A 55,943-nucleotide genomic window follows, 5' to 3' on the forward strand; every position below is an offset into this window, starting at 1 on the left:
AGCACGAACATCGGGTTGCCGCGCTGGAGGTCCCAGCCCGAGCGGAAGGCGTAGACCCCGAGCGCGATCCCCGGCACGGCCAGGACGAGGTAGACGAGGCGGTAGGTGGGCGTGGCGCTCTCGACCCACCCGAACCGCTCCATGAGCCCGAGCGGTGCCCACATGCACCACATCGACACCGCGAACCACGAGCCGAACGCGCCGAACACCTGGGCCAGGCCCCGCCGCCCCGCGATGACGGCCCGGTTGCGCACCGCCTCGCGCCGGTCGTTGGTGCCTCGCCACGTCGGGGCCGGGCCGCGCGAGCGGACACCGTCGACGGCGATGGTGCCCCACTCCTTGGGCCAGACCCACAGGATCATCCACGTCAGCCCGGCGAAGAGGGCGTACGCCGCCACCGTGACCCACGGGTTGGACGCGTCGAGGTTGAGGCGGTCGCCGTCGCCGAGCACCGACGCCGCGGATGAGGCCGTGGCGAAGCCGGTGAGGCCGGCGGCGAGGAACGCGACGGCCGTCGTGATCGGGTCGACGGCACCGGACGCGTCCAGCTGCCCGGGCCCGGGGGCGTCGTCCCCGGTGCCGGGGACGCGTCCGGTGCCGAGTCCGAGGCGCCGGTGGAAGAGCTGGGCGACCAGCGTGAACGGGCCGAGCCACGCGGTGCCCGCCACGAGCGTCAGCGGCAGCAGCCACGGGCCGGAGCTGCGCAGCCGGGCCGCGGCGTCGGCGGCGAGCGTCGCGTCGTCGACCGACGGCTCGAGCGGCACGACGACGTGGCAGCGGGTCGGCGTCGCGAGGCAGCGGGTGCGGTCGGTGCCGACCCGGCCGAGCCAGACCGTGGCCGGAGGCGCACCTGCCGCGGCCAGGGCGGCGAGCAGCTCGGCCTCCCGCCCGGCCGACGGCCCGCGCACGCCCGGCACGGCGCGCAGCACGCGCTCGTCGAGGAAGCGCAGCCACGTCACCGCGACGACGAGCAGGCACCCGAGGACGAACCACCAGAAGTAGGGCCCGCCCCGCTGGAGCCAGCCCATGAGGAGCAGCCACGGCCACCCGGTCGCGACGGTGACGAGCGCGACGCCGAGCGCCCACGCCGGCAGCCCCCGCACCCAGGCGCGCAGCACCGGGCCGCGCGAGGGGCGGTCGGGCGCCACCTGCTCGTCCCAGCCCATCGCGTCCTCGCCGGGCCCGTCAGGCCGCGCGCGTGCGCCGGGGGCGCCCTCCGCATCGACCACCCGGTCGCGGGTCGGGTCGGGCACGACGTCGTCCTGGTCCCTGCTTCCCCTGTGAACCATGGCCCGCAGGGTAGCCCGGATGCCGCGGACCGCACCGTGCCACGCACCTGCAGGCATGGATAGGCTGGCCGACATGTCCGGGTACGTAGCCGTCGCAGCGGTGCTCGCCGCAGGCGTCGTCCTCGTGACCGCCGCGATGCTCGCCCGGCGGCTCCTGGCCCCGAGCGCGCCGCTGCCGGCCAAGCTGACCACCTACGAGTCCGGTGTCGACCCCGTCGGCGAGGGCTGGGCCCAGACCAAGGTGCGCTACTTCGTGTTCAGCTTCCTCTACGTCGTCTTCGCCGTCGACGCCATCTACCTGTTCCCGTGGGCGCTCGTGCTGCGCGACGCGTCGATCGGCCGGGCCAGCCTCGTCGAGATGGGCATCTTCATCGGCGTCATCGTCCTCGGGCTCGCGCACGCGGCCCGACGCGGCCTGCTGAGGTGGGTGTGATGGCGCAGCACGAGCCCGGACAGCCCGTCGACCTGCCGATGCCGACCGTCGCGTCGGCGCACGCGCCCGTGCGGATGGGGGCCCTCGGCGGCCACGCCCCGCGGCCCATCAAGGTCGTCCTCAACTGGGGCCGGCGCTACTCGCTCTGGGTCTTCAACTTCGGGCTCGCCTGCTGCGCCATCGAGTTCATCGCCGCGTCGATGGGCCGCCACGACTTCATCCGGCTCGGCGTCATCCCCTTCGCGCCCGGTCCCCGGCAGGCCGACCTCATGGTCGTGTCGGGCACGGTGACCGACAAGATGGCCCCGGCGATCCGCCGCCTCTACGACCAGATGCCCGAGCCGAAGTACGTCATCTCCTTCGGTGCCTGCTCCAACTCGGGCGGCCCGTACTGGGACTCCTACTCGGTGACCAAGGGCGTCGACCAGGTCATCCCCGTCGACGTCTACGTGCCGGGGTGCCCGCCGCGGCCCGAGGCCCTGCTGCACGGCATCATCCGCCTGCAGGAGCAGATCGCCGACGAGCGGCTGTCGGCCCAGCGGATCCGCGGCCGGTACGCCGGCCACCGCGTCGCGAGCTCCGGCGACGTGCGTCGTCCCCTCCTGTCGCGCCCGGATCGTGGGTCCGACGCGTCCGGTGCCTCCCACGCGTCCGGCACGCCCGATGCGTCCGGCGCGTCCGGCACCGGTGCGCCGTCGGGGGCCGACCGATGATCACCGCCGACCCGCGCGACGTGCCGCTCGGCGCGTGGGCGAGCGCCGTCCTGCAGCTGCGCGAGGCGGGGCACACCTACTTCGACTGGCTCACCGCCGTCGACGAGACCGACCGCGACGACGCGCCCGGCTTCGACGTCGTCTGCCACCTCATCGACCCCTCGAGCCCCGGGGCCGCCACCGGCGTCCTCGTGCGCACCCGCGTGCCGGCCGACCAGCCCGTGCCGTCGCTGACTCCCGTCTTCGCCGGCGCCGCCTGGCACGAGCGCGAGACCCACGAGATGTTCGGCATCGACTTCGACGGCTTCGACGACGGCACCGGCCTCGGCCTGCGCCCGCTCCTGCTGCCCGAGGGCTTCGAGGGCACGCCGCTGCGCAAGTCCTTCGTGCTCGCGGCCCGCGCATCGAAGCAGTGGCCCGGCGCCAAGGAGCCGGGGGAGGGGCACGACAGCGCCCGCGCCCCCGGCCGCCGACGCGTCCAGGCGCCGGGCGTCCCCGGCCCCGAGTGGGGGCCGCGATGACGCTCGCCCCCTGGCTCGAGGTGGTCGTGCGGGCCGTCGCCGTGCTCGCCGCCTTCCTCGTGCTGCCGCTGCTCGTCGGGCAGACCGAGCACAAGGTCATGGCGCACATGCAGGGCCGGCTCGGCCCGATGTACGCCGGAGGGTTCCACGGCTGGGCCCAGCTCGTCGCCGACGGCGTCAAGTTCGTCCAGAAGGAGGACGTGACGCCGGCCCGCGCCGACCGCTGGGTGTTCCGCCTCGCGCCGTTCGTCGCCCTCGTGCCCTACCTCGTCGCGCTCGCGGTCGTGCCGCTGTCGCCGCGCGTCGTCGGGGCCGACGTCGACGCGAGCGTCGTGCTCGTCCTCGCCGCCGTGGGCGTCGGGGTCGTCGGCACCCTGATGGCCGGGTGGGCCTCGGCGAACAAGTACTCGCTCCTCGGCGGCATGCGCGCGGCCGCCCAGCTCGTGTCCTACGAGCTGCCGCTCGTGCTGTCGGTCGCGTCGGTCGCGCTGGCCGGGGGCACGCTGTCGCTCATCGGCATCGCCGAGGCCTGGACGCCGTGGTGGCTGCTGTGGCAGCTGCCCGGCATGGTCGTCTTCCTCGTCGCGGCGCTCGCCGAGCTGCAGCGGCCGCCGTTCGACATGCCGGTCGCCGACTCCGAGATCGTCTTCGGCGCCTTCACCGAGTACACCGGCCTGCGGTTCGCGTTCTTCCTGCTCGCCGAGTACGCCGGCATCGTCGTGTTCTCGCTCCTGTTCGCGGTGCTGTTCCTCGGCGGGTGGGCCGGCCCGCTCGAGTCGACCCTCGGCTGGCTGTGGACCCTCCTCAAGGGCTTCCTCGTCGCCGTCGTCGTCATCTGGCTGCGGGTGTCGTGGCCGCGGATGCGCGAGGACCAGCTCCAGCGCCTCGCCTGGGTGTGGCTCGTGCCGCTGTCGCTGTTCCAGCTCGCCCTGACCGCCGTGGGCGTGGTGATGGTCCGATGAGCCGTCCGCCGTTCCCGCCCCGCTCGCCACGCCCCGCTTGCCCGCCCCAGCCGATCCGACCCGAGGAGGTGACGCGTCGTGGGTGAGGGAATCGTCCCCGGCCTCGTCAAGGGACTCGCGCAGACGGCCCGGACCATGACGCGCCGGACGCACACGGTCGAGTACCCCGACGTCGCGCCGGCCCTGCCGCCGCGCACCCGGGGGGTCATCGCGCTCACCGAGGAGAACTGCACGTCGTGCATGCTGTGCGCGCGCGAGTGCCCCGACTGGTGCATCTACATCGACTCCCACAAGGAGGAGGTGCCGCCGACGACGCCCGGCGGCCGGGCCCGCCAGCGCAACGTCCTCGACCGCTTCGCCATCGACTTCTCGCTGTGCATGTACTGCGGCATCTGCATCGAGGCGTGCCCGTTCGACGCCCTGCACTGGAGCCCCGAGTTCGAGTACGCCGAGCTCGACATCCGCGACCTGCTGCACGAGAAGGGTCGTCTCGGCGCGTGGATGGCCACCGTGCCGCCGCCGCCGGCGCTCGACCCCGGCAGCGCCGAGCCGGCCGAGGTCGCCGCCTCGTCGCGTCCCGCACGGGGTGCCCGTGGCGCCGCCGGCGCGGGTACCGACGCCGGGGCGCCGACTCGCCCGACCCGCGTCCGTCCCGCACGCGACACCGCTGCCGACACTCCAGCCGAAGCCCCCGCCCGTCCTGCACGCGACACGACGCCGACGCGACCGCTGCCGGCGGCAGGGGAGGCCGAGGCCGAGACCCCGGCGGCCAACGGCGACGCGACGCAGGTGCTGCCCACCACCTCGACGCCTTCCATGCCTTCCACGCCCTCGACGCCGGAACCCCGCGACGAGGAGGGCGACGCGTGACGACCCGCGACATCGTGTTCGTCGCCGTCGGTGCGATCACGGGCCTCACGGCGCTGCTCGCCGTCACGACCCGCCACGTCGTGCATGCGGCCCTGTGGCTGCTCGTCTCGCTCGGGTCGCTCGCCGGCTGCTACCTCGTGCTCGGCCAGGAGCTCGTCGGCCTCGTCCAGCTGCTCGTCTACGTCGGCGCCGTCGTCGTGCTCGTGCTCTTCGCGCTCATGCTGACCCGGGCCCCGATCGGCCCGCACGCCGAGATCGACACCCCGGTGTGGCAGCGCGTGATCGGAGCGGTCCTCGGGGCCGCGACCGCCGCGCTGCTCGGCAGCCTGCTCCTGCCGCTCTTCTCGGGCGCCACGGCCCCCCTCGACGACGCCCCGTCGGCCACGCCGCGCATCGCCCAGGCGATCTTCGGCACGTGGGTGTGGCCCTTCGAGCTGCTCTCGGTGCTCCTGCTCGTCGCACTCATCGGCGCCTTCGCGGTGTCGCGCATCGTGCTGCGCCGGGGCACGGTCGAGGCCGTCGACCCCGCCGACGCCGCCCGTGCCCGCGCGGCCGACCCGGGAGCAGCGTCGTGATCCACCTCGAGCTGCCCGTGCTCCTCGTCGCCGTGCTCGCCGGAGCGGGCGTCTTCGGCATCCTCGCCCGGCGCAACGCGGTGCTCGTGCTCATCGGTGTGGAGCTCGTCCTCAACTCCGCGAACCTCCTTCTCGTCACAGCAGGTTCGCGGTCGGGCTCGCCCCTCGCGGCCGGCGCGGTGCTGACGCTGTTCGTCATCACCATCGCCGCGGCCGAGGTCGTCGTCGCGCTCGCGATCGTCCTCGTGCTCTTCCGCACCGCCGGCCACGTCGACCTGACGCGCGTGCCCGTCCTCGACGACGGCCCCGACCCCGACGACCTCGACGACGCCGAGCAGCCCCACGACGCGGTGGCGTCCGGTGGGCCCGACGCGTCTGGTGAGCCCGACGCGTCCGGTGCCCCCGGACCGTCGGCTGAGGGTGACGTGCCCGCCGAGCCGGCGCCGGCCGGCCCGGAGGTGCGCGCATGAGCTGGGTCGTGCGTCTGATCGTGGTCCTGCCGGCGCTCGCGGCGCTCGGCGGCCTGCTCGTGCACCGGCAGCGTCGCGTCTCGGCCGTGATCGCGGTCGGCGTCTCGACGCTCGTCACCGTGCTCGCGCTCGTCCAGTGGGTCGCGCCGTCGCGCACCGCCGACATCGACACCTTCGGCAGCCTGCCGCTCGGTGACCTCTCGGTGCCGCTGCACCTGCTCTCCGACCGCGTGTCCGGGCTCGTGTCGTTCGTCGTGGCCCTCGTCGTGCTCGGCATCCAGGTGTTCACGGTCTGGTACCTGCGAGACGACCCGCGTTTCGGGCGCTTCGTGGCCACGGTCTCGCTCTTCGCTGCTGGCATGCTGCTCCTCGTCCAGGCCTCCGACCTCGTGCTCGTCCTCGTCGGCTGGGAGATCATGGGCTGGTGCTCGTGGCTGCTGATCGGTCACGACAGCGAGCGGCCCGCCGCCCGCCGCGCCGCCTACAAGGCGTTCCTCGTCACCCGGGTCGCCGACATCGGCATGGTCGTCGGCATCGTGGCGCTCGCCGTGCGGGCCCGCAGCACCGACCTGCTCGCCGTCATCTCCGCGGACGGCAGCACGACGGCACTGACCATCGGTCTCGTCGGCGTGGCCGTCGGCGTCGCCGGCAAGTCGGGCCTGATCCCGTTCCACGACTGGCTGCCCGACGCCATGGAGGGCCCGACCCCGGCGTCGGCCCTGATCCACGCGGCGACGATGGTCGCGGCCGGCACGTACGTCATCGCCCGGCTCTTCTCGCTCTATGCCTCGCACGACGGCGCCCGCACGTTCCTCGCGGTCCTCACGGCGGTGACGATGGTTTATGCCGCGCTGCTCGCCTTCGTCCAGACCGACCTCAAGCGGATGCTCGCCTACTCGACGCTGAGCCAGATCGCCATCATGCTCTCGGCGCTCGCCACCGCGCCGCACGACCTCGGGCCGGGCGCGGGCCTGTCCCAGCTCATCGGCCACGCGTTCTTCAAGGCGCTGCTCTTCCTCGCCGCCGGCTGGCTGTCGGTGCTCGCCGGCGCCACCGCGCTCGTGGCACTCCGCGGCCGGCTCCGGCGCACGGGGGCGCTGCGGTGGGCCACCGGCATCGGGCTCGCCTCGCTCGCGGGCGTCCCGCCTCTCATCGGCTTCTTCACCAAGGACACCGTCATCGACGCCGCCATCGAGGGGGAGGGGGTCGGCGCCACGATCGTCGTGGTCGCGCTCTTCGTCACCGTCGTGCTCACGGCGGCCTACTGCACCCGCGCCTGGCTGCTCCTCGACACCCCGCTGGCCGAGGAGGTCGTCGAGGCCCCGGAGGCCGACGAGATCCTCGACGGCCCCGAGGCGGACGAGGTGGTCTTCGCGGAGGAGGACGTCGCCGTCGTGACCGCCGCCGACAGCGCCGACGACGCCGAGGTCGAGCGCGTCCATGCCCACGGGCACGCCCCGATCACCCTGTCCGCGGCCCTCGTCGTCTCGGTCCTCGCGGCGCTCTGCGTCGTCGGCACGCTCTTCCTCACCGGTCTGCGCGGGGGGATCCACGTGGGCCTGCTCAGCGCGCTGCTGTCCGTGCTCCTCGTCGTCGGGGCCGCGTTCGCGGTCTGGTCGCTGAGCGGAAACGGTCGCGTCGACGTCGCCGAGCGGGTCCCGGCCGGCCTGCGCGACCGGGCCGTCCGCGGCTTCGGCATCGACACCGCCTACGTCGGGGTCGGGCGAGCCGTCACCGCCACCGCCCGCGTCGTCGTGGCCCTCGACCGCGATGTCGTCGACGCCTACCCGCGGGCCGCCGCCGTGGTCGTGCGAGGGCTCGGGCGTCTCGGTGACCGCGCGCATCGCGGCGTGCCGTCTGCCGCCCTCGTCGCTCTGCTCGTCGGCGCCGTCGCCGTCGCCGTCCTGGGGGTGGCCGCATGGCGCTGACCGTGATGCTCCTCGTGCCGCTGCTCGCGGCCATCGCCCTCGTCGCCATCCCCGGCGAGTCCCGGGCCGAGCGCCGGATCGCCCTCGGGGCGTCCGTCGTCACGGCCGTCCTCGCCGTCGTCGTCGTGGCCACCCGGGCCGAGGTCGACGCGCCGTGGATCCGCTCGCTCGGGGTGCGCTGGCACTTCGGGGTCGACGGGGTCTCGGCCGCGCTCGTGCTCCTCACGGCCCTGCTCACCGTCGGGGTCGTCGCCCACGCGCTGTCCGGCCCGATCCCCAAGGGCGGCACGGGCTCGACGTTCCTCGGCTGCATCCTCCTCGTCGAGACCGGCGCCCTCGGCACGTTCCTGGCCCGCGACGCCATCCTCTTCTTCATCGCCTTCGAGGTCGTGCTCGTGCCGATGTGGGTGCTGATCCGCCGGTTCGGCGACGACCACGTGCCCGACGAGGCGCGGGCCGACGCCGCGGGCCGGTTCGTGCTGTTCACGGTCCTCGGCTCGACGCTCATGCTCGTCGGGATCCTCTTCCTCGTGCACCACCAGGGCACGTCCGACCTCGCGGTCCTCGCGGCCCGGCACGGCGAGGGACTGGCCCGGCCGCTCGAGATCGCCATCGCGGCGGTCCTCCTGCTCGGCCTCGGCATCAAGGTCCCGCTGTGGCCGCTGCACACCTGGCTGCCGTCCGCGCACACCATCGCCCCCACGGCGGGCTCGGTGCTCCTCGCGGCCGTCCTGCTCAAGATGGGCACCTACGGGATCGTGCGCCTCGTCGTGCCGACGGTTCCGGCCGGCATCGCCGCGCTCGCGCCGCTGCTCGCCGTCCTCGGCGTCGTCGGCATCCTCTGGGGAGGCCTGGCCTGCCTCGTCGAACGCGACCTCAAGCGCCTCATCGCCTACAGCTCGGTGGCGCACATGGGCTTCGTCGCGCTGGCGATCGCCTCGGGCAGCGAGACCGGCCTGCAGGCAGCGCTCTTCGGGAACATCGCGCACGGCGTCGTGGCGGCGCTGCTGTTCCTCGTCGTCGGCGAGCTCAAGGAGCGGTGGGGCTCGGCCGATCTGCGGGTGGCCCGGGCTGCGCTGCGCGACAAGGCTCCTCGCCTCGGCGGCGTGCTCGTCGTCGGGCTGGCCGGCGCCCTGGGGCTGCCCGGCCTCATCAGCTTCTGGGGTGAGTTCCTCGCCCTGTACGCCACGTGGTCACCGGCCGAGGGCCGGCCCGTCACCCTGCTGCGCGTCTGCGTCCTGCTCGGCGCGGTCGGTCTGGCGCTGGCGGCGGGCTACTCGCTCCGCGTCGCGCGCATCGTGTGGGCGGGGGAGGGCAGCGAGGCCGCCGTCGGGCCGGCCGCCGAGGCCGTCGTCGACACCCGTGGCGTCCGCTGGGGCGTCATGCTCGCGCTCGTCGTCGTCATCGTCGTGCTGGGGGTGGCGCCGCACCTGCTGCTGTCGCTGTCCGATGCCGCCGCCTCCGGGTTGATCACCGGGACAGGAGTGGCGCCGTGAACGGGCTGAGCCTGGACCTCGCGGTCCTCCTGCCGGCGCTCGTGCCGCTGGGTGCGGCGCTGCTCGTCCTCGTCGCCGACCTCGTCGCGCCGAACCTGCGGCGGCTCCCGTGGGCGATCGCGGCGGCGGCCTCGCTCGGGACCGCCGTCGCCGCCGTGCCCGGTCTCGCGGCCGGCGACATCCGATCCACGCTGTGCCTCGCGACGCCGGCCGGCTCGGCCCTGCCGACCGTCCAGGGCCTGCCCGCGTCGTGCTTCTGGGAGGCCGACGCCCTCACCGGCGCGCTCCAGCTCGTCGCCGGGGTGGCCGCCCTGGTGTGCGTGGCGCTCGCCTGGCCGCGCCCGCTGCGCCGCCGTGCGCACGGCCCGACGTCCGAGCCGGTCCAGGTCGTGCTGCTGCTCGCGGCCCTCGCCGCGACGGTCGTCGTGGCCGCGAGCCGCGACGTCGGCACGTGGCTCGTCGCGCTCGAGCTGGCGACGCTGCCGGTCGTCGTCCTCGTGGCGCTCTCCGGTCGACGCTCGGCCGTCGCGGGCGCCACCCAGCTGCTCGTCATGTCGCTCGTGTCGTTCGCGCTGCTGACGCTCGGCGTCGCCCTCTGGTACGCGGCGACGGGCAGCCCGTTCCTGACGCCGGACGCCGCCCTGTCGACGAGCGGGGCGTTCGAGGCCGCCTCGGGCGCCCCGACGTCGGTCGTCTTCCCGTCGGTCTCGGCGGGCGTCGTGTCGCTCGCGACGGTGCTCGTGCTGGCCGGCGTCGGGTTCAAGCTGTCGCTCGTGCCCTTCCACGCGTGGACGCCGACTGCGTACGCCGGTGCCCCGCTGCCGATCGCGACCTTCCTCGCGACGGTCTCGAAGATCGCCGCCCTCGCTGCGCTCCTCGTGGTCCTGCGAGCCGTGTCGGTGCTCGGCACGCCGGCGCTGCTGTCGATCGCCCTGCTCGCCGCGCTGAGCATGACCGTCGGCAACGTCCTGGCCCTGCGCCAGGACGACGTCGTGCGCCTGCTCGCGTGGTCGACCGTCGCGCAGGCCGGGTGGGTCGTGCTGCCGCTGGTCAGCATCTCGGCGCTCGGTGTCGGGGCGAGCGCGACCTACCTGCTCACCTACGTCGTCGCCACGCTCGTCGCCTTCGCCGTCGTGGCCGTCACCGTCCGCGAGCGCCCGGCCGACGGTCGCACCCTCGCCGGCTACGAGGGCCTGTGGCGCCGGAGCCCGTGGCGTGCCGGCGCCCTCGCCCTCGCCCTGACCTCGCTCGCCGGCCTCCCGCCGGGCATCATCGGCCTCGTCGGCAAGGTGGTCGCCCTGCGCCCCGTCGTCGCGGAGGGCTGGGTGTGGCTGGCCGGCATCGCGGCGGCCAACGCCGTGCTCGGGGTGGCCGTGTACCTGCGCTGGCTGCGTCCGGTCGTGTCGTCCCCGGACACGCCGACCACACCGGCGAGCGCCCCCCGACGGCGCGGTGGCCGCGTCGCGGTCGCCGGACTCGTGCTCGCCGCCGCGGTGCTCGTCGTCGTCAGCGTCCAGCCGGACGTCCTGCTGCGCCTTCTCGGCTGACCAGCGGCCGTCCACGGTCGCCGCCGCGACCAGGGCGAGCGCGTCACGCGTCTCCTGCGTCCGGCAACGCTCGGCCACGCGTCTGGCGCCGCCGATCGGGTTCGCACTGGCACGGGCACGTCGGGAGGCAAAGCTCCTCGAAGCAGGCATCGAGGCACTCGCACACGGGCTCCGGTTCGGGACCGTGTCGTTCGAGCCACTCGGCCCGGCGGCGGGCGAGACCCTCGATCCGCGCCCGACGCATCCCGGCGGGCGTCGGATGGTCGACCTGGGTGCCTGATCGATCGCGGGCCTCGGCTCGGCGGTCCCGCAGCGTGAACCAGCCCCTGGCGTCAGGCCGGCCCTTGCGTGGGTTGGCGCCCCGGTGCGCTGGCATGCCCGCCGGGCCGGCGACGTCGAGATGGCTCGGGAAGTGTCGCTCCGCATGGTCGCGGAGCACGTCCCGTGGCACGGGCGGCACCTCGCCGCCGGACGCGTCGACGACCTGGAGTCGCAGCCCCGCCAGGAGCAGGATCCTCGACATCGTCCCGACGCTGACGTCCCGCTCGCCCGTCTCCATCCGCCCGACCTGCGCCCGCGAGAGGCCCAGCTGTGCCGCGAGCTCTCGTTGGCTCAGGTCGGCGAGTCGACGGACGCGTCGCACGTAGCCAGGGACGTCCGGCCCGTCGTCGGTCATCGGCCCTCCAGGAATCGTGGCGAGACCACCCTCGCGCACCCGCGGTCGCGGGCGCCGGCCTCGTCCCCAGCCCGAGCGCCACCTCGCGTCCACCCGAGGGGGTTGTGCACAAGGGCGATCCCACCGCTCACTCACCACCTGCTCCCGCTGTGGGAGCAGGTGGTGAGGCTGTGAGGGGGTGCGGTGTGCCGGGCGGTGGGGGTCGCTCCCTCACGCGCTGCTCCCGCTGTGGGAGCAGGTGGTGAGGGGAGCGGGGAGAGTGGCCGGGAGGCCGGAGCGCGATCGACCCCGCCGCTCCTCGAAGCGGCGGGGTCGGGTTCGGTGCGGCCGGTCCTCAGCTGAGGGCGAGGGCCTCGCCGCGAGCGGCCGGGGCCCGGGTCACGGTGTCGGTGGCGCGCTTGGCGTGCCGCAGACCGAGGATGCTGAGCACGAGGATCAGGCCGGCGCCCACGAAGGCCACGATGGCGGCGATACCGGCGACGGTGCCCATGGTGCCGAAGGCGTAGGCGTTGAGAAGCAGGCCACGCAGGGTGTTGCCCATGAAGAGGGTCTGGCGCAGCTGGCCGAGCTCGGCGACCTTCGCCTGGTCGGCGTTGGCATCCTTGGTCAGGGCCATGAACTCGCCCGACACCTGCTCGTAGGTCCGGTTGTCCGACGCGGCGTTCATGTGGACGAGGATGTAGTGGTCGGCGAAGGCCTTGGCCTGCTCACCGGTCGTCATCTTGGTCTGGCCGTCGGCCCACGGCTCGAGGGCGGCCTTGTCGGCCGGAGCCATCTTCGCGATCGCGGCCGCGGCCGGCATCGTGATGTCCTGCTGGACCAGCTGCTGCTGGACCTGGTCGCCGATGAAGGTGCTCGCGTAGGTCATCAAGCCTCCGGCGACGAGCAGGACGACGGCCACGATGAGGCCGGTCCACGAGATGAGCCTGTCGAGCGTCTTGCGCATGATTGCGCCTCCTGGTGTGAGGATCGGGGTGGTGTCCCCGGGTCGGTTCCTGACACTGCGAAACTACTACGACGCGTAGTACGACATGTAGTAGTTGAATGGTCATCTGCTGTGGTGTCCGTCACTCCCGGCTCCCAGCGAACGCCCAGCCGGGGGAACCGCGCCCGTGCTCCGCGCGTTGACCCGACATGCACAACCACTTCAACGGGCTCAAGACCGCCGCCCTCTTCGGCGGCATCTGGGCCCTGTTGCTCGGGATCGGCGCCTTCGTCGCCGGCGGCCGCTACATCTGGGTCTTCGCGCTCATCGGCGTCGCGACGACGTTCTACGGCTACTGGAACTCCGACAAGCTGGCCATCCGCGCCATGCACGCCTACCCGGTGTCCGAGGCGCAGGCCCCGGCGATGTACCGCATCGTCCGCGAGCTCTCGACGCGAGCGGGCAAGCCGATGCCGCGCCTGTACATCTCCCCGACCCAGGCGCCCAACGCCTTCGCCACGGGCCGCAACCCCAAGAACGCCGCGGTCTGCTGCACCGAGGGCATCCTGCAGCTGCTCGACGAGCGCGAGCTGCGCGGCGTCCTCGGCCACGAGCTCATGCACGTGTACAACCGCGACATCCTCACCAGCTCGGTCGCGGCGGCGGTCGCCGGTGTCATCACCTCCATCGGCCAGATGCTGATGTTCACGAGCATGTTCGGCGGCGGCGGCAACGACGACGACCGGCCCAACCCGTTCGCGCTGCTCGTCATGAGCCTGCTCGCCCCGCTCGCCGCCGTCCTCATCCAGATGGCCATCAGCCGCACCCGCGAGTTCGACGCCGACGAGGACGGCGCCGCGCTGACCGGCGACCCGCTCGCCCTCGCCTCGGCCCTGCGCAAGCTCGAGACCGGCGTCGCCCGCGCTCCGCTGCCCCCGCAGCAGGACATCGTCAACGCGAGCCACATGATGATCGCCAACCCGTTCCGGGCCCAGGACGTCACCCGGTTCCTCTCCACCCACCCGCCGATGGACCGCCGCATCGCGCGCCTCGAGCAGATGGCGGGCGGCCCGCTCCAGCACTGACGGGGTATCCCGGCGACGGCGGGCCGCCCCATCTGGCAGGCTCGCTCCCATGCGCAGTCTCACCCTGGCCGAAGCCCGCGAGCGATCCTCGCTGCTCACCGTCACCTCCTACACGGTCGACCTCGACCTCGACCAGGGGCCCGACGCGTTCGGCTCCCGCTCGACGGTGCGCTTCACCGCGGGGGCGCCCGGCGAGAGCTCGTGGGTCGACGTCAAGGCGCGCTCGGTCGAGTCCGCGACCCTCAACGGTGCGGCGCTGGACCCGGCAGCGGTCGTCGACGGCCGGCTCGAGCTCCCGGGGCTCGCCGCCGACAATGAGCTCGTCGTCGTCGCGACGATGGAGTACAGCCACGACGGCCAGGGCCTGCACCGGGCCACCGACCCGGCCGACGGGCTCGACTACGTCTACGGCCACCTCTTCCTCGACGCCGCCCCGAGCGTCTACGCCTGCTTCGACCAGCCAGACCTCAAGGCGCCCTACGACCTCACGGTCCGCGCCCCGCGCGAGTGGGTCGTCATCGGCAACGGCGCCGCCGAGCAGGTCGAGCCGGGCACCTGGGTGCTGGCCACGACGCGGCCCCTCGCCACCTACTTCGTGACGGTCTGCGCCGGGCCGTACGTGTCCGTCCTGGCCGAGCACGACGGCATCCCGCTCGGCGTGCACGCCCGAGCCTCCCTCAAGGAGCCGCTCGAGCGCCACGCCCCGGAGATCCTCGACGTCACGCGTCGCTCCTTCGACTACTTCCACGGCCTCTTCGGCATCCGGTACCCGTTCGGGGAGTACCACCAGGTCTTCGTGCCCGAGTTCAACGCGGGTGCGATGGAGAACCCGGGCTGCGTCACCTTCCGCGACCAGTACCTCTACCGCGGGGCTGCGACGCGCGACGAGCTGCTGACGCGCGCCAACACCGTCAGCCACGAGATGTCGCACATGTGGTTCGGCGACCTCGTGACGATGAAGTGGTGGGACGACCTCTGGCTCAACGAGTCGTTCGCCGAGTACATGTCCCACCGCTGCCTCGTCGACGCCACCGAGTACACCGACGCCTGGGTCGACTCCTCGATCGTGCGCAAGGTGTGGGGCTACGGGGCCGAGCGCTCGCCGTCGACCCACCCCGTGGCCGGCGTCGAGGCCCTCGACGCCCAGAGCGCCCTGCAGAACTTCGACGGCATCTCCTACGCGAAGGGCGCCGCCGCGCTGCGCCAGCTCATCGCCTACGTCGGCGACGACGCCTTCATCGCGGGCGTGCGCACCTACCTGACCGACACGTCGTACGGCAACGGCACCCTCTCCGACTTCCTCGGCGCCATCGAGCGGGCGAGCGGCAAGGATCTCACCGCATGGTCGAAGGGCTGGCTGCTCACCGCCGACCGCGACACCATCTCCGTGGAGGTCGACGAGCAGGGCGGTGTCGTGCAGAGCGCCTCGGTTGCCCGACAGGCCCCCTCCGCGCACCCGGCCGACCGGCCGCACGCCTTCGACGTCGCGGGCTGGACCGACGGTCGCGAGGTCGGCCGCGTCTCGACCACGGTCACCACCGACCGGACGCCGCTCGACGCGCTCGTCGGCGCCGCCGTCCCCGCCGTGCTCGTGCCCAACGCGTCCGACCTCACGTGGGCGCGCGTGCTCCTGTCCGACGCAACGGTTGCGGCCCTGCCGGAGCAGCTGGCCCAGGTGCCCGACCCCCAGGCCCGTGCGGTCGTCTGGTCGGCCCTCGTCGACGGCGTGCACGGCGCGTCAGTCGCCCCCGACGCCTTCCTCGACGTCTTCGACGCCGCGTGGCCGCACGAGACCAACTCCTCGATCCTGACCCGGATGGCGGCCTACGCCGAGCACCGCATCGTGCCGTTCTTCGTGCCGCGCCCGGCCCAGGCCGCCGCGGTGGCGCGACTCGCCGCGGCCGCGGCCTCCCTGCTGGACCGGGCCCCGGCCGGGTCGACCGAGTCGCTGGCCGCCGCCCGGCTGCTCGCCGGCACGAGCGAGGACGAGTCGCTGCTGCGTGCCTGGGCTGACGGCAGCCAGCTGCCCGAGGGCCTGTCCGACGACGGCGACTTCCGCTGGATCGTCGTGCGCAACCTCGCCTCTCGAGGGCTGCTCGACGTCCCTGGCGTCGAGGCGTTCCGGGCCAAGGACGACACGCTCCAGGGCGCGCTCAACGCGCTCATGTGCCGGGCGTCGCTGCCGGCGGCCGACGACAAGGCCTGGGCCTGGGACCAGCTGACCGGGCGGCGCGGTCGCTCCAACTACGAGATGGTGCACCTGGCTCGCGGGTTCTGGATGGCGCCCGACGACGCCCTCGTCACCGACTACGTGCCGCGGTACTTCTCCGACGTGCCGGCGATGTCGGGATGGGTCGGCGAGGACGCCTTGTCGCGGGTCGTGCTCGTCGCCTTCCCGAAGGTCTTCGCCGAGGACACCGCCCGCCTCAGCGCGGACGCCCTCGGACGCCACGACCTGACGCCGGCGGTGCGACGCTCACTCGTCGACGCCGACGCCGAGCTGCGTGAGGCCCTCGAGTCACGGATCACCTTCGGCGTCGTCGCGTGAACCTCGCGTGAACCTCGCGTGAACCTCGCCGAGCCGCACGTCGGGCCGCACGTCGGCTGGTCGGTCGAGCTGGCCGACGTCGGCGCCGACGTCTCGCTCGAGATCCTGCGCGACTACCTCGTCGACGTCGCCGACCGGTGGTTCCTCCTGCACGAGGGGCGCCGGTCGACCCCCGAGGAGATCGAGGAGGCGTGGCAGGGGATGCCCTGCGACGACCTCGCTGCGCCGACGGGTGCTTTCGTCGTGGCCCGAGACGCGTCAGGTCACCTCGGCGGCTGCGTCGGCGTGCGGCTCGTGGACCCCGCGCCGACCGGCGTGGGGGAGGGGCGGGTGAGCGAGCTGAAGCGGATGTTCGTGCGGCCCGAGGGGCGCGGAACCGGCCTGGCCCCACGGCTGCTCGCGGCCGCCGAGGACGCGGCGCGGGCGCTCGGCGCGACGACGATCCGTCTCGACACGCGTCTGGACCTCGTCGAGGCCCGCGCTCTCTACGCCCGGCACGGCTACGACGAGGTGCCCTGCTTCACCGTCGACGACCCGTACGCCGAGGTCTGGTACGCCAAGCCCCTCACCTGACCGGATCGAACGGTTGAGCGCTCGAAGGCTCCTGGTGGGCTCAGCGGTCGTAGGCCGTGGTGTGGCGCGGCTCGTACAGCTGGATGTCGTCGGCGCCCGGCACGGCCATCATGACGACGAGGCCGTAGCGGTGGTCGGCCGGCTCGGTCGTGAACTGCGCCCCGCGAGAGGCGAGGTCGGCCATCGTCGCCGCGAGGTCGTCGCACATGAGGGAGATGGCGTGGTGCCGTGGCGCGCTCCAGTCCGACCCCTCGGGGCCTCGGGTCGGGTGGACGCCGAGCTCGCTCGGGCCGGTCCCGAAGATGAGCCACGCGTCGGCGCCGGTGGCGTCGGGGCTCGTGCCGGCATCGGTGACGTACCCCCACTGCAGGACGTCACGGAAGAAGGCGCGGGTCGCGGCGGCGTCGTCGGAGTACACGAGGTTGTGCACGGCGGTGATCATGCTCGCGAGGCTACGCCTGAGACCGTCACCAGGGGCTGGACTCGTAGTCCTTGACGAAGCAGCCGTAGAGGTCCTCGCCGGCCTCGCCGCGCACGATCGGGTCATAGACGCGTGCCGCACCGTCGACGAGGTCGAGGGGCGCGTGCCAGCCCTCGGCGGCGATGCGCAGCTTCTCGTCGTGCGGCCGCTCGTCGGTGATCCAGCCGGTGTCGACTGCCGTCATGAGGATGCGGTCGGTCTCGAACATCTCGCCGGCGCTCGTGCGGGTCATCATGTTGAGGGCTGCCTTGGCCATGTTCGTGTGCGGGTGGCCCGGCCCCTTGTACCGGCGGGAGAACTGGCCCTCCATCGCCGACACGTTGACGACGTAGGCGCGTCGGGCCCCGGCCGCGACCGCCGCGCGCATCGCCGGGCGCAGCCGCGAGACGAGGATGAACGGCGCGGTCGAGTTGCACAGCTGCACCTCGAGAAGCTCGAGCGGGTCGACCTCCTCGACCTTTTGCGTCCACGAGTTGTTGCGCTGGAGGTCGGGCAGCAGGCCGCCGGCGTCGACGGCGGTGCCGGCGCGGTGCGCCTCGAGGCTCGCGTGGCCGGCCGTGAGCGCCAGGGCGGTCATCGACGCGGCCGTCTGGGCGGCGAGCGCGTGCTCGACCGACTCGCCGTCGTGGTGGGCGACGGCGTGGCCCCGGAGCGCGCCGGCGATCGAGGCCGGGTGCGCCTCGCTGATCCGGTCGAAGGTCACCATCTCCGGCAGCGCCGCGCCGTCGGGCAGCGGAGCACCCTCGAGCTCGACGAGGTTGCTGTACGCGCCGGGGGAGCGGCGCACCGTCTGGGCCGCGTTGTTGACGAGGATGTCGAGCGGACCGGCCGAGGACACCTCGTCGGCGAGGGCGACGACCTGGGTCGGGTCGCGCAGGTCGATGCCGACGATCTTGAGCCGGTGGATCCAGTCGCCGGAGTCCTCCATCGAGGAGAACCGGCGCATCGCGTCCTTGGGGAAGCGCGTCGTGATCGTCGTGTGCGCGCCGTCGCGCAGCAGCCGCAGCGCGATGTACATGCCGATCTTGGCCCGGCCGCCCGTGAGCAGGGCGCGCTTGCCGGAGAGGTCGGTGCGCTGGTCGCGCTTGGCGTGGCTGAAGGCCGCGCACTCGGGGCAGAGCCAGTGGTAGAACGCGTCGACGAGCGTGTAGTCGCGCTTGCAGATGTAGCAGCCGCGGGGGTTGACCAGCTCACCCGCGTAGGCGCCGGTGGCGTTGGACACCAAGGGAATTCCCTTGGTCTCGTCGTCGATCCGCATCGGCGAGCCGGTGGCCGTCGACTCGATGACCTGCCGGTCGGCCTTGCGCTCGGCCCACGTCTTCGCGTTGCGGCGGTCCTTCTTGAGCCGCTTGTACATCAGCGACGCGGCGCGCTTGAGGGTCTCGAAGTCGGGGTCGTCGATGTCGAGCGAGGGGGCGAGGCCAAGGACCCGCACGGCCGTGGCGACGTCCTCGGGGTCGAGGCGCACGACGGCGGCGGGGTCCAGCTCGTTCTCGGTCTCACTCACCGCGCAAGGGTACGCGTCGGGCCGGGCGCCCCCCGAATCGTCGCTCGGGCACGCAACAGGGGTGGCACCCACCGCGCTTGGGTGCCACCCCGTCACTCCCACCCCGGGAGCATGGTCCGCCCGCGCCGGCTCCGGTCAGGGTTCGGAGCGCGGCGCGGTCGGAGCTGTGTCGGCGGCGGCCCGGGGAGCATCGGGCCACCGCCGCGTCGATGTCAGCCCGTGGCGCCGGGCTTGACGGCCAGGGTCACCGGGACGTCCTGCCGCTGGCCGCCGCGGATGACCGTCAGGGTCGTCTTGTCGCCGGCCGTCATCTCGCGGATCTGGGCGACGAGCGCCGTGGCCGAGTCGATGCGCTGGCCGTCGGCGGCGATGACGACGTCGCCGTTCTTCAGGCCGGCGTTGGCCGCCGGCGTCCCGCTCTGGACCGAGGCGACCTGGGCGCCGGCGCGCTTGGCCGAGCCGTCGGTGACGGTCGTGTCGCGCAGCGTGACACCGAGGAAGGCGTGCTCGGCCTTGCCGCTCTTGATGAGCTGCTCGGCGATGGCCTTGGCCTCCTTGACCGGTATGGCGAAGCCGATGCCGATGTTGCCGCTCTGGCCGGAGGAGCCCTGGCTCAGCGACGCGATGGAGCTGTTGATGCCGACGAGCTCGCCCTTGGAGTTGACGAGGGCGCCACCGGAGTTGCCGGGGTTGATCGCCGCGGAGGTCTGGATCGCGTTGGTGACGACCTCGTTGCCGGTGCTGCCCTGCTGCTGCTGGCCGAACGGCGACTGGTTCTGGTTCTGGTCCGCGGTGCTGGTGCTGACCGGGCGGTTGAGCGCCGACACGATGCCGGTGGTGACGGTCCCGGACAGGCCTAGCGGGTTGCCCACGGCCATGACCGGGTCGCCGACCTTGAGCGCCTCGGAGTCGCCGAGGGTGATCGGGGTGATGTCGCTCGGGACCGAGCTGAGCTTGATGACGGCGAGGTCCGTCGAGGGGTCGGTGCCCACGATCGTCGCGCCGTAGGTGCGCCCGTCGGAGAGGGTCACGGTGATCTGGCCCTGCCCGCCCGACGCGTCGCCCACGACGTGGTTGTTCGTGAGGATGTGGCCGGCCTTGTCGAAGATGACGCCGGAGCCGGCGGCCTCACCCTGCTGCGTCGTCACGTCGATGCTGACGACGCTCGGGGAGGCGGCCTTGGCCACTGCGGTCCAGTCGGGGCTCGAGGCGTTGCCCTGGATGACGGTGGGCGAGGAACCCTGGGTGGAGCCCTGCGTCGTGCTCGCGGAGGAGGACGTCGTCGGCGTCGCCGTGTCCTGGCCGTTCAGCTGCATCACCGCGTACGTGCCGCCGCTCGCGAGAACCGCGGCGAGGAGGGCGGTGACGGCCGTCTGGCCGACCCGGCGGTCCTTGCGCGGCGGGGGCGGCGGAGGCGTCTGCTGGCCCTGCCCGAACGCGGGCGGGGGCGGCGGCGCGGACTGGCTGTAGTAGTCGCCGCCTTGCGGGATCCGCTGGGTGTTGTCAGGTGCCAGGGTCATGGCTCCTCCTCGTCTGGTTGCCTTGTATCCATGACACCGGGGGAGCTTTTGACGCCGTTGTGGCCTTCCTAGGAATCGGCTGTGCGATCGTGCCGGACCGCGTGGACCGGCAGCTCGACGACGAATGTCGCACCGCCGCCGGGGGTCTCGTCGACGCGGACCGATCCGCGGTGCGCCTCGACGATGGCCTCGACGATGGCGAGGCCGAGGCCGTTGCCGCCGCCCTTGCCGCGGCTGCGGGAGGTGTCGGCGCGGTAGAACCGCTCGAAGACGTTGGCCCGTGCCTCGGCCGGGATGCCGGGCCCGTGGTCGCGCACATGGAGGGCGACGTGGGCCGGGTCGACGCGTCCTACGAGGATCTCGACAGGCGTCCCGGGCGGCGTGTGGATCCGGGCGTTCGTCACGAGGTTGGTGACCACCTGGCGCAGCTGTCGCTCGTCGGCCTCGAGCTCGGTCGGGCCGATCGGGCCGTGGATGCCGGTGGCGATGACGTGCCGGTCGGGAGCGATGGTGCGGGCGTCCTGGGCGGCGTCGGCGGCGAGGACGGCGAGGTCGACGGTCTGGATCTCGAGCGGGCGCTCGCCGTCGAGCCGGGCGAGGGTGAGCAGGTCCTCGACGAGGCCGCTCATGCGCCCGCTCTCGCTCTCGATCCGACCCATGGCGCCGGTCACGGCCTCGGCGGTGGGCAGGGCGCCCTGGCGGTAGAGCTCCGCGTACCCACCGACCGCGGCGAGCGGGGTGCGCAGCTCGTGCGAGGCGTCCGCGATGAACCGCCGCATCTTGGCCTCGTTGGCCTCGCGGACGGCGAAGCTCTGCTCGATGCGCCCGAGCATCGCGTTGAGCGAGCGCGACAGGGAGGCCACCTCGTCCTCGGTGTCGGGCACGGCGACGCGTCGGGTGAGGTCGCCGCCAGCGATCTGGGCGGCGGTGTCCTCGATGCGGGTCAGTGGCCGGAAGGTGCGGCCGACGAGGTACCAGCCGAGCGCGGCACAGACGAGCAGCACGATGACGCCGATCGCCACGGCGTACCAGATGAACTGCTGCACGGTGCTCTCCAGGCCGCGCAGCGGCAGCGCGACGATGAAGGCCGCCTTGTCGTCGGCGGTCGGCCGGGCCATCGCCAGCCAGCTGCTGCCGCCCCCTGTCGAGGCCACCTGGAAGGACGCCCCGGTCTCGACGTACGGGTCCTCGGGGCCGAGGTGCGGCAGGGCCGGGGAGTCGCCGGGCTCGGTGGCCGCCTCGTTGAGGTTGATCGTCTCGGAAGAGCCCACCGGCATGATCCGCAGCGTGAACCCGCTCGGCAGGACGGGCTTGCCCTGGACGAGGTCCTGGGCCTGGTAGCGGGCGATGCTGTCGGCGTAGACCGAGAGCTCCTGGTCGGACTGCCCGATGAGGTACTGGCGCAGCAGGGCGCTCACGACGAGCGTGACGATCGACAGCGCGACGAGGATGAGGCCGAGCGCGACGCCGAGCAGGCGCCAGCGAAGAGGGAGGGCGCGCAGGCGCCCGAAGGCGCGGCGACGCCCACGGGTCGGACGCGCCGGGCGTTCGGGCGCTCCGGTGGCCGGCTCGGGGATCATGCAGGCTCCGTCAGGTGGATCGGCTCGGGTCAGCTCGTCGTCTCGGGCGGCACGCGAAGGACGTAGCCCACGCCGCGCTTCGTGTGGATGAGCGAAGGCCCGTCGGCATCGATCTTGCGCCGCAGGTAGGAGATGTACGACTCCACGATGCCTGACTCGCCGCGGAAGTCGTAGTCCCAGACGTGGTCGAGGATCTGCAGCTTGGACAGCACCCGGTTCGGGTTGAGCAGCAGGTAGCGCAGCAGCTTGAACTCGGTGGGGGACAGGTCGATGACGCGCCCGCCGCGACGCACCTCGTGGGAGTCCTCGTTGAGCTCGAGGTCGTGGAAGCGCAGCGTCGCCGACTCGTCGATCGCCCCACGCGTCCGGCGCAGCACGGCCCGGATGCGGGCGATGACCTCCTCGAGGCTGAACGGCTTGGTGACGTAGTCGTCGCCGCCGACCGTGAGCCCCTGGATCTTGTCGCCGGTGGCGTCGCGGGCCGTGACGAAGACGATCGGCTGCTGGCGGCCGCGGTCGCGCAGGCGGCGGGTCACCTCGAAGCCGTCGACGTCGGGGAGCATGACGTCGAGGACGACGAGGTCGGGCTCGGTCTCCTCGGCCATGGCGAGGGCGCTCGTGCCGTCGGCGGCGGTCTCGACCTCGAAGCCGGCGAAGCGCAGGGAGGTCGCGAGCAGCTCACGGATGTTCGGCTCGTCCTCGACGATGAGCAGTCTGGCCTCTGGGGCCGGGGCGGTCTGGGTGTCCACGTCAACAGTCTCAGCATGTCGGCTGGGAGTTCGCTGGGTAAATTGCTGCATGTTTGCTGTGAACCTGCTGGACGGGCTGGTCCTCTCAGGTGGCGCAATCGGACATTTCGGGCAGACTGAGGTGGGTCCGAAGCAACACCACGGGGGTTTTGCAAAGGAGCTGGTCGAGTTGTCGAAGAGCACCACGGTCCGCGTCGCAGTCACTGCGGCGGCCCTTCTCGCCACGTCGGGCGTCGTCACCGCCACCACGGCGGGCGCGATGCCGGTCACGGCGAGCCCACCCGCCGTCCACGCCCTGGCGCCGGCCCACACCGGCGACGGGACCGGCTTCGCGAGCCTCACGCTCGACGAGCTGAAGGCCCGCGTCACGGCCGCGATCGACCGGCAGGCTGCCCGAGTCGTGGCGCTCGCCGAGAAGATCCAGGCGAGCGACCGGCTCACGGCCGAGCAGAAGGCCCGTGCGGCCGCCCGCCTCGAGAAGGCCAGCACGGCCCTGGCCGACCTCCGCACGAAGGTGCAGTCCCAGACGACGAAGGAGGGCGTCGTACGCGCCCTGGCCGACGCGCGGCGCGACCGCGTCTTCTGGCACAGCTGGAGCCGCGACGGGCGTGACGGGCGTGACGGCCGTGACGGCCGCTGTGACGGCGACCGCGACGGGACGCACGACGGCACGCGCGACGGCTCGCGGGACGGGTCACGCGACGGTGCCCGGTACGCGTCGTGGAGCGGGTCCCGAGACGGCTCGAGCCACCACTCCGGTGACCGCCACCGCCGCTGACTGACCGCGTCGGTCCGCGGCCCGGCTCACGGGGCGGGCACCGGTCCGCGGACCACCCCGGCACCCCCGGGTGCCGGCTTCCCCAGGGGCCTCGTCCGAAAGACGGACGGGGCCCCGCCCCTGCCCGGTCGCCGCGCCTGACACGTCACGACTGGCACGTCGCGCACGACGCGTCAGGCGTGACGTGCCGGGCGGGACGCGTCAGAGGTCGTCGGCGTCGACGATCCGGTAGGCGTAGCCCTGCTCGGCGAGGAAGCGCTGACGGTGGGCGGCGAAGTCGGCGTCCACGGTGTCGCGCGAGACGACGGTGTAGAAGTGCGCCGTGCGACCGTCGCCCTTGGGCCGCAGCACGCGCCCAAGGCGCTGGGCCTCCTCCTGGCGCGAGCCGAACGTGCCGCTGACCTGGATCGCGACGCTCGCCTCGGGCAGGTCGATGGAGAAGTTGGCGACCTTGCTCACGACGAGGGTGCTGATCTCGCCGGTGCGGAACGCGTCGTAGAGCCGCTGGCGCTCCTTGACCGTCGTCTCGCCGGTGATGACGTCGGCGCCGAGCCGCTCGGCCACCTCGTGCAGCTGGTCGAGGTACTGGCCGATGACGAGGGTCGGCTCGCCGGCGTGCTTCTTCGCCAGCGTCTCGACGACCGACAGCTTGGCGTCGGTGCACGACGCGAGCCGGTAGCGGTCCTCGGGCTCGCTCGTCGCGTAGGCGAGGCGCTGGCCCTCGGGCAGCGTGATGCGCACCTCGACGCAGTCGGCCGGCGCGATGTACCCCTGCGCCTCGATGTCCTTCCACGGAGCGTCGAAGCGCTTCGGGCCGATGAGGCTGAAGACGTCGGCCTCGCGGCCGTCCTCGCGCACGAGGGTGGCGGTCAGGCCCAGGCGACGCCGCGCCTGCAGGTCGGCGGTCATCCGGAAGATCGGGGCCGGCAGCAGGTGCACCTCGTCGTAGACGACGAGGCCCCAGTCGCGGGCGTCGAGCAGGTCGAGGTGGGTGTAGGTGCCCTTCCGGCGGGTCGTCAGCACCTGGTAGGTGGCGATGGTGACGGGGCGGATCTCCTTGCGGGCGCCGGAGTACTCGCCGATCTCGTCCTCGGTGAGGCTTGTCCGGCGCAGCAGCTCGTCCTTCCACTGCCGGGCACTGACGGTGTTCGTCACGAGGATGAGCGTCGTGGCCTTCGCGGCGGCCATCGCGCCGGCGCCGACGAGCGTCTTGCCGGCGCCGCAGGGCAGCACGACGACGCCCGAGCCGCCGTGCCAGAAGCCGTCGACGGCGTGCTGCTGGTAGGGCCGCAGCGACCAGCCGTCCTGGCGCAGGTCGATGGGGTGGGCCTCGCCGTCGACGTAGCCGGCGAGGTCCTCGGCCGGCCAGCCGACCTTGAGCAGCTCCTGCTTGAGGGTGCCGCGCTCGCTCGGGTGGACCGTGACCGCGAGGTCGTCGATGCGCTCGCCGGTCAGCGGCTTGATCTTCTTGTGCCGCAGCACCTCCTCGAGCACCGGGCGGTCGCTGGTGCGCAGCACGAGACGCGTGCCCTCGGGCGCGTCGGCGAAGCCCTCCTTCTCGAGGGTGAGGCGTCCGTAGCGGTCCATCGTGTCGGCGACGTCGACGAGCAGCGCGTTCGGTACGGCGTAGCGGCTGTGCGTCATGAGGGCGTCGACGACCTGCTCGGCGTCGTGCCCGGCCGCACGGGCGTTCCACAGCCCGAGCGGGGTGATGCGGTACGTGTGCACGTGCTCGGGGGCTCGTTCGAGCTCGGCGAAGGGCGCGATGGCCCGACGTGCGGCCTCGGCGTTCGGGTGGTCGACCTCGAGGAGGAGCGTCTTGTCGCTCTGGACGATCAGGGGTCCGTCATTCATCGTCAGTGCTCAACCCAGCTCTCGGTTCGATGTATTCCGGCGGCCCCTGAGCCGCGCGGATACATCGAACCGACGGCGAGGGGCCTCGGATGCCGTGGTGACAGTATGGGCGCATGCGATCCCCACAGGTCGAGGCGGCGACGGGGCTGCCGCCCCAGGTGACGATCTACGAGGTCGGGCCGCGCGACGGCCTCCAGAACGAGAAGACCGTCGTGCCGGCCGCGACGAAGGTCGAGTTCATCCGGCGTCTCGAGGCCGCGGGGCTCGGCACCATCGAGACGACGTCGTTCGTGCCGGCGAAATGGGTGCCGCAGATGGGCGACGCCGAGGAGGTGCTCGGCGCCCTCGGTGCCGACGGCCTCGGGCGTCGGCGCCCCGCCCTCGTGCCGAACGAGCGTGGCCTCGACCGCGCCGAGGAGCTGGGCCTCACGGCCATCGCCATCTTCGGCTCGGCCACCGAGACCTTCGCGCGGAAGAACCTCAACCGCTCCGTCGCCGAGCAGTACGCGATGTTCGAGCCGGTCGTGAAGCGAGCGCTCGCCGACGGCATGTGGGTGCGCGCCTACGTCTCGATGTGCTTCGGCGACCCGTGGGAGGGGCCGGTGCCGATCGAGCAGGTCGTCGACACCGCCGAACGGCTCATGGACCTCGGCTGCCACGAGCTGAGCCTCGGCGACACCATCGGCGTCGGCACGACCGGTCACGTGCACCGCCTGCTGGAAGCCTTGTCCCGCAGGGGGATCGGTGCCGACCGCGTCGCCGTGCACTTCCACGACACGTACGGCCAGGCGCTCGCCAACACCATGGCCGCCCTGCGCGACGGCGTGTCTGTCGTCGACGCGTCGGCCGGCGGTCTCGGCGGCTGCCCGTACGCGAAGTCGGCCACGGGCAACCTCGCCACCGAGGACCTCGTGTGGGCCCTCCACGGCGCCGGCGTCGAGACCGGTGTCGACCTCGACGCGCTCGTCGAGACCTCGGCCTGGATGGCCGGGGAGCTCGGCCGCCCCAGCCCGAGCAACGTCGTGCGGGCCCTGGCCGGCGCCTGACGAGCTCCGGGTCACGCGCCCGGCTGGTCCTTGGTCAGGTGGAGCAGCCAGTCGCGGTCGGTGCGGATCAGCGCGTACCGCCGCGCCGGACCCCGACCGTGCAGCACGAAGACGATCCGGTGGTCGTCGCGCGACTCCTCCTGCCACCACCCGGTGTCGGCGACGGACTTGTCGGCGTCCGTGTAGTCGAGGTGGTCCATCGCGTGGTCGTCCACCGCCACGGCCAGCCGGTCGTGCCGGCTCGACGTGGGCAGACCCTTCGGCACGGCCCACGAGCGCAGCACGCCGCTCTCCTCGAGCCGCAGGTCGAAGTGTGGCCGCGGCTTACGGTGGTCGTGCAGGACGTACGCCGGCCGGTTGGCGTCGCGAGCTCCGTTGCGCGCCAAGCCTGCTCAGGCCTCGAGGCTGGCGCCGGTGATGCGGTGCACCGACCACGACTTCTCGTGGCCCGACTCGTCGGTGGCTCGGACGCGCCCACCCTCGACCCGCTGCGGGTGGATGAGATGACGCGTGGTGGTGCCGTGGCCGTCGGAGTAGCCGATCCAGACGCCGTGCCGGTCGGCGACGGCGTCGCGCAGCAGCGACAGCGTGACGACCGGGTCCATCGCCTCCAGGCGCGGGCCCGGGCGGGCCTCCTCGTCGGCGCGGCGCTGCACCGCGGTGGCCTCGGCGACGCGCAGCCCCGACACGAGGGAGCGGGTGAAGTCGCGGTCGACGGGCGACACGGCCGGCCCGGGTCCCCGACGCCGTGACCCCGCCCGACGCTTCGGCGTCTCGGCGTGCACGACGGTGCCGTCGGACCCTTCGTGGACCGGAGCGAAACCGTTGTCGCGGAGCAGCTCGACGAGGGTGCGCGGGTTGGCCGTCGAGACGAGCACCGTGGGCGCGAGGCGCCGCAGCTGCAGGGGAGCGAGGTCGCGCGAGGCGAGCATCGTGTCGAGGACCGACTCGTCGTCGGAGCGCACGTAGGCGGCCGCGCCGCCGATGCGGGTCTGTCCGTGGCGGCGTGCGACGTCGGTGACCAGGTACTCGAGCGGCTGCGGCACCGGCGTGCGGCTCGAGCGGCGCACCGTGTCGAGGAACTCGGCGGCGGTCCAGCCGGCATCGAGGGCCCGGCGCACCGACTCGGGCGTGAACCGGTACACGGTGGCGCCGCCGCGCGACTCCACGTCGGCCGAGAGCCGCATGAACGAGCCGAGGCCGCCGACGAGCGGCCCCGGGGCGACGGCGGTGAGGTCGGCCTGGACGAGCACGTGGTCGACGGGTGCGGGCAGGTGTGGCGACATCGCGGCGGCCACGGCGGCGACCCGGTCCTCACCCTCGCCCGGGGCGTCGTCGACGAGGATGCGCCCGGCCGGCGACAGAGCCCCACGCCCGATGACACCGAGCCACTCGGCCTCGCGCAGCACCGCGTCGACGGCCTCGCCGAGCACGGCCGAGGGCCGGTTCGGCCGGCGCCAGGCCAGACGGGCCCGCAGCGACTCGGCGTCGGCGGCCTGCCCCTGCTCGAGCGAGGCGAGCTCGCGCAGCACGTCGCGCCGCACGGCCCGGATCGCCGGCCACTGCACGTCCGGGCCGAGAGCGTTGACCGTGCCACTGCCCGACGCGCGCCCGCCGACGAGGTGCGGCGCCCGGGTCGAGGCGAACCAGGCCAGGGCGAGCGTGGCCCAGCGGTGACCGGACTCGGCGCTGCTCCAGTCGTCGATCTCGGAGGTGGGAGCCCACACCGGCACGACCTCGCCGTCGTCGGCGACGAGCCCCGCGGCGTGGGCCACCTCGACGACGAACGCCGTGCGGTCGGCGTCGACGTCGAGCACGTCCTGGGTGGAGCGCAGGTCGCGCACCGACAGTCCACCCGCGCGCAGCACCCGCGGCGGTTCGGCGCCCCAGGCGGCGGCGAGCTCGTCCACGTGGGTCAGCAGCTCGCTCGCGGCCCCTCCGGCGACCGCGTCGACGAGGGACACGGTGCGGGCGGCGATGGCCGGGGGTGTCAGCTCGGGGATGCGGTGCACGTGCCCGCCGCGCAGCGCCAGCCCGACCTCGCGGGGGAGCATGACGCGGTCGGAGGCGACGGTGACGAGCAGGTGGTGCTCGAGCAGCCAGCGGGCCGTCGAGCGACCCGCGGGCCCGGTCGGCAGGACGCCGAGGGGCGGGCCCCACGTCATCCGCTCGAGCATCGCGCGCGCCTCCGACGGAGCCTCGGCGAGGGCCTGCTCGATGGCGACAGGGTCGGCGTCCTCGGGCACGAAGGTCTGGCGCAGCTCGCGCAGCGGCGGTCCGAGCCCGGCCACCGACGTCCCGAGCACCTCGGGCACGGTGCGCACGACGTGCTCGCCGTCGGCTCCGCGCCACACGAGCGCCCGACGCCACAGGTCCTCGACGAGCGTGTCGACGAGCGTCGTGTCGTCGGTGCCGAGCAGCTCGCGGACGCGGTCGCGCGGCACGCCGTCGCCCGCGACGAGCAACGCCTCGAGGACCTGCAGGTGGCCCCGGTCGAGCGCCTCGACGGCCCGCTGGACGCTGGCCCGGGTGCTGGCCCTCGCCGCGAGCCCCGTGAGGTCGGCCGGGGCGGGGCGGGCGAGGTCGGGCCGGGCGAGCACGAGGTCGACGAGCTCGGCGTCGCTGCGCCCGCGGATGTCGTCGGCCAGGCTGCGGCTCGGGGTGGCCATCCTCCCAACCTAGTGCCCGGCTGCTGCACACCTGCGCTCGCCGCGCATCGTGGACCGCTAGCGTGTGCCGCATGAGCGCGCTCAGCCCCGCCTCGCCCGGTCCTGCCGGGCCGCCGTCGCCGACGGGCCAGCAGTGGACCATCGGGCACGGCCCCTTCGAGGCGACGGTCGTCGAGGTCGGCGGTGGGCTGCGCACGCTGACCCGCGCCGGCGTCGACCTCGTCGCCGGCTACGACGCCGACGAGCCGTGCGCCTCCGGACGCGGCCAGCAGCTCATGCCCTGGCCCAACCGCATCCGCGACGGCCGGTACGACTTCGCCGGCACAGAGCACCAGCTGCCGGTCACCGAGGTGGCCCTCGGCAACGCGAGCCACGGGCTCGTCCGATGGGCGCTCTGGGAGCTCGTCGACCTCGACGACGACGCCGTGACGGTCGGCTACCGCCTCCACCCGCAGCCCGGCTGGGACTGGCACCTCGACTTGCGCACGACCTACCTGCTCGACGACTCAGGGCTGGTCGTCACGACCGCCGCCCGCAACGTCGGCACCCAGCCGGCGCCGTTCGGCTACGGCGCGCACCCCTACCTCGCCATCGGTGACACCGACCTGTCGGACGTGCAGCTGCGGGTGCCTGCCGCGACGCGCGTCGACGTCGACGCCCGGCTGCTGCCCACCGGCACGACGCCGGTGGACGGCACCGACCAGGACTTCCGCACGGCGCGTGCCGTCGGCGGCACGAACCTCGACACCGCCTTCACCGACGTGCTGCGCGACGACGACGGCGCCTGGCGCGCGAGCATCGCCACGGCGTCCGGCACCCTGACGCTCTGGGCCGACGAGTCCTTCCCGTGGCTGCAGGTGTTCACCGCCGTCGCGCGTGACCGCAAGGGCGTGCCGGGCATCGCGGTCGAGCCGATGAGCTGCCCCGCCGAGGCCTTCAACTCCGGCGACGGCCTCGTCGTGCTCGAACCCGGGCAGGAGTGGACCGGCACCTGGGGGATCAGCCCGGACGACGCGTCCGCCTGACGAGTGCCGACGCGCCGGTGCGCAGTCTGCTCGGGAGACACGGGGAAATTCCGTTGGCGCCGAGCCGTTAGGCTGGAGGAGAGCGCAAGGAGTGCCATCGCGTCGTGCCCGGGGAGGGCCGAGCGACCGAGATCAACGAGGTGGGCTGTGCCGACTGGCAAGGTCAGGTTCTACGACGCGGACAAGGGCTTCGGATTCATCTCCGAGGACGACGGCCGCGACGTCTTCCTGCACGCGAACGCGCTCCCCGAGGGCGTCACCACCCTGAAGAAGGGGGCGCGCGTCGAGTTCGGTGTCGTCGAGGGCCGCAAGGGCGCCCAGGCGCTGCAGGTCAAGGTGCTCGAACCCACGCAGTCGGTCGCCGCCAACATCACCAAGCGCGAGCGCAGGTCCCCGGAAGAGCTCACCGTCATCATCGAGGACGTCGTGCAGCTGCTCGACGGCGTGAGCAACGCCTACCGTGCCGGCCGCCGCCCCGAGCGCAAGCTCACCTCCAACATGGCGCGCGCCCTGCGCGGCCTCGCCGACGAGCTGGAGAAGTGACGGCGATGAGCGCCCCCACCACGACCACCACCAAGCAGGACGCCGTGCTCGCCGCGGCCGTCGACCTCGCCCGCGGTGCCCTCGACGGGATCGCCGAGCCCGGCGCGGTCGGGGAGCACCTCGGGGTCGAGGCGCTCGGTGAGCGCCTCGCCATGCACTGGTTCAGCTGCACCTCGCCCGGCTACCGCGGCTGGCGGTGGGGTGTCAGCGTCGCGCGCGTGCCCCGGGGCAAGGTCGCCACGGTCTGCGAGACCAACCTGCTGCCCGGCTCCGACGCCGTGCTCGCGCCGGAGTGGGTGCCGTACGCCGACCGGCTCGCCCCGGGCGACCTCGGCGCCGGCGACGTGCTGCCCTACCGCCTCGACGACCCCAACCTCGAGGGCGGCTTCGAGGCGACCGGCGACGAGGACGTCGACCAGGTGGCTCTCGTCGAGCTCGGCCTCGGCCGCGCGCGGGTCCTGTCGGCCGAGGGTCGCGAGACCGCTGCGACGCGCTGGTACGAGGGCGAGCACGGCCCGACCTCCGAGGTCGCGCAGAAGGCGTCCGACCGGTGCTGGTCGTGCGGCTACTTCGTGCCGATGGCGGGCGCGCTCCGCGCCGTCTTCGGCGTCTGCGCCAACGAGTGGAGCCCCTCCGACGGACGCGTCGTCAGCCTCGACCACGGGTGCGGCGCGCACTCGGAGACCGACGTCGACCACGCGGCCCCGGTGCCGGTCGGCGACCCCGTCGTCGACGAGCTCGCCGTCGACCTCGAGCCCGCCGAGCGTGCGACGCCCGCGGCCCAGACCGAGGAACAGACCGAAGAGCGTCCGGAGGCCGAGGAGCGTCCGGAGGCCGAGGAGCGTCCGGAGGCCGAGGAGCGTCCGGAGGCCGAGGAGCGTCCGGAGGACACCACCGCCGAGTGAGGCGGACGCGTCAGCCGGCGTCCGTGGCATTGCCGCGCCCGCGGCGCAGGTAGCTCCAGCCCAACCCGCCGAGGACGATGCCGGCGACGCATGTCCACGGCCACCAGTCGCGGTCGCCGGTGTGCAGCGCCGGGACGACGAGCACCACGACCAGCGCCACGACCCACCCGAGGATGCCGACCTCGACGATCCGGCGCATCGGCACCGGCAGCGGCCGCAGCTCCTCGGTGGGAGCCGGGGCCGTGGCGTCGTGCTGCGGCTCGGGCGCGGCGTTCTGGTCGGTCACGCACCACAGCCTAGGGTCTGCGCGCGCGCCCGAATCGTCCCCCCACCTGTCCCGCCACTATGGTGTGCGCCATGTCGACCGATACCCACGCTCGCTCGGGCGTCTCCGGGGTCGACGCCTTCTTCCGGATCACCGAGCGTGGGTCGACCCTCGCCCGTGAGTTCCGCGGTGGCGTCGTCACCTTCTTCACGATGGCCTACATCGTCGTGCTCAACCCCATCATCCTCTCCGGCGTCATCGACGGTTCGGGGGAGATGATCGGCGGCACCACGGACCTCAAGCAGAGCAAGCTGCTCGTCGCCGTAGGCACGGCCGTCATCGCCGGCGTCATGTCCATCCTCATGGGCCTGGTCGCCAACTTCCCGATCGCACTCGCGGCGGGTCTCGGCATCAACGGCCTCATCACCGGCATGGTCCTGACCCACCAGGCCGAGAAGATCACCTTCGCCGACCTCATGGGCCTGGTGGTCATCGAGGGCGTCGTCATCCTCGTGCTCGTGCTCACCGGGTTCCGCAAGGCGGTCTTCAAGGCCATCCCGGCCCCGCTCAAGGTCGCGATCTCGGTCGGCATCGGCCTCTTCATCGCCTACATCGGCGTCATCGACGCCGGCTTCGCGCGCCGCCCCACGACGCCCGGCTCCGTGCCGAGCGAGCTCGGCATCGGCGGCAGCCTCGACGGGTGGCCGACGCTCGTCTTCGTCGTCGGCGTCTTCCTCATCGCGATGCTGCTCATCCGCAAGGTCAAGGGCGCCATCCTCATCGGCATCATCGGGGCGACCGTCCTCGCGATGGTCCTCGAGGCGATCTTCCACATCGGCGGTCGCGTCTACGACGACAAGGGCGCGCTGACCAACCCGTCGTCGTGGTCGCTGACGGTGCCGAAGCTGCCCGACTCGGTCACCCAGACGCCCGACCTCGGCATCCTCGGCCAGTTCAACCTGCTCGGCTCGTTCGAGAAGCTCGGCATCGTCACCGCGGTGATGTTCGTCTTCTCGCTGCTGCTCGCCGACTTCTTCGACACGATGGGCACCGTCGTGGCCATCGGCACCGAGGCCCGGCTGCTCGACGAGGACGGCAACCCGCCGCACACCGACCGCATCCTCGTCGTCGACTCCGTCGCCGCGATCGCCGGTGGTGCCGGTGGTGTCAGCAGCAACACGTCCTACATCGAGTCGGCCTCGGGCGTCGAGGAGGGGGCGCGCACCGGTCTCGCGTCGGTCGTCACCGGCGTCCTGTTCCTGCTCGCGACGTTCCTCGCACCGCTGTTCGCGGTCGTCCCGTCGGAGGCCGCGGCCCCGGCGCTCGTCATCGTCGGCTTCCTCATGATGAGCCAGGTGACGAACATCGACTGGACCGAGATGGAGGTCGCCCTGCCGGCGTTCCTCACGATCGTCCTCATGCCGTTCACGTACAACATCACGGTCGGCATCGGCGCGGGCTTCATCGCCTGGGTGCTCGTCAAGATCGCCAAGGGGCACGCGCGCCAGGTGCACCCGCTGCTGTGGGTCGTCGCCGGCTTCTTCGTCGTGTACTTCCTCAAGACGCCGCTGGAGAGCCTCTTCAGCTGACCGACGCGTCCCACACCATTCGCCGAGAGCCCCCACCCGCACCGGGTGGGGGCTCTCGGCCTGTGCGCCCGCAGTCCGGCCGTTGTCCGCTCGGTGGCGCGTCGGAATAGTTAGCCGAGGTAATGAGTTAGGCTAAGCATCACCAGGAACAGGACTGTCGAAAGCATCCGATTGCGTACCAAGACCCTTTCCCGCAGCGAGCTCGTCTCGCTGAGCAACGACATCCGCCTCGCGTGCATGCGGATCTCGCGCCGTGTCCGGTTCGAGTCCGACCGCGAGCTGCCGCCGCACCACTTCTCCGTGCTGTGCCGCCTCGAGGAGACCCACCGCACCAACAGCGAGCTCGCCGACATCGAGCGCGTCTCCGCCCCGAGCATGAAGCGCACGACCGGCGCGCTGGTCGAGCGGGGCTACCTGGCCCGCACCGACGACCCCGAGGACGGCCGGCAGGTGTTCCTGTCGCTCACGCCGGAGGGCCGCAAGGCACTGCGCCGCATCCGCCGGCACCGCGACGAGTGGATGCTCGAGCGGTTCGAGACCCTCACCGACGAGGAGAGGGACCTGCTGCAGCGCGCCGCCGTCGTGCTGGCGAAGGTGGCGTCCAAGTGAGCCCCACCTTCCACTCGCTCTCGATCCCCAACTACCGCATCTACGCCAGCGGCGCGATCGTCTCCAACGTCGGTACGTGGATGGGCCGCGTCGCCCAGGACTGGCTCGTGCTCACGGTCCTCACCGACCACTCGTCCACCGCGCTCGGCATCGTCACCGGCCTGCAGTTCCTGCCCTTCCTCATCCTCGCGCCGTTCGCGGGGATGCTCGTCGACCGCTTCCCCAAGCGCCGCATCCTCTTCCTGACCCAGACCGCGCTGCTCGTCACGGCCCTGCTGCTGGCCGTGCTCACCGCGACCGGAGTCGTCGAGCTGTGGCACGTCTACGCGCTCGCCTTCCTGCAGGGCGTGGCGACGGCCGTCGACAACCCGGCCCGCCAGACGTTCGTCTCCGAGATGGTCGACACCGCGCACCTGCCCAACGCCGTCGCCCTCAACAGCGCGTCGTTCAACCTCGGCCGGCTCGTGGGGCCTGCCGTCGCCGGCCTGGTCATCGCGTGGTTCGGCATCGCTCCGGCGCTCTACGTCAACGCCGCGACGTTCGTCTTCGTCCTCGTCGCGCTGCTGCGGATGAACACCAGCCTGCTCACCCCGTCACCGCGGGCCCGCGGCAAGCACCAGATCCGCCAGGGCCTGCGCTACGTCAGGGGTCGCCCCGACATCATGCTCGTCATGGCCCTCGTCTTCGTGCTGGGCACCTTCGGCATGAACTTCCAGCTGACGATGGCGCTGATGGCCACGAAGGTCTTCGACAAGGGCCCGGGGGAGTACGGGCTGCTCGGCTCGATCATGGCGATCGGCTCCCTCACGGCCGCGCTGCTCTCGGCCCGTCGGGCCCGCCCGCGGCTGCGGGTGCTGCTCGTCGCGCTCGTCGGGTTCACCGTGTCGACGGCCTTGCTCTCGACGGCCCCCAACTACGTCATGTTCGCCGTCTGGCTCGTGCCGACGGGCCTGTCAGCCCTCACCGCGCTCACCACCGCCAACGCCATGGTGCAGGTCAGCGTCGACCCCGTCATGCGTGGGCGCGTCATGGCCCTCTACATGGCGATCTTCATGGGCGGCACCCCCGTCGGGGCGCCGGTCATCGGCTGGATCGGCGACGTGTGGGGCCCGCGCTGGACCATCGGCATCGGCACCATCGCGGTGGGCCTGTCCCTGGGGGCGGTGGCCCTCTGGTTCGCGCGTCGGCAGAATGTCGCGGTGACCTTCCAGACGCAGTCCCGGCCCCGCTTCCGGATCCAGCTCGCCTCGGCCACGGCGTCGGAGATCCCGACGGCGCCCGAGGTGGCGAAGTGAACTTCAAGTTCCGGCACCGCATCACGATCGCGGCGCTCGTGCTCTTCATCGTCATCGCCGTCGTCGCGGCGGTCGTCAACCGCTGAGCCGCGGCCACCGAACTGACGCGGCGGGCGCCGACCCGACGCGTCGGGTGCCTCCCTAGGATGGGGCGCCCGACCGCGCCGAGGCAGGAGCCCACCCCATGGCATCGCAGAAGTTCGTCGAGCTGCTCAACGAGCAGGTCGCCCACGAGTACGCCGCGCACCAGCAGTACGTGGCGATCGCCGTGTACTACGACACGCTGACGATGCCGCAGACGGCGGCCCTGTTCCACCGCCAGGCGCTCGAGGAGCGCGACCACGCGATGATGATGGTCCAGTACCTGCTCGACACCGACTCGACCGTGACGATCCCCGGCGTCGAGGCCCCGCGCAACGACTTCGCCGACATCGTCGAGCCGGTCCGGCTCGCGCTCGAGCAGGAGAAGCGCGTCACCGAGCAGGTCAACGCCCTGACCGCCGTCGCGCGCGCCGAGAACGACTACGCCTCCGACCAGTTCATGCAGTGGTTCATCAAGGAGCAGGTCGAGGAGGTCAGCTCGATGTCCTCGCTGCTGGCCGTCGTCGAGCGCAACCGCGCCGACATCGAGAACATCGAGGACTACCTGCGCCGCGAGGCCCGCGCCGAGGGCGCCGATCCCTCGGCCCCGCCCGTCGCCGGGCGCCCCTGACCGACGCGACACCCTCGGCCCGGACGCGAGGCGTCGGTCCGCGTCCGACACGACGGAAGCGGCCGTCCCGGATGGGCGGCCGCTTCCGTGTGAGGGGTGATCCCGGCCTCAGCCGAGAAGCCCTCCGACCGGGCACGTGACGACCTTCTTGTCGAGCAGGCACACGACCTTGGTCGTCAGCGGGTCGAGCACGCGGACCAGGCCCGTCGGGTCGCCGGGGAGCAGCGGCAGGTGCGGCAGCGCGAGCAGACGCACGATCTCGGCGGGCAGGGTCGGCACGGGAACCGGCACCGAGGGGAGCACGGGCACCGGCACGGTCGGCGTCGGGAGGGGGACGCCCGGCACCTTGGGGACCGGCACGGTGATCGCGGGCCGCGGTGCCTTCGAAGGGGCCGGCTTCGGCGCCGGCGTGCCCGAGCCCGAGCCCGAGGGCTTCGGGGCCGGCTTCGAGGGCGAGGGTGACGGCTTCGCCGAGGAGCCCGGTGTGGGACGGGCCCCCGACGAAGCCGTCGGCTGGTGGGCCGACGGACCGGCGTAGGCGAACCCCGAACCGTCGGGGGTGGCCGTGCCGGTGCCGGCGGCGGGACGTGCGGCCGGCAGCGAGCCGACGGGCACGACCGAGACGCCGCGGCGGTACGCGTCGGCGATGGACAGCACGCTGCGCACGTAGCTGTCGGAGTGGTTGTAGCGGAAGACGGCGTCGTAGGCGGCCTTCGGGTCGCGCAGGTTCGCGTGGCCGGAGCAGAGCATCGCGCCCGCGGCGGTGACGGCGTCGGTGAGGTTCTGCGGGTCGGAGACACCGTCACCGTTGCCGTCGCGACCCATCGAGGACCACGAGGTCGGGATGAACTGCATCGGGCCGACGGCGCGGTCGTAGACGCTGTCGCGGTCGAGGCGCCCGCCGTCGGTGTCGGTGATGCGGCTCGTGCCGCGGCTGCCGTCGAGCGGGATGCCGATGATGCCGGGGCGCGCGACGCCGGACGCGTCGAGCCGGTTGCCGCCGAACTGCGCGTGGTTGCTCTCGACGCGTCCGATGGCCCCGAGCAGCGCCCAGTCGACGCCGCACGACGGGTCGACGCCGTCGAGCAGCCCGGCGGCGTGCTGGTAGGCGGACAGGGCCAGGCTCGGGATGCCGTTGGCGTCGAGGCGCACCGGCATGAAGCCGGCCAGGGCGTGCACGGCCTCCTGCGCAGCGCTCGGCACCGCGACGCTCGCGTAGTCGGAGGTGTAGGTGTCGTAGACCGGCGGCAGCTGCATCGGGGCCGGTGCGGGACCGGCGTCGGGGTAGTCGGGGCCGGCCGACTGCGTCACGGCCTGGTCGGGCACGGTGAGCGCGGTCGGCGTCGGGTCGGCCCCGGAACGGGCGGCCACGGCGATGCCGGTGGCTGCGAGCGCGATGACGGGCAGCGCCGCGGCGACGCGTCGGCTGACGCGACCGGCTCGGACGATGCGGACCATGGTGACTCCTCGATGACAGCCGCCCCCATTGGCGGTCGCAGGGGTCAACGAGTCGGGAGGCGGAAGGTCACGCGTCGTGGTATCGCCGACATCGACAGGGCGAACAGAGCGATCCGGCCCCGAGTGCGGAGGGGACGGACCGCCCGGTCGGTGTCGGGGTCAGGCGAGCTGGGCCACCACGTGGTCGATGGCCTTCGTCAGCGTCGTGACGTCCTCGGGCTCGACGGCCGGGAACATCGCGACGCGCAGCTGGTTGCGGCCCAGCTTGCGGTACGGCTCGACGTCGACGATGCCGTTGGCGCGCAGCACGGTGGCCACCGCGGCGGCGTCGACCGAGTCGTCGAAGTCGATGGTGCCGACGACCTGCGAGCGGGCGTCGGGGTCGGCGACGTACGGCGTCGTGTACCCGGTCTGCTCGGCCCACGTGTAGAGGCGGCTGCTCGAGTCCTTCGTGCGGGCCGCGGCCCAGTCGAGGCCGCCGTTGCCGTTGATCCAGTGCAGCTGGTTGTGGAGCAGGGCCAGCGTCGCCAGGCCCGGGGTGTTGTACGTCTGGTTCTTCAGCGAGTTGTCGATGGCCGTCGGCAGGCTGAAGAAGTCGGGCACCCAGCGACCGCTCGCGGCGATCTCCTCGACGCGGGCGAGCGCGGCGGGGGAGAAGAGCGCGAGCCACAGGCCGCCGTCGGAGGCGAAGCACTTCTGCGGCGCGAAGTAGTAGACGTCGGCCTCGCTGACGTCGACGGGCAGGCCGCCGGCACCGGAGGTCGCGTCGACGAGCACGAGCGCGTCGTCGTCGGCGCCCTTGACGCGTCGGACCGGGGCCATGACGCCGGTCGAGGTCTCGTTGTGCGGCCAGGCGTAGACGTCGACGCCGGCCTCGGCCCGCGGCGTCGCGAGCGTGCCGGGGTCGGCCGTGATGATCGTCGGCTCGCCGAGGAAGGGGGCGGCCTTGGTGACCGCGCCGAACTTGCTCGAGAACTCGCCGAACGCGAGGTGCTGCGCGCGGTCGCGGACGAGGCCGAAGGCGGCGATGTCCCAGAACGCGGTGGAGCCGCCGTTGCCGAGGACCACCTCGTAGCCGTCGGGGAGGGAGAAGAGGTCGCGCAGGCCCTGGCGGACCTCACCGACGAGGTTCTTGACCGGGGCCTGGCGGTGCGAGGTGCCGAGGACGGTGCCGGCGATCGAGGCGAGGTACTCGACCTGCTCGGGACGCACCTTCGAGGGTCCGGACCCGAAGCGTCCGTCGCTCGGCCGGAGCTCGGCGGGGATCGTGATGGTCGGGTTCACGGCAGGTGCTTCGGTCACGTTTGCTCACCTCGGACGCAGGCCACCACCGGACGCGTGTGGCACGGGTGTTTCGACGGAGTGACGCCGGTGTCACCCGCCACATTGAACCCCAGCTGCCCGACTGGTGGACACCGTTGCTCGTTGTGTGGACGCCCACACCGCCTCCGGGCGTCCAACGCGCCGTCCCTCCAGAGGTGTTCGTTTCCGTCAGGGGTGGTCGATGCGATGGGCACCTCTGACGGCAAAGCGCACCTCTGGCGGCAGTGACCGCGGCTGTCCACAGGGTCTGCGCGGCACCAGCACCGATCGGGCCATCATGGGCGGGATGGACGTCGAGCAGCTGGCCCGTGGCGACGTCGTCAGTGCTGCCCGGCTCTCCGCTGCCGGGCACTCCGACGGCGCGATCGCCTCCGCCGTCCGGACCGGTCGGCTCGTGCCGCTGCTCCGGGGTTGGTACTCGGTGCGCCCGGCCGGCGACCCTCGAGACCTGCACTGGCTTCGCGCGACGGCTGCATGGCATCGCTTCGGGGGCCGCGCGCTCTTCAGCCACCAGTCACTGCTCGTCGCCCAGAAACTGCCCGACTACGCGCTCGATCTCGGCGTGGTGCACCTGACCCGGAAGGGCCCCGGCACGACGCGCAACGGCAGGGGCCTGAAGGTCCACCGCCCGCTGCCCGGCTTGCCGCCGGCCCTGTCGAGCGGCGCCCCCGACCGGGTGCCGACGGCCGTCGGCATCGTCCAGGCCGGACTCGAAGGGCTGCCGCTCAGTGCGCTCGTGGCCGCAGACGCGGCCCTGCACCGAAAGCTCGTGACGACGGCGCAGCTCGAGGCGGCCTGTGGCCTGATGGCCAACTGTCGCGGCATCGGCCCGGTCCGGGCGATCCTGCGGGAGGTGGACGAGCGCATCGAGTCGCCGGGGGAGAGCATCATCGGCCACCGGCTCCGCGGCCTCGGGTACGCACTCGATCCGCAGTACGCGGTGAAGACCGACCTGGGCATTCGCTTCGCCGACTTCCGGATCCGTGGCACCCGTGTCCTCGTCGAGTTCGATGGTGCGCAGAAGTACGGCGGGCAGGAGGCCGCGTTCGAGGAGAAGCGGCGCGAGGACGCGATGCGGCGCAAGGGCTTCTTCTTCGCGCGGTACGTCTGGGGAGAACGCGATGACGTCCGGCTCATCGGGGCGCGGGCCGCGCAAGCCATCGCCGACTCACGGCGCTGGGCGGCGTGAGCCGGCGGGCGTGGTGCGCCTGCGCGCGAGGAGTGCACGTTTCCTTGACGAGTGGGCTCTGCGAGGTGCACCCCTCAGGCAAGCGCGCACTTCTGTGGGAACCGCGCGTCGCTGAGCTACGGGGCTCGAGGGTCGCCCGCTTGAGGGAGCGGGTCAGTGGACGGTGCCGCCGAGGGAGCGGATCGCGTACACGCCCGGCCGCGCGTCGTAGAGCGCCAGACTGCCGTTGGCGGCGCGGCCGAACGCGAGGAAGCCGCCGTCCGACCGGGTCACGACGTCGGGCGCCGAGGTGAGCGCGACGGCCGTACCCATGAGGATGCTGCCGCGCTGCACGACGAGCCGGCCGTCGATGCCGACGCCGACCGCCACCCGAGCCCTGCCCGCGAAGGCGTCGCCGAGCGCCCGCGCCGAGAAGAGCGAGAGCGCGTCCCAGCGCTGCGTCCACGTGCCGCGGCTCGTGCTGTTCGGCGTGAAGAGCGCCTCGTACGTCGCGCCGTTCGTGCCGCGACCGCTGACGATGGTGCCCTTCGCCGACGGCGAGGCCGACGCCGACAGCGCCGAGGTGAAGACGCCACCGGCCGGCAGCCACGCCCGCCAGACGCGTCCGTCGAAGTGCCGGCGCAGGCCGGTGCCGTCGGGGGCCACCGCGAAGACGTCGAGCGTGCCGTCGCCGAGCGAGGACGCGTGCTGGGAGACGACGCGTCCGCCGAGGTTCGTCGAGCCCTTGCGGACGCCGCCGACGTACCAGGTGTGCACGACCTGGCCGGAGCCGTTGCGGGTCAGCAGGTCGATGCGTCCGGCACGCGAGCTCGCGGCCGAGGGCGCGTCGGTCGAGGCGACCCACGTGTTGACCCACGAGGCCCACGTCGAGCCGTCGTTCGTCGAGCGGGTGAAGCGGACCAGGTTGTCGGTGCCACGGGCGAACGCCGCGACCTCCGTGCCGGTGCGTGCGGCCGTCACCCCGACGGGCGTGACGAGCTGGCCGCCGCTCTTGCGCGGCACCGTGCCGGTGGGGTGCACCCGCACGATGCGGTCGTTGCTGCCGTTCGAGGTCGTGAACCACAGCGACCCGTCGGGCCCGAGCTGCACGGCGCGGATGCGTCCGTACCCCTGGGCGACGGCGAGACGCTCGACGTGGGCGACCTTGCCGGTGGTCGGCGAGGGGTTGAGGCGCATGAGGTAGAGGCCCTGGCCCTTGAGCAGGCCGACGGCGAGCGCGCCCTGCCACTGGCCCCAGACCGCGCCGCGCAGGAACGTCGCGCCGCTCGTCGCGACCGTCGGGTAGCCGGAGGACCACTGCGCCGTGCGGGCCGACGGGAACTTCGACAGGTCGGTCATCGGCGTCGACTCGTCGTAACCGGGCACCGGGTCCCAGCCGTAGTTGGCGCCGCGGACCGACAGGTTGATCTCGTCGTTGCGGTCGGTGCCGTGCTCGGCCGACCACAGCTCGCTCGTACCCGGCCGCAGGGCCAGGCCCTGGACGTTGCGGTGCCCGTAGTTCCAGACGTACCGGGCGTTGCCACCGCGGGAGTAGAAGGGGTTGTCGGTGGGGATCGTGCCGTTGGCGTTGACGCGGAGCACCTTGCCGCCGAGCGAGGACAGGCTCTGCGGGTTGGTGCCGACTGCGGCGTCGCCGGTGCCGACGTAGAGCCTGCCGTCGGTGCCGAAGCGCAGCCGGCAGCCGGAGTGCCGCCCGCTCGTCACGGGCAGGCCGGTGACGACGGGCGAGCCGTCGGAGACCGCGCTGGTGTCGCTCGTGAGGCGCCAGCGCAGGACGCGCACGTCGAGCGGCTTGCCGGTCGAGGTGCGGACCGACTGGCACGTGTAGAACTTCTTGTTCGTCGCGGCGCCCGGGTCGGCGACCATCCCGAGCAGGCCGCCCTCGCTGTTGACGTAGAGGGTCGGCAGGCCGCTCATCGACACCCGACGCGGCACCGCCCCGTCGCGCTTGGACCACACCTGGCCGCCGCGCAGGTCGTAGAGCATGAGGCTGCCGACCCAGGTGAGGTCCCACGGGTAGGACAGGCCCGACACCACGGTGGTCACCTGCAGCGTCGGGGAGGCGGCGGTGGCCGCGGGAGCAGCGGACGCCAGCGCCGGTGCTGGGGCGCGCGTCAGGCTGCCCGGTGGCGTCGGCGACGCGGTGGCCGCAGGTGGGCCGGACGCCGTGACGACGCCGGCGGCGAGGATGGTGCTCGCTGCCGCGATGGACGCTCTGACAACCGCACGCCGCACCATGGTGCCTCCCGACTCTGGGCGCTGCAGGTGTCCTCTTTGCGAGGTTCCTCCCGCCACGGTACGCGCGTCGGAGCCGGGTGGCACCCGGAGATCGGTGTGCTCAGCTGCCGACCTGGGGCGTCCAGCCGGCCACGTCTTCGGGCCGCCGCGGACCCTCGCCGATGTAGCGCGACGACGGCCGGATGAGGCGTCCGGTCTGCTTCTGCTCGAGGATGTGCGCCGACCAGCCAGCGGTGCGCGCACACGTGAACATCGGCGTGAACATCTCCGGTGGCACCTCGGCGAAGTCGAGGATGACCGCGGCCCAGAACTCGACGTTCGTGGCGAGGACGCGGTCGGGACGCCGGGCCTGCAGCTCCTCGAGCGCGGCCTTCTCCAGGGCCGCCGCCACCTCGTAGCGCGGCGCACCGAGGCGCTCGCAGGCCGAACGCAGGACGCGGGCGCGCGGGTCCTCGGCCCGGTAGACGCGGTGGCCGAAGCCCATGAGGCGCTCGCCGCGGTCGAGGACGTCCTTGACGTACGCGGACGCGTCGCCCTGCTCCTCGACGCCGGCGAGCATGTGGAGCACGCGCGACGGCGCCCCGCCGTGGAGCGGACCCGACATGGCGCCGACCGCGCCCGAGAGCGCCGCGGCGACGTCGGCACCGGTCGAGGTGATGACACGGGCGGTGAAGGTGGAGGCGTTCATGCCGTGCTCGGCGGCCGACACCCAGTAGGCGTCGACGGCCTCGACGTGCTTGGGGTCGGGCTCGCCCCGCCAGCGGATCATGAACCGCTCGGTGATGGAGCTGCCCTTGTCGACCTCCCGCTGCGGCACCATCGGGCGGCCGAGGCCGCGCGCCGACTGGCCGACGAACGACAGCGCCATGACGGCGGCGCGGGCCAGGTTGTCGCGCACCTCCTCGGCGTCGATGTCGAGGGTCGGGCGGAAGCCCCAGACCGGCGCCAGCATCGCGAGCGCGGACTGGACGTCGACGCGGACGTCGCCGGTGTGGACGGGCAGGGGATAGGGCTCGGCGGGCGGCAGGCCCGGGTCGAACTCGTTGTCGACGAGCAGGCCCCAGACGTGCCCGAAGTCGACGTGGCCGACGAGGTCGTTGATGTCGACGCCGCGGTAGCGGAGGGCCCCACCCTCCTTGTCCGGCTCGGCGATCGTCGACTCGAACGCGATGACTCCCTCGAGACCCGGCTTGAAGTCGGGGTCCGGCGTGCTGTCTGCCATGTGGGTCCTTGCTGTGCAGGCGGTACCACCGCGGTGTGGAGGCCAGGCAGCGGACGCGTCGGGCGCCCGTTCCGGATCATGGTCGGGAGCCGTCGGTCCTCGCTGCCAGACTCACCGTATGCCGTCAGCAGCCGACCAGACCTCCTTTCGCGACGCGGTGTTCGCCACACGAGACTCGCACCAGGACGCCGTGCGCTTCGAGGGCACCGACTTCACGGCGGCGCGCGCGGGCGGGTTCACCTTCCTCGAGTGCTCGCTCGTCGACGTGTGCCTCGACGACGCCCACCTCGAGTCCTCGCGGTGGTCGGAGTGCGAGTGGGACCGCGTGCACGGCGTCGGCATCGGCCTGCCCGAGGCGAGCCTCATCGAGACCACGCTCGACGGCTGCCGGCTCGGCGCGGTGTCGGCGTGGGGCTCGACGTGGCGCGACGTCACGGTGCGCGGCGGCAAGATCGACTTCCTCAACCTGCGCGGCGCCAGGCTCAAGGACGTCACGTTCCTCGACTGCGTCGTCGTCGAGCTCGACCTGCAGGAGGCCACCGTCGACGGGCTGACCTTCGAGGGCTGCACGCTGCTCGAGCCGTCGTTCGGCCGGGGCCGCTACAAGGGGCTCGACCTGTCCGGGGCCACGCTGCGCACGCCGCACGGCCTCGCCGGCCTCAAGGGCGCGACGCTCTCACGCCCGCAGGTCATCGACCTGTCCGACGCGCTCGCCGCCGAGCTCGGCATCGTCATCGCCGACTGAGCCGGCCCGGAGGGGCTCAGTTCAGCTGGTTGGGCTTGCCGCGACGCAGAGCCGCGGTGGCGGCGTCCTTGGCCCGACCCTTGACGCCGACCTTGTCCTCCGGGCGGATCCGCTTGGTGAGGTCGGCCCGCTCGACGAGCGTCGACAGCGGGAGGTCGGCCGCGGGGTAGACCGTGACGGACTCGTCGGCGCTGAAGACGACCCAGTGCGCGCGGTCGCCCTTGTAGACCTTGAGGATGCTGCCCTCGGACAGCGACGTCGCGTGGGCCATGGCCTGCCGGCGGGCCTTCTCGCTGGACATCGCCTTGTTGATGGCTTCCTTGGCCGGCCCGCGCAACGTCTGGGTGGCCACCCAGATCTGCGGCCCGTACTTGATGCCGAGCCGGACGCCCTGGCCGATCACCTTGCCCTTGCCTGCCATCGCGCCAACTCCTCCTGCCCGTCGCCGGGTCGATCGATCCGTCCGCGCAGCGCCGTTGCCTGACGCCCGCGGGCCGTCTGCCCCAAACCCTAGTCTGAGGACATGGACACTCCGGACTCCTCGTACCCGCCGGCCGCCGACCCAGCCGCCGACACGAGTGAGGCGTCCGCCTCGCCGCAGTGGCGACGCGTCGACTACGCGGGCGAGGGCCTCGACGAGTCGCAGGTGGCGCCCTCGCCCTACCTGCAGGCCCGCGCGTGGGTCGACGACGCGGTCCGGGCGGCCCACGAGCGCGACGACGTGCCCGAGCCGACGGCGATCTCGGTGGCCACGGTCGACGCGTCGGGCGTGCCCGACGTGCGCACCGTGCTCATGCGCTTCTTCGACGAGCGCGGCCCGGGGTTCGTGACGAACCTCGGCTCGGCCAAGAGCGAGCAGCTGCGGGCCAACCCGGCCATCGCGGTGTCGCTGACCTGGCCCTCGCTCTACCGGGCGATCCGGTTCCGCGGGCGGGCCGAGCTGGTCGGGCGCGACGAGGTGGAGGCCTACTTCTCCTCGCGGCCCTATGGCTCGCGGCTGTCGGCGTGGGCCTCGGACCAGTCGCGTCCGGCCGCCGACCGGGCCGAGCTGGAGCGGCACTGGCAGGAGGTGCTGGCGCGCTTCCCCGACACCGGCAGCGACGCCGACGTGCCGGTGCCCGACTTCTGGGGCGGCTGGCGCGTCGTCTGCGACGAGGTCGAGTTCTGGGCCGGCCGGGCCAACCGCCTCCACGACCGCATCGTCTTCCGCCGTTCGGGGGAGGGCACCCTGGCCGACGCGTCCGCCTGGACCCGCTCGCGCCTGCAGCCCTGACCCTTCCGGGCGACCGGCCCGGATGCGGACGCGGGAAGAGCCGGGCACAGAACAGGGCGGCCCGGATGACCGGACCGCCCTGCCTCACTCCTGAGTGGAGGTGGGGACGCGGCTATCGCGTGGCCACCTCGCACGTTCCGGAAGAGATCACTTCTCGGACCACCTCCTTCCATGTCGATGCGACGACGTTACGTCGAGTGGAGAGGGCGGGCAAGGACTTTTCCACCGCGCGACCCGACGCCGTGGCGTGGGAGCGCGCGGCGGTCGTCCTCGGTCAGCCGCCGACCTCGGCCTCCGGGGCGACGGCCGTGGCCGGCTGTGGGTCGGCGACCGTGCCGTGCCCACCACCGGCAGGGGCGGCCGCGCGCGCGGCTCCGGCGTCGGGCGTCGCGTCGGCTGGTGGGTCGGGAACCAGGGTCAGGCGCGGCGCGGAACGGAGGCCACGGCCCGCCGCGACGACGACGAGCGCGGCCGCCATCTCGAGGTGCACGGCCCACGACCACAAGGCCCCGAAGAGCACCTGCCCCTGCCGGAAGCCCATCGCGAAGACGACGGCGAACACCGCGGCCGCGATGAACCCGACCGCCCAGACCCGGGCGCCGGTGAGCCACGGGAACCGGCTCTCGAAGGCGGCCGACTCCTCGGTGGCGAAGCGCGGCATGAACGCGACCCACACGAGCAGCTGCATCGTCTGCAGGAACGCGTAGACGGTCAGCAGGCGCAGCCCCAGCGGGGCCGACGCGTCGCCGGGCAGGGCGGCCGCGGCCACGAGCGAGCGCCCGTCGCCGACGATGCTGCGGGCGATGCCGGGGTCGCCGGTGAGCCACGTGTCGACGGCGCCGGCGAGCACGACGGCGGGCACGAGCAGCCCCCACACGAGCTGGACGCCGCGGAACAGACGTCGCTCGCGGGCCCGGGGCAGCCGAGCGGCCCAGTCCCAGAGGAAGACGAGGACGACGAGCTGGTGCAGGTGCAGCAGCGCGAACGCGTAGTGGTCGGGCCACACGAGGGACGCGGCCGCGAGGAGCACGGCGACGACGTACGCGACGACCCGTCGGCGTCCGCTCAGCCCCACCCGGGCCACGAGCGCGACGACGCAGAAGCCGAGAACGGCCTCGGCGCGCCGGGCCTGGGTGCCGAGGACGTGCTCGGCGAGGCGCAGCAGGCTCGTGCCGGCCAGGAGCACCGCGAGGCCGCTGACGACGTCGCGCCGGGCGATGACGGGCAGACGGCCGACGAGGTAGCGCAGCTCGAGCAGGACGGCCAGGGTGCCGAAGAGGATGAGGCCGATGACGGCGGTCGCCACGGGAGAGATGAGCGCGACGACGAGAGCGGTGGCCGCTGCCACCGCCAAGGCACCTGTCGCCCGCTCGCTCGTCGTCACGGCCCCCATCGTTCCGTCGGCCGGAACGACCCGGCCACCTGAGTAACCCGATCGTTAGGGTCCTGTGGCGTGACCGAGACTCAGGGGGAGCGGAACGGCGGGCCCGGGCCCGAACCGGGACATACCGGACGCGCACCGCGACGCCCGGCTGACGCGTCGGAGGGAGAGCCGGTCCGGCTGCGCGCCATCGCGCTGTCGGCGTACGGGCCGACGCTGCTCGGCTCGACGGGCGCCGGCGCGGTCGCGCCGATCATCGCCGTCTCGGCCCGCGAGCTCGGGGCCTCGCTCGGCGTCGCGGCCCTGCTCGTCGGGACGCTCGGCATCGGGCAGCTGCTGGGAGACCTGCCGTCCGGGGCGCTCGCGGCGCGCATCGGCGAGCGGCGGGCGCTGCTCGTGGCGGCCGTCGTCGAGGCGGCCGGCATGCTCGTGGCGGCGCTGGCCGGCTCCGTCGCCGCGCTCTTCGCCGGCGTGCTCGTCATCGGCCTTGCCGGTTCCCTCTTCGGGCTGGCCCGGCAGGCCTACCTCACCGAGGCGGTGCCGGTCGCGATGCGGGCCCGGGCCCTGTCGACCCTCGGCGGCGTGCACCGCATCGGCTACTTCATCGGGCCGTTCCTCGGCTCGCTCGTCATCGCCCGGTGGGGCATCGAGTCGGCCTACGTCGTCGGCGGCGTCGCGAGCGTGGCGGCGTTCCTGCTCGTGCTCGTCGCGCCCGACATCACCGCCGGCCACGACGTCCACGCGGGAGGCCGGGGGAGCCCTGGCGTCGGGGGTCGGGCGCGCGCCCCGCGCTCGGTGGCGTCGGTGCTCCTCGAGCACCGGCACGTGCTGCTGACCCTCGGCACCGGCGCCATGTGCGTCGCCGGTGCGCGGGCGATCCGTGAGGCGCTCGTGCCGCTCTGGGCGGAGTCGGTCGGGTTCAGCCCGGCGCAGACCTCGCTCGTGTTCGGCGTCGCCGGCGCCGTCGACATGCTCCTGTTCTACCCGTCGGGCTGGCTCATGGACCGGTACGGGCGGGTGGCCGCCGCGGTGCCGAGCATGCTCGTGCTCGGGCTCGGCATGGCGCTGATGCCGCTCGCCACGTCCCTCGTCGCCGTGACGGCGGCCGCCACGGTGCTCGGCATCGGCAACGGCCTCGGCGCGGGGCTCATCATGACCCTCGGGGCCGACGCGTCACCGGCCGACGGGCGCGCCCAGTTCCTCGGCGGGTGGCGCCTGTGCGCCGACCTGGGAAGGGCGGCGGGCCCGCTGGCGTTGTCAGCCCTGACGGCCGTCCTGACCCTCGGCGCGTCCGCTGTCGTCCTCGGCGCGGCGGCGCTCCTGGGCGCGGGGTGGCTGCGCATCTGGGTGCCGCGCCACGACCCGACGCGTCCCCTGCGGGGGCGCGACGCCGGCACCGCGGGAGGAGCCGCGGGAAGGGCGGCGGAAGCAGCGGCGGGAGGGGCGGCGCCCGAGGCGTCCTGATTCTGAGAAGGTATGACCGTGACGGACCTGATCGACACCACCGAGATGTACCTGCGCACCATCTTCGAGCTCGAGGAGGAGGGCATCGTCCCCCTGCGCGCACGCATCGCGGAGCGTCTGGGCCACTCCGGCCCGACCGTGTCGCAGACCGTGGCCCGGATGGAGCGCGACGGCCTCGTCGCGGTGTCCGGCGACCGCCACCTCGAGCTGTCCGACCACGGCCGGCTCCTCGCCACGCGCGTCATGCGCAAGCACCGCCTCGCCGAGCGGCTCCTCGTCGACGTCATCGGCCTCGAGTGGGAGTACGCCCACGACGAGGCGTGCCGCTGGGAACACGTCATGTCCGAGAAGGTCGAGCGCAAGATCCTCGGCCTCATCGAGGGCGGCCTCGAGTCTCCGTACGGCAACCCGATCCCCGGCCTGCACGAGCTCGGCGTGTCCGAGGACGCCGCGTCGGGCTTCCTCACCGGGCTGACGGCGCTGACCACGGCGGCGGGCGCCGAGCCGGCCGTCGTGACGATCCGCCGCATCGGCGAGCCGGTGCAGGTCGACCCCGAGGCGCTGGCCCTGCTCACCTCCGCCGGTGTGCTGCCGGGGGCGCGCGTCCGCGTCGTCCGCGAGGGCGGCCGCGTCGTCGCCGTGAGCGAGGCCCCCGGTGCCGGTGAGGGCGTGTCGCTGCCCGACGAGGTGGCCGTCCACGTCTTCTGCCAGGCCGCCTGACCCGGTCCCGCTGCCGGGCCGGCGGCCCGGGCCATGGGTGCGCCCGCGGGCGTGCTCACTGGACGGACGCGTCCGGCCTGTCCGTTATGCCCGTTTCTCCCCGTCGGATTGTGCTGGGACTGTGGGGATTTCGGGCGGCCTCGGATGATCCGGTGAAAAATCCGTGGAAATCGGCGGGCTCTCGGGATGACAACTCGCGAGGATCTTGGGTAGCGTGAGCCCCGCTCGCTCTCCCCGTCGGGCGAGTGCCACGGGTCGAACCGCCTAATCCTGCCATCGACCCGGGGCCCCTGCACGATCCGCATGGCAGGAGCGGGGGAACCACCTTCGGGCGTCTCCGGACGTCCTCGGGGTGAAGCCCTCCGTGGACCGCAAGGTCCGAGCGAAGGCCGGGCGAGCAGTACCTCAATCCGCCCGAACCCGACAGCTCACCTCGTAGGCGTCGAGAGGTCAAACGTGGCTCAGAACGTTACCGGGCGCCACCGCGCCCCCGGGCGGTTCAACGCGATCGCCGAGCTCAAGCTCATCGCCAAGGAGTCTGCTCAGCCCGCCGTGAAGGGTGCCGCGATCGTGGCTGCCTCCGGCGGCCTCGTCGCCACGTTCGCCGGTCCGGCGAGCGCTGCCGACGGCTCGAGCACCGCGGCACCGTCGGTCGTCGGTCCCCAGGTCGGCACGCTCAAGGCGACCAACGCCCTCTCCTCGATCGGCTACGCCAAGCCGGCCGCGAAGCAGGCGACGGTCAAGCCGGTCGTCATCAAGGACGTCAAGCTCGAGAAGGAGCGCGCCGCCGCCAAGGCCGCGGAGGACGCCCGCCAGCAGGCGGCCGACCGCGCGTCCCGCTCGGCCTCCCGCGTGTCCCTCGACCCGGCGCCCACGGCGTCCGGCATCGTCGGCATCGCCCAGTCCTACTTCGGCGTCCCGTACGTCTACGGCGGCACGAGCCCGTCGGGCTTCGACTGCTCGGGCTTCGTCCAGTACGTCTACCGCCAGGCCGGCGTCTCGCTGCCCCGCACCGCGTCGCAGCAGCAGGCGTTCACCACGTCGGTCAGCAACCCGCGCGCCGGCGACCTCGTGTTCTTCGGCTCGCCCGCCTACCACGTGGGCATCTACGTCAGCCCCGGCGTCATGATCGACGCGCAGCGTCCCGGCACGACGATCGGCTACCACTCGATCTGGACCACGCCGTCGGGCTACGGCCGCGCCTGAGTCGCAGCCGCACCACGCCACGTACCTCCGTCGCGCCCCCACCCACCAGGGTGGGGGCGCGACGTCGTTCGGGGTGGCCGCCCGAGGTCAGTGCCGTGGTTGGATGAGGTGATGACCGTCCAGCCTGCTGCAGAGTCCACGACCCTCATCGAGCTCGACGTCTGGGCCGACCTCGTCTGCCCGTGGTCCTGGATCGCCAAGCGCCGGATCGAGGCGGCGATCCACGCCTTCGAGCGTCCGCACGACGTCACGGTGCGGCTGCGCGCCTACGAGCTGGACCCCGAGTGGCCGGCCCGGCGCAACGAGCCGGTCCCCGACCGGATCGGCTCCCGGCCCGACGAGGAGGCCGAGGCCGAGCGGGCTCTACGCGCGCACGCCCACGAGGTGGCCGAGGCCGACGACCTCGTCTTCGACCTCGACTCCGCCGTCACGGCCAACAGCTTCGACGCGCACCGCCTCGTTGCCCTCGCGCGCGAGCTGGGTGGCCCGGCGCTGCAGTCGGCGGCCGTGGAGCGGTTCTTCTCCGCGCACTTCCGCGAGGGCCTGCCGCTGGACGAGCCGGAGGTGCTCCAGCGGCTCGGCGCCGAGTGCGGCCTCGACGAGCGGCGCGTCGCCGCGGTCCTTGCGTCCGACCACTACTCCGGCGAGGTCCGGGCGGACGAGAAGCAGGCCCGGGACCTCGGCATCACGGCGACGCCGTTCGTTCTCGCCAACGGCTTTGCCGCCGTGCCCGGGACTCGCCCGGTCGAGGAGTACCTGGCGCTGCTGCGCGGGGTGGCCGTGCAGGGTGGTGACCGGGCCTAGGGCTCGTTCAGTCCCCGACGCTCGTGGCCGAGGGTGCGCCGGCGCTGGGGCGGCCGAACGACACCGCGGCGCCGACCGGCGTCGAGGCCGCCGAGCGCAGCTGGGCGTCCGGCTGCGCGCCGAGGGCCGCGTTGACCATCGAGAAGGCCCGGCGCAGTGCCACGAAGACCGTGATGGCGAAGATCTGGCGGTCATCGAACCCGGCCGCACGCAGTGGCTCGAGATCGGCGGGGGTCGTAGCGTTGGCGTCCCGCGCCACCGTGCGCGCCCACGCGGCCAGCACCGCGTCCGCGGGGTCGAGCGCCGCGTCGTCGCCGCTCAGCACGGCTCCGGCGACGTCGGGTCCGGCCTCGCCGGCGAGGCGGTTGCCCCACGCGAGCGCGCAGTAGGAGTCACCGGCGGTGGCTGCGGCGGCGCTGACGAGGATGCCCCGCTGCCGGAAGCTCAGCCCACCGATGCGCACCATGTCGGCCAGCAGGGCGAAGAGCGTGTCGTGCGCGGCGGGGTCGTGGGCCCAGAGGTGCGACAGGTTCATGACGAAGCCCTGGGTGTCGAGGTCGCCCTCGAACGCGCTGCGGACGTCGTCGGTCAGGGGCGGTTCGGTGAGGAAGCCGTGGGCGGGGTCGGTGGCCATGGCGTGCTCCGTTTCGTCGTGCGACGCCCTCACATCGTGGCACGCGTGGACGGGGCGGGGGAGTGGTGCGGTGGGTCGGCCCGCCGTCCGCTGCGTCGGGCCCTCTCCCTGCCGACCCGTGGGACCGGTAGGTGTCAGAGAGCGGGGGCCGGTGCCGGTGTGGGGCTCGCCGACAGGTCGATGCTGACGTCGACGGCGCGCAGCTCGCGAACGAGCGCATCCTCCCGGGCGGTGAGCTCGGCCAGGCGCAGCGCGTCGGTGCGGGTGCCGGCCCCGAGCGAAGCCCAGCGCACCTGGTCCTCGACGCGGGCCAACTCGGTGACGATCGCTGCGACGGTTCTGCTCATAGGCTGCCCGTACCCACCAGGGGTACCACCGCAACAGGCTGTCGGCGACCCGTCGACGGCGGGCCAGGGGGCCACGCAGATGCACGCGCGGGTGCGGCGGGGTCGACATGATGAGGCTCGTCCCGCCGCGTTTCGGGTGGCCAGATCCGGGAGGTGAAGCCTAGGTCCCGGGAGAGCGCCGCGGCGGGACGAGCAAGTGTGCAGGGGTCCGGCCGGAGCTGATGCTGACCTGGCCGCTGTTTCGACCCTTAGTTCACGGTGACACACCTCGTGTCGTCGTGGGGGCTTGGATTGCTGCGACTTCCTGCAACTCGGGGCGAGTCGGCCGGGCGCGCGCCGGGATCGTCGTGGATGCTCCCTCGATGTCCCTTTTGCGCGCGCGCCCGGTTGCGAGGCATCCGGTCCTGCGTGGGTGGGGCGGTGTCGGCGCACCGCCCCACCACGCGTCGTCCTCCGACTCGCTCAGTGGTCGTGGTGGTGGTGGTCGCGCGTGACGACGACCGTGCCGACCATGCCCATCCCGTCGTGGAACATGCAGATGTACGGGAAGGTGCCGGCCTTGTCGAATGTCACCCGGAAGTGCGTGCCGGGCCCGGCAGTGGGCAGGACGCCCGAGCTGAGGGCGCCGCCCGTGAAGTGCGTCGGGTCACCGACGGGGATCGGTGCCGCCGGCTCCGGTCCGAAGGTGACCGTGTGCGGCACGGGATCGCCGTTGTTCTGCGACCAGTCGAAGTCGACCGTGTCGCCGACGTGCACGCGCACGGTGGTGCGGATGAACCGCATGATCATGAACATCCCGGCCTCGTCGACCGCTCCGACGAACACGTGGTGGCGCGACGACTCGTGCCGGAGCTCGGCGTAGAGGCGGTTGCCGTCGTGAATCATCTGGGCGCGGCCGGCCCGGAACTGCCAGTCGTAGAAGGACTGCCGGTGCGGATACGGCGTGCCCGCGGGTGCCACGTGGACGACGCCCTTCATGGCCTGGCCGTGGACCAGGCAGTAGTACACGTAGTCACCGGTGCCCTTGAACTTCAGCTTGTACGACGTGTAGGTCGCTGGTAGCTCGGAGAACTGGATCGTCGACAGGACGCCCGAGTTGCGGTACTGGCCTGGAGCCCAGATCGAGTGTTGCGGCGTCGGCATCGTCTGTGCCGCGTTCGTCGGATCGAACGGTGGCGGCAGCTGTCCGACCGGCAGGAACGTCACGGTGTGAGGCTCCATGGAGTCGGCTGTCCAGCGCACCGTGTCGCCCACGTTGATCCAGATCTCGCCGGGCAGGAACTGCATGCCCTGGATCGCGCCGTTCGGCGACTGCGCGCCGACGTGCACTCTCCAGGTGGTCGACTCGTGCTCTCTCGTGTGGGCCCCTGCGCTGGTCGCCGGTGCCAGGAACGCAGCTCCGAGCAGTACCGCCCCGACAGCAGCCAGGAACGTCCGGAATCTCTTGGATGCGTGGTTCTTCATTGGTCCTCCAAAGGCGCGGAACAGTGCCCTTCGGCGCCCCGAAGGGCGAGTCCACGCTAGGGAACCCGCATGACGTCCACAGAGGAACAGGAACATCCCAGACGCCCTCCACCGGGCTCCCAGCGGGGAGCGTCCTTTGGCCCCACCATGTCGCTCTTTACCGTCCCCTGTCCCTGAAATCGCTTGTGTCGCAGCACTTCCCGCAACATCGCAAATCGGTTGGGCGCCAACGGTTACGGGCTCGACAGCTCCCGCGAGAAGAACTCGAGCGCAGTCTTGGTCTTGGTCTGCTGCGCGGCCGCGAGGTCGACCCCGTGTGATGCGAGGTAGCCCCGGACGACGGCAGCGGTGTTGAACGTGTCGGCGGTGGGGCACTTGGTGGAGAGCTCGAGAATGCGGGTGCCGTCCGGGTAGAGCCACAGCTCGGCGACCAGCCGACGGTCGAAGTCGGGGGGTGTGAACTTCAGCTTGAGGACGTTGATCGGTCCGAGGACCGAGAGGTCGTCGATGCTGATGCCGGCAGGCGCGTTGGCCTCGTACAAGGCCCGCTGCTGCTTCGTGAACAGCTTGGACAGCGGACGACCGCCGGACGCGATCTCGCGGATCTTGGCGTCCGGCTGCTCGCCCTTGAGCGATGCCGAGCAGACGAAGCCGCCCGGCATCGCGTCCACCTCGACCCCGAAGCCGGGCGCCTGCCGCTGCTCGGGGGTGAGGTTCTCGGGGTCCACCGGACGCAGCTTGACGACCGAGTCGCCGGGCCTGGCCTGGATCCGTCTGGCGCGCAGGACGACACCGTGGTTGTTGAGGTCGAGGGCGGGGGTGTCGAAGAAGAAGACCTGCCGGATGTGGCTCTCGAGCGGGTCCATGCCGAGCGCGGCAACCGTCGACCGCTGGTTCGCGTCAGGCACGCTCAGCTTGAGCTCCACGGTGTCGGCGCCCTTGATGAGCCGAAGCAGCTCGATGAGCTGGTCGTCCGACAGCGCCCGCGAGGGGGCCGGCTCTGCAGGCTGGTTCGGGCTCGTCTGTGTGGTCACAAGCAACCTCCTCGGAAACGGCTCGACGCAAGGTCGCCCGCGGCTGACTCGATTCGGTCCCGAATCGGGTGGTGTCGAACGGACCCGGCGCACGGCGTCGGGACGCCCCCGACGAAGCCATGGTGCGGGCCCGGTGCGCCGCTTGGCCTCACCCCTAGCGTGTGAATGCGCCGAGCGAGCCGCGGTCGGCCGCTGGCCCGCGCGTCGCGTTCGGTGAGGGGGTGCGGACGGCACCGCTGTTCACCGCCGGGCCGGCCACCTGCATCTCCCTCGTCAAGGGAGTGCCCAGGATTCACCGAGATAGGCGCCAGGCATCGAGCGGAGTCATGCAGAACGTGTGGTGCCCCCGGCAGGATTCGAACCTGCGACACCCGCTTTAGGAGCCGAATATGCCCTCTTTTCAGCGGCTTTGGGGTGGCTGCTGGCGTGCGTGATCGCCTGTTGTTGTCGGGGTCTCGCGGGCGACCTGCTCGGACGCCGTGTGCCACAAATGCGCCACCCGGGCGACCGGCTACCCCAAGGCGGCTCGGAGGTCGCTCACAATGCGGCTCAGCTCCTCGCCGGCATCGATGGTGACCTCGCCCTCCACGATCCAGTCCGTCGGATCAATGTAGTTCCGCAGGCGCACGCGGAGGTGCACGTGACCGTCGTGAGTGGCCTCGAGGCGAAGGTCGCCCTCCAGGGAGTCGTACGCCTTGACTCCATCCCAGCCGCGCCATTGGTCAGCAAGGCCTTCGAAGTACTGGAGGAGGGCTCCGAAGCGGGCCGCATAGTCGCCGTAGATGCTCTTGGTGGCGGTCACGTCGGGGAGGTCCAGGTGGACGACCAAGAACTCCTCTGCCACGTCGACAGCGTCCAAGCGCAGCCCGTGGGGCTTACCGATCACGACCTCACTCACGGGGCACAAGGTAGCGCGTACAGGGAGAGCCACCGACCCGATAGCGGAGCAGGACAGCGCGCTGGAGTGGCCGGGTCAAGGGTGGCCGTAGGCCATCACGGAGTGACGCGTAGCGCCCTTGATGCGGTCCGGAGGCGCGCGGACAGTGGAGCGTCGGGTCGGCGGCTCGGAGCCCGCCTCCCGGCTCTTGTCGGTGCAATGACTCACGATGTGCGCATGGCTGATTGGGTTGCGGTGGTGTCGTCACTCGGCGGAGCGGTCATCGGCAGCGTTATTGCTCCGGCCCTCCTACACCGGAGGGAGAGACTCGCTGCGCGAGGTGAGGTACGTCGGGCCATCTCGGAAGTCGAAGCCCTCAAGTTCAGCCCCGGCCATGGAGCCTTCTTGCGTGCCCTTGGCGCCGTCGAAGCGAACGCGATCCTGGCAGGTCTCCCACAGAGGGTTGTGAGCCCGTACTCGCTAGCCCTCCAGCAGATCCAGTCGCAGCTCGAGTTTCACGAGAACGTCGGTCCGAATGGTGAGAGCGGCTGGGGCATCAGCGGTTCGACGGCGACCGACGGGCATGCGAAGGCGCTGCGAGTCCTGAGTTGGGCCTTCTGGCATCCGTGGCTTTCTCGTCTGGCCAGGAGCGCGCCATGACCTCGTAGGGCGCGGGGTGCGGTGGGGTGCGCGTAGGCGCGCCAGCGCCGGAGCGCGGGGTCCCCATCGCGGGGTCCCGCGCTCTTCCGCGCCGAAGGCGCGCTTGAGCCAGTACAGAAACTCCTCACGGGTGACACGCCTCAAGCCCTCGACGGGCGGGTGGACG

53 protein-coding genes and 1 riboswitch (1 of these 54 only partly in view) are annotated in these 55,943 nt (G+C 72.7%); of the genes, 30 read left to right on the top strand and 23 right to left on the bottom strand.

From position 1 onward, the window contains the following. On the bottom strand, positions 1-1,289 hold the 5' portion of the coding sequence (locus tag RY076_RS11660; RefSeq protein ID WP_323097990.1) for a hypothetical protein. It extends 220 nt beyond the left edge of the window; the window shows 1,289 of its 1,509 coding nt (coding positions 1-1,289); its start codon is at positions 1,287-1,289; its stop codon lies beyond the left edge, outside the window. 73 nt (positions 1,290-1,362) lie between these two features. Here RY076_RS11660 and RY076_RS11665 point away from each other — a divergent pair, with 73 nt between their 5' ends. The 10 genes from RY076_RS11665 to RY076_RS11710 all read left to right on the top strand — a co-directional run bounded on the left by RY076_RS11665 (position 1,363) and on the right by RY076_RS11710 (position 10,804). Beyond that, the gene (locus tag RY076_RS11665) at positions 1,363-1,722 is read left to right on the top strand and encodes an NADH-quinone oxidoreductase subunit A (RefSeq protein WP_323097992.1); all 360 of its coding nucleotides are present in this window, start codon (positions 1,363-1,365) and stop codon (positions 1,720-1,722) included. Next, positions 1,722-2,435 carry an NADH-quinone oxidoreductase subunit B gene (locus tag RY076_RS11670; protein ID WP_413785761.1) on the top strand — a complete coding sequence of 238 codons (714 nt, stop codon included), beginning with the start codon at positions 1,722-1,724 and terminating at the stop codon, positions 2,433-2,435. The genes RY076_RS11665 and RY076_RS11670 overlap by 1 nt, the downstream gene beginning before the upstream one ends. After that, entirely contained in the window at positions 2,432-2,956 is a 525-nt protein-coding gene (locus RY076_RS11675; RefSeq protein ID WP_323097994.1) for an NADH-quinone oxidoreductase subunit C, read from the top strand. Before RY076_RS11670 ends, RY076_RS11675 begins: the two co-directional genes overlap by 4 nt. Beyond that, on the top strand, positions 2,953-3,918 hold the full coding sequence (locus tag RY076_RS11680; RefSeq protein WP_323097996.1) for a complex I subunit 1/NuoH family protein: 966 nt from the start codon (positions 2,953-2,955) through the stop codon (positions 3,916-3,918). The genes RY076_RS11675 and RY076_RS11680 overlap by 4 nt, the downstream gene beginning before the upstream one ends. A gap of 78 nt (positions 3,919-3,996) precedes the next feature. After that, positions 3,997-4,788 carry a 4Fe-4S binding protein gene (locus RY076_RS11685; protein WP_323097999.1) on the top strand — a complete coding sequence of 264 codons (792 nt, stop codon included), beginning with the start codon at positions 3,997-3,999 and terminating at the stop codon, positions 4,786-4,788. Next, entirely contained in the window at positions 4,785-5,363 is a 579-nt protein-coding gene (locus RY076_RS11690; protein WP_323098001.1) for an NADH-quinone oxidoreductase subunit J family protein, read from the top strand. Before RY076_RS11685 ends, RY076_RS11690 begins: the two co-directional genes overlap by 4 nt. Then, entirely contained in the window at positions 5,360-5,833 is a 474-nt protein-coding gene (gene nuoK / locus RY076_RS11695; protein ID WP_323098003.1) for an NADH-quinone oxidoreductase subunit NuoK, read from the top strand. Before RY076_RS11690 ends, nuoK begins: the two co-directional genes overlap by 4 nt. Then, positions 5,830-7,761 carry an NADH-quinone oxidoreductase subunit 5 family protein gene (locus RY076_RS11700; RefSeq protein ID WP_323098005.1) on the top strand — a complete coding sequence of 644 codons (1,932 nt, stop codon included), beginning with the start codon at positions 5,830-5,832 and terminating at the stop codon, positions 7,759-7,761. Before nuoK ends, RY076_RS11700 begins: the two co-directional genes overlap by 4 nt. Further along, positions 7,752-9,257 (top strand): complex I subunit 4 family protein, encoded by a 1,506-nt coding sequence (locus RY076_RS11705; protein ID WP_323098007.1) that lies wholly within the window; start codon positions 7,752-7,754, stop codon positions 9,255-9,257. The genes RY076_RS11700 and RY076_RS11705 overlap by 10 nt, the downstream gene beginning before the upstream one ends. Beyond that, the gene (locus RY076_RS11710; RefSeq protein ID WP_323098010.1) at positions 9,254-10,804 is read left to right on the top strand and encodes an NADH-quinone oxidoreductase subunit N; all 1,551 of its coding nucleotides are present in this window, start codon (positions 9,254-9,256) and stop codon (positions 10,802-10,804) included. Before RY076_RS11705 ends, RY076_RS11710 begins: the two co-directional genes overlap by 4 nt. A 43-nt stretch (positions 10,805-10,847) precedes the next feature. Here the strand turns inward: RY076_RS11710 and RY076_RS23655 are convergent, their stop codons facing one another. Then, the gene (locus tag RY076_RS23655) at positions 10,848-11,480 is read right to left on the bottom strand and encodes a helix-turn-helix domain-containing protein (protein ID WP_413785762.1); all 633 of its coding nucleotides are present in this window, start codon (positions 11,478-11,480) and stop codon (positions 10,848-10,850) included. A 334-nt stretch (positions 11,481-11,814) separates the two neighbouring features. Then, complete coding sequence (locus RY076_RS11715) at positions 11,815-12,426, bottom strand: hypothetical protein (RefSeq protein ID WP_323098012.1); 612 nt, start codon at positions 12,424-12,426, stop codon at positions 11,815-11,817. A gap of 188 nt (positions 12,427-12,614) precedes the next feature. On the opposite strand from RY076_RS11715, the gene htpX reads away from it, so the two are divergent. From htpX to RY076_RS11730, 3 genes are read left to right on the top strand one after another with little or no spacing between them, the layout of a single operon-like run. After that, positions 12,615-13,490: a zinc metalloprotease HtpX gene (gene htpX, locus RY076_RS11720; RefSeq protein ID WP_323098013.1), complete on the top strand. Its 876-nt coding sequence runs from the start codon at positions 12,615-12,617 to the stop codon at positions 13,488-13,490. Between the two features lie 49 nt (positions 13,491-13,539). Next, positions 13,540-16,038 carry an aminopeptidase N gene (gene pepN / locus RY076_RS11725; protein ID WP_323098015.1) on the top strand — a complete coding sequence of 833 codons (2,499 nt, stop codon included), beginning with the start codon at positions 13,540-13,542 and terminating at the stop codon, positions 16,036-16,038. 18 nt (positions 16,039-16,056) lie between these two features. Continuing rightward, positions 16,057-16,611, top strand: a complete 555-nt coding sequence (locus tag RY076_RS11730) for a GNAT family N-acetyltransferase (protein ID WP_323098017.1) — start codon at positions 16,057-16,059, stop codon at positions 16,609-16,611. Between the two features lie 40 nt (positions 16,612-16,651). On the opposite strand, the gene RY076_RS11735 is transcribed toward RY076_RS11730, so the two are convergent. From RY076_RS11735 to RY076_RS11755, 5 genes are all read right to left on the bottom strand, one after another. Continuing rightward, positions 16,652-17,053, bottom strand: a complete 402-nt coding sequence (locus RY076_RS11735) for a VOC family protein (protein WP_323098019.1) — start codon at positions 17,051-17,053, stop codon at positions 16,652-16,654. 25 nt (positions 17,054-17,078) lie between these two features. Continuing rightward, the gene (locus RY076_RS11740; RefSeq protein ID WP_323098021.1) at positions 17,079-18,599 is read right to left on the bottom strand and encodes an SDR family NAD(P)-dependent oxidoreductase; all 1,521 of its coding nucleotides are present in this window, start codon (positions 18,597-18,599) and stop codon (positions 17,079-17,081) included. A gap of 212 nt (positions 18,600-18,811) precedes the next feature. Further along, positions 18,812-20,119, bottom strand: a complete 1,308-nt coding sequence (locus RY076_RS11745; RefSeq protein ID WP_323098023.1) for a S1C family serine protease — start codon at positions 20,117-20,119, stop codon at positions 18,812-18,814. 68 nt (positions 20,120-20,187) lie between these two features. After that, positions 20,188-21,699 (bottom strand): sensor histidine kinase, encoded by a 1,512-nt coding sequence (locus RY076_RS11750; protein WP_323098026.1) that lies wholly within the window; start codon positions 21,697-21,699, stop codon positions 20,188-20,190. 29 nt (positions 21,700-21,728) lie between these two features. Further along, on the bottom strand, positions 21,729-22,448 hold the full coding sequence (locus RY076_RS11755; RefSeq protein WP_323098028.1) for a response regulator transcription factor: 720 nt from the start codon (positions 22,446-22,448) through the stop codon (positions 21,729-21,731). A gap of 169 nt (positions 22,449-22,617) precedes the next feature. Between RY076_RS11755 and RY076_RS11760 the strand changes: the two genes are divergently transcribed. Then, the gene (locus tag RY076_RS11760; protein WP_323098030.1) at positions 22,618-23,226 is read left to right on the top strand and encodes a hypothetical protein; all 609 of its coding nucleotides are present in this window, start codon (positions 22,618-22,620) and stop codon (positions 23,224-23,226) included. 201 nt (positions 23,227-23,427) lie between these two features. Here RY076_RS11760 and RY076_RS11765 read toward each other — a convergent pair whose 3' ends face one another. Next, positions 23,428-25,080 carry a DNA repair helicase XPB gene (locus tag RY076_RS11765; protein ID WP_323098033.1) on the bottom strand — a complete coding sequence of 551 codons (1,653 nt, stop codon included), beginning with the start codon at positions 25,078-25,080 and terminating at the stop codon, positions 23,428-23,430. 113 nt (positions 25,081-25,193) lie between these two features. Between RY076_RS11765 and RY076_RS11770 the strand changes: the two genes are divergently transcribed. Continuing rightward, complete coding sequence (locus RY076_RS11770) at positions 25,194-26,126, top strand: hydroxymethylglutaryl-CoA lyase (protein WP_323098036.1); 933 nt, start codon at positions 25,194-25,196, stop codon at positions 26,124-26,126. Between the two features lie 11 nt (positions 26,127-26,137). Here RY076_RS11770 and RY076_RS11775 read toward each other — a convergent pair whose 3' ends face one another. Beyond that, positions 26,138-26,512: a DNA polymerase ligase N-terminal domain-containing protein gene (locus tag RY076_RS11775; RefSeq protein WP_323098038.1), complete on the bottom strand. Its 375-nt coding sequence runs from the start codon at positions 26,510-26,512 to the stop codon at positions 26,138-26,140. A 6-nt stretch (positions 26,513-26,518) separates the two neighbouring features. Further along, positions 26,519-28,795: a helicase-associated domain-containing protein gene (locus RY076_RS11780; RefSeq protein ID WP_323098040.1), complete on the bottom strand. Its 2,277-nt coding sequence runs from the start codon at positions 28,793-28,795 to the stop codon at positions 26,519-26,521. A gap of 71 nt (positions 28,796-28,866) precedes the next feature. Between RY076_RS11780 and RY076_RS11785 the strand changes: the two genes are divergently transcribed. From RY076_RS11785 to RY076_RS11795, 3 genes are all read left to right on the top strand, one after another. Further along, positions 28,867-29,820 (top strand): aldose 1-epimerase family protein, encoded by a 954-nt coding sequence (locus RY076_RS11785; protein ID WP_323098042.1) that lies wholly within the window; start codon positions 28,867-28,869, stop codon positions 29,818-29,820. A 147-nt stretch (positions 29,821-29,967) separates the two neighbouring features. Beyond that, entirely contained in the window at positions 29,968-30,363 is a 396-nt protein-coding gene (locus RY076_RS11790) for a cold-shock protein (RefSeq protein ID WP_323098044.1), read from the top strand. 5 nt (positions 30,364-30,368) lie between these two features. Beyond that, complete coding sequence (locus RY076_RS11795; protein ID WP_323098047.1) at positions 30,369-31,268, top strand: DUF3027 domain-containing protein; 900 nt, start codon at positions 30,369-30,371, stop codon at positions 31,266-31,268. Positions 31,269-31,278: 10 nt separating this feature from the next. Here RY076_RS11795 and RY076_RS11800 read toward each other — a convergent pair whose 3' ends face one another. Further along, positions 31,279-31,554, bottom strand: coding sequence for a DUF2530 domain-containing protein (locus tag RY076_RS11800; RefSeq protein WP_323098050.1), 276 nt, complete (start codon positions 31,552-31,554; stop codon positions 31,279-31,281). A gap of 71 nt (positions 31,555-31,625) precedes the next feature. On the opposite strand from RY076_RS11800, the gene RY076_RS11805 reads away from it, so the two are divergent. The 4 genes from RY076_RS11805 to RY076_RS11820 all read left to right on the top strand — a co-directional run bounded on the left by RY076_RS11805 (position 31,626) and on the right by RY076_RS11820 (position 35,738). Next, positions 31,626-33,122 carry an NCS2 family permease gene (locus RY076_RS11805; protein ID WP_323098052.1) on the top strand — a complete coding sequence of 499 codons (1,497 nt, stop codon included), beginning with the start codon at positions 31,626-31,628 and terminating at the stop codon, positions 33,120-33,122. 171 nt (positions 33,123-33,293) lie between these two features. Next, a complete protein-coding gene (locus tag RY076_RS11810; RefSeq protein WP_323098054.1) occupies positions 33,294-33,731 on the top strand; it encodes a MarR family winged helix-turn-helix transcriptional regulator in 438 nt (145 codons plus the stop codon). Next, positions 33,728-35,026, top strand: a complete 1,299-nt coding sequence (locus RY076_RS11815) for an MFS transporter (RefSeq protein ID WP_323098056.1) — start codon at positions 33,728-33,730, stop codon at positions 35,024-35,026. The genes RY076_RS11810 and RY076_RS11815 overlap by 4 nt, the downstream gene beginning before the upstream one ends. Before the next feature lie 184 nt (positions 35,027-35,210). Next, a complete protein-coding gene (locus RY076_RS11820; protein WP_323098058.1) occupies positions 35,211-35,738 on the top strand; it encodes a ferritin in 528 nt (175 codons plus the stop codon). Positions 35,739-35,846: 108 nt separating this feature from the next. Here RY076_RS11820 and RY076_RS11825 read toward each other — a convergent pair whose 3' ends face one another. Together RY076_RS11825 and serC are read right to left on the bottom strand one after the other, a co-directional pair. Continuing rightward, complete coding sequence (locus RY076_RS11825; protein WP_323098060.1) at positions 35,847-37,196, bottom strand: lytic transglycosylase domain-containing protein; 1,350 nt, start codon at positions 37,194-37,196, stop codon at positions 35,847-35,849. 159 nt (positions 37,197-37,355) lie between these two features. Beyond that, entirely contained in the window at positions 37,356-38,498 is a 1,143-nt protein-coding gene (serC, locus tag RY076_RS11830) for a phosphoserine transaminase (protein WP_413785763.1), read from the bottom strand. A 307-nt stretch (positions 38,499-38,805) separates the two neighbouring features. On the opposite strand from serC, the gene RY076_RS11835 reads away from it, so the two are divergent. Next, positions 38,806-39,708 (top strand): hypothetical protein, encoded by a 903-nt coding sequence (locus RY076_RS11835; RefSeq protein ID WP_323098063.1) that lies wholly within the window; start codon positions 38,806-38,808, stop codon positions 39,706-39,708. 153 nt (positions 39,709-39,861) lie between these two features. On the opposite strand, the gene RY076_RS11840 is transcribed toward RY076_RS11835, so the two are convergent. Together RY076_RS11840 and RY076_RS11845 are read right to left on the bottom strand one after the other, a co-directional pair. After that, positions 39,862-41,946 carry a PQQ-dependent sugar dehydrogenase gene (locus RY076_RS11840; protein ID WP_323098065.1) on the bottom strand — a complete coding sequence of 695 codons (2,085 nt, stop codon included), beginning with the start codon at positions 41,944-41,946 and terminating at the stop codon, positions 39,862-39,864. 100 nt (positions 41,947-42,046) lie between these two features. Beyond that, entirely contained in the window at positions 42,047-43,168 is a 1,122-nt protein-coding gene (locus RY076_RS11845) for a citrate synthase 2 (protein WP_323098067.1), read from the bottom strand. A 118-nt stretch (positions 43,169-43,286) separates the two neighbouring features. On the opposite strand from RY076_RS11845, the gene RY076_RS11850 reads away from it, so the two are divergent. After that, on the top strand, positions 43,287-43,913 hold the full coding sequence (locus RY076_RS11850; protein WP_323098069.1) for a pentapeptide repeat-containing protein: 627 nt from the start codon (positions 43,287-43,289) through the stop codon (positions 43,911-43,913). A 16-nt stretch (positions 43,914-43,929) separates the two neighbouring features. Here RY076_RS11850 and RY076_RS11855 read toward each other — a convergent pair whose 3' ends face one another. Next, positions 43,930-44,334 carry a hypothetical protein gene (locus RY076_RS11855; protein WP_323098070.1) on the bottom strand — a complete coding sequence of 135 codons (405 nt, stop codon included), beginning with the start codon at positions 44,332-44,334 and terminating at the stop codon, positions 43,930-43,932. 102 nt (positions 44,335-44,436) lie between these two features. Between RY076_RS11855 and pdxH the strand changes: the two genes are divergently transcribed. Then, positions 44,437-45,186, top strand: coding sequence for a pyridoxamine 5'-phosphate oxidase (gene pdxH, locus RY076_RS11860; protein ID WP_323098072.1), 750 nt, complete (start codon positions 44,437-44,439; stop codon positions 45,184-45,186). A gap of 274 nt (positions 45,187-45,460) precedes the next feature. On the opposite strand, the gene RY076_RS11865 is transcribed toward pdxH, so the two are convergent. Then, positions 45,461-46,570, bottom strand: coding sequence for a hypothetical protein (locus RY076_RS11865; protein WP_323098076.1), 1,110 nt, complete (start codon positions 46,568-46,570; stop codon positions 45,461-45,463). Between the two features lie 69 nt (positions 46,571-46,639). On the opposite strand from RY076_RS11865, the gene RY076_RS11870 reads away from it, so the two are divergent. The 4 genes from RY076_RS11870 (at position 46,640) to RY076_RS11885 (ending at position 50,761) form a co-directional block, all read left to right on the top strand. Beyond that, on the top strand, positions 46,640-48,031 hold the full coding sequence (locus RY076_RS11870; RefSeq protein ID WP_323098079.1) for an MFS transporter: 1,392 nt from the start codon (positions 46,640-46,642) through the stop codon (positions 48,029-48,031). 18 nt (positions 48,032-48,049) lie between these two features. Then, complete coding sequence (locus RY076_RS11875; protein WP_323098081.1) at positions 48,050-48,751, top strand: metal-dependent transcriptional regulator; 702 nt, start codon at positions 48,050-48,052, stop codon at positions 48,749-48,751. A 251-nt stretch (positions 48,752-49,002) separates the two neighbouring features. Continuing rightward, positions 49,003-49,205, top strand: a riboswitch (cyclic di-AMP (ydaO/yuaA leader). Positions 49,206-49,207: 2 nt separating this feature from the next. Continuing rightward, a complete protein-coding gene (locus tag RY076_RS11880; RefSeq protein ID WP_323098083.1) occupies positions 49,208-49,957 on the top strand; it encodes a C40 family peptidase in 750 nt (249 codons plus the stop codon). Between the two features lie 111 nt (positions 49,958-50,068). Next, positions 50,069-50,761, top strand: coding sequence for a DsbA family oxidoreductase (locus tag RY076_RS11885; protein WP_323098085.1), 693 nt, complete (start codon positions 50,069-50,071; stop codon positions 50,759-50,761). 7 nt (positions 50,762-50,768) lie between these two features. Here the strand turns inward: RY076_RS11885 and RY076_RS11890 are convergent, their stop codons facing one another. From RY076_RS11890 to RY076_RS11910, 5 genes are all read right to left on the bottom strand, one after another. Beyond that, positions 50,769-51,395 carry a carboxymuconolactone decarboxylase family protein gene (locus RY076_RS11890; protein ID WP_323098087.1) on the bottom strand — a complete coding sequence of 209 codons (627 nt, stop codon included), beginning with the start codon at positions 51,393-51,395 and terminating at the stop codon, positions 50,769-50,771. Between the two features lie 134 nt (positions 51,396-51,529). Further along, the gene (locus RY076_RS11895; RefSeq protein WP_323098089.1) at positions 51,530-51,742 is read right to left on the bottom strand and encodes a hypothetical protein; all 213 of its coding nucleotides are present in this window, start codon (positions 51,740-51,742) and stop codon (positions 51,530-51,532) included. 462 nt (positions 51,743-52,204) lie between these two features. After that, on the bottom strand, positions 52,205-53,029 hold the full coding sequence (locus RY076_RS11900; RefSeq protein WP_323098091.1) for a cupredoxin domain-containing protein: 825 nt from the start codon (positions 53,027-53,029) through the stop codon (positions 52,205-52,207). Positions 53,030-53,439: 410 nt separating this feature from the next. After that, on the bottom strand, positions 53,440-54,240 hold the full coding sequence (locus RY076_RS11905) for a CYTH domain-containing protein (RefSeq protein ID WP_323098094.1): 801 nt from the start codon (positions 54,238-54,240) through the stop codon (positions 53,440-53,442). Positions 54,241-54,751: 511 nt separating this feature from the next. Continuing rightward, positions 54,752-55,138, bottom strand: a complete 387-nt coding sequence (locus tag RY076_RS11910; RefSeq protein ID WP_323098096.1) for a DUF6228 family protein — start codon at positions 55,136-55,138, stop codon at positions 54,752-54,754. 216 nt (positions 55,139-55,354) lie between these two features. Between RY076_RS11910 and RY076_RS11915 the strand changes: the two genes are divergently transcribed. Then, the gene (locus RY076_RS11915) at positions 55,355-55,777 is read left to right on the top strand and encodes a hypothetical protein (RefSeq protein WP_323098098.1); all 423 of its coding nucleotides are present in this window, start codon (positions 55,355-55,357) and stop codon (positions 55,775-55,777) included. Positions 55,778-55,943 lie beyond the last annotated feature (166 nt).

It is taken from the genome of Intrasporangium zincisolvens (assembly GCF_034724055.1).
GTDB classification, from domain to species: domain Bacteria; phylum Actinomycetota; class Actinomycetes; order Actinomycetales; family Dermatophilaceae; genus Monashia; species Monashia zincisolvens.

Coding starts and splice junctions, on each gene's coding strand:
- htpX (WP_323098013.1), top strand. CDS start 12,615: ATGCACAACCACTTCAACGGGCTCAAGACCGCCGCCCTCTTCGGCGGC.
- RY076_RS11885 (WP_323098085.1), top strand. CDS start 50,069: ATGACCGTCCAGCCTGCTGCAGAGTCCACGACCCTCATCGAGCTCGAC.
- RY076_RS11680 (WP_323097996.1), top strand. CDS start 2,953: ATGACGCTCGCCCCCTGGCTCGAGGTGGTCGTGCGGGCCGTCGCCGTG.
- RY076_RS11670 (WP_413785761.1), top strand. CDS start 1,722: ATGGCGCAGCACGAGCCCGGACAGCCCGTCGACCTGCCGATGCCGACC.
- RY076_RS11765 (WP_323098033.1), bottom strand. CDS start 25,080: ATGAATGACGGACCCCTGATCGTCCAGAGCGACAAGACGCTCCTCCTC.
- RY076_RS11750 (WP_323098026.1), bottom strand. CDS start 21,699: ATGATCCCCGAGCCGGCCACCGGAGCGCCCGAACGCCCGGCGCGTCCG.
- RY076_RS11735 (WP_323098019.1), bottom strand. CDS start 17,053: ATGATCACCGCCGTGCACAACCTCGTGTACTCCGACGACGCCGCCGCG.
- RY076_RS11785 (WP_323098042.1), top strand. CDS start 28,867: ATGAGCGCGCTCAGCCCCGCCTCGCCCGGTCCTGCCGGGCCGCCGTCG.
- RY076_RS11700 (WP_323098005.1), top strand. CDS start 5,830: ATGAGCTGGGTCGTGCGTCTGATCGTGGTCCTGCCGGCGCTCGCGGCG.
- RY076_RS11900 (WP_323098091.1), bottom strand. CDS start 53,029: ATGCAGTTCCTGCCCGGCGAGATCTGGATCAACGTGGGCGACACGGTG.
- RY076_RS11890 (WP_323098087.1), bottom strand. CDS start 51,395: ATGGCCACCGACCCCGCCCACGGCTTCCTCACCGAACCGCCCCTGACC.
- RY076_RS11850 (WP_323098069.1), top strand. CDS start 43,287: ATGCCGTCAGCAGCCGACCAGACCTCCTTTCGCGACGCGGTGTTCGCC.
- RY076_RS11780 (WP_323098040.1), bottom strand. CDS start 28,795: ATGGCCACCCCGAGCCGCAGCCTGGCCGACGACATCCGCGGGCGCAGC.
- RY076_RS11895 (WP_323098089.1), bottom strand. CDS start 51,742: ATGAGCAGAACCGTCGCAGCGATCGTCACCGAGTTGGCCCGCGTCGAG.
- pepN (WP_323098015.1), top strand. CDS start 13,540: ATGCGCAGTCTCACCCTGGCCGAAGCCCGCGAGCGATCCTCGCTGCTC.
- RY076_RS11855 (WP_323098070.1), bottom strand. CDS start 44,334: ATGGCAGGCAAGGGCAAGGTGATCGGCCAGGGCGTCCGGCTCGGCATC.
- RY076_RS11825 (WP_323098060.1), bottom strand. CDS start 37,196: ATGGTCCGCATCGTCCGAGCCGGTCGCGTCAGCCGACGCGTCGCCGCG.
- RY076_RS11840 (WP_323098065.1), bottom strand. CDS start 41,946: ATGGTGCGGCGTGCGGTTGTCAGAGCGTCCATCGCGGCAGCGAGCACC.
- pdxH (WP_323098072.1), top strand. CDS start 44,437: ATGGACACTCCGGACTCCTCGTACCCGCCGGCCGCCGACCCAGCCGCC.
- RY076_RS11745 (WP_323098023.1), bottom strand. CDS start 20,119: ATGACCCTGGCACCTGACAACACCCAGCGGATCCCGCAAGGCGGCGAC.
- RY076_RS11795 (WP_323098047.1), top strand. CDS start 30,369: ATGAGCGCCCCCACCACGACCACCACCAAGCAGGACGCCGTGCTCGCC.
- RY076_RS23655 (WP_413785762.1), bottom strand. CDS start 11,480: ATGACCGACGACGGGCCGGACGTCCCTGGCTACGTGCGACGCGTCCGT.
- RY076_RS11770 (WP_323098036.1), top strand. CDS start 25,194: ATGCGATCCCCACAGGTCGAGGCGGCGACGGGGCTGCCGCCCCAGGTG.
- RY076_RS11665 (WP_323097992.1), top strand. CDS start 1,363: ATGTCCGGGTACGTAGCCGTCGCAGCGGTGCTCGCCGCAGGCGTCGTC.
- RY076_RS11835 (WP_323098063.1), top strand. CDS start 38,806: ATGGACGTCGAGCAGCTGGCCCGTGGCGACGTCGTCAGTGCTGCCCGG.
- RY076_RS11675 (WP_323097994.1), top strand. CDS start 2,432: ATGATCACCGCCGACCCGCGCGACGTGCCGCTCGGCGCGTGGGCGAGC.
- RY076_RS11820 (WP_323098058.1), top strand. CDS start 35,211: ATGGCATCGCAGAAGTTCGTCGAGCTGCTCAACGAGCAGGTCGCCCAC.
- RY076_RS11915 (WP_323098098.1), top strand. CDS start 55,355: ATGGCTGATTGGGTTGCGGTGGTGTCGTCACTCGGCGGAGCGGTCATC.
- RY076_RS11705 (WP_323098007.1), top strand. CDS start 7,752: ATGGCGCTGACCGTGATGCTCCTCGTGCCGCTGCTCGCGGCCATCGCC.
- RY076_RS11715 (WP_323098012.1), bottom strand. CDS start 12,426: ATGCGCAAGACGCTCGACAGGCTCATCTCGTGGACCGGCCTCATCGTG.
- RY076_RS11805 (WP_323098052.1), top strand. CDS start 31,626: ATGTCGACCGATACCCACGCTCGCTCGGGCGTCTCCGGGGTCGACGCC.
- RY076_RS11845 (WP_323098067.1), bottom strand. CDS start 43,168: ATGGCAGACAGCACGCCGGACCCCGACTTCAAGCCGGGTCTCGAGGGA.